The organism is Rhizobium sp. B21/90 (assembly GCF_019355815.1).
GTDB lineage: Bacteria > Pseudomonadota > Alphaproteobacteria > Rhizobiales > Rhizobiaceae > Rhizobium > Rhizobium rhododendri.
The window spans coordinates 2,654,882-2,709,925 of the sequence record NZ_CP072162.1 but is presented as its reverse complement, the minus strand read 5'-3'; the positions used below and the strand labels follow the sequence as shown (position 1 = coordinate 2,709,925).

Sequence of the window (55,044 nt, the reverse complement as noted above, 5' to 3'; positions counted from 1 at the left end):
CGACGACCTGCGCGTATCCGCACGGCTGCAGGCAGCCGTTGCCATCGTCGACAGCTGGCCCGCCTGGCCGTCGCCTGTGGTCATCCTCGCGGGTCCCGTCGGCTCCGGAAAATCCCACCTTGCAAGCATCTGGCGCGAGCAGAGCGGCGCCGTCGAGATTCACCCCGTCAAGGGGGGCAATGCCGCGCCTGCAGCGGCTTCGGGACCGGTGATCTTCGAGGATGCGGACAGAGTGGGCTTCGACGACACCGAACTCTTCCATGTTATCAACAGCGTCCGCGAAAACCGCACCAGCCTGATGATCACAAGCCGGTTGTGGCCGATCTCCTGGCCGGTAACGCTTCCAGACCTGATCTCGCGTCTCAAGGCGGCAACGACCGTCGAGATCGGCGAGCCCGATGAGGAGTTGCTGTCGCAGGTCATCGTCAAGCTGTTCGCCGACCGCCAGCTTTATATCGATGACAAATTGGTCCTGTATATTGTCGGCCGCATGGAGCGTTCGCTTGGCGCCGCCCAGACCATTGTCGATCGGCTGGATCGCCTGGCGTTGTCTCGCGGTACCCGCATCACGCGAGGACTCGCGTCTGAGGTATTGAATGAATTGGGCAATTTCGATTCAATGTGATTGACTGTGACAGTTTCTTCGTCAAATTGATGTCCAACGCAGATAAACAGGGGCAAGTGCATATGGAGTCTTCAGTCGCAGAACTTCCGGAGGAAGGCGAACCGGAGATCGTTGCGAAGCCGCCGATCAGCGATCTGATGAACAGCCCGGAGCGCTTTATCAACCGCGAGTTTTCGTGGCTGCAGTTCAATCGGCGCGTCCTTGAAGAAACCCTGAACACCGCCCATCCGCTGCTCGAACGCGTCCGCTTCCTGTCTATCTCGGCCGCCAACCTCGACGAATTCTTCATGGTCCGCGTCGCCGGCCTCGAAGGCCAGGTGCGCCAGAACATCGTCGTGCGCAGTCCCGACGGCAAGACCCCTGCCGAGCAGCTGAACGACATCCTGAGGGAGATCGACAACCTGCAGATGGAGCAGCAGGCCTCGCTCGCCGTCCTGCAGCAATACCTTGCCAAGGAAGACATCCTCATCGTCCGATCAGCGGCTCTGTCCGAGGCTGACCGCCAGTGGCTTGCCAACGAATTCGACCAGTCGATCTTTCCCGTTCTGACGCCCCTGTCGATCGACCCGGCCCATCCCTTTCCGTTTATCCCCAATCTCGGTTTCTCCATTGCCCTGCAATTGAACAGCATGCGCGGCCACGAGGCCATGACGGCGCTGCTGCGCCTGCCGCCGGCGCTTGATCGCTTTATCCGTCTGCCGGACGCCAATGGCGTCATTCGCTACATCACGCTCGAGGACGTGGTGAACATCTTCATCCATCGTCTTTATCCGGGCTACGAGGTGCAGGGATCCGGCACATTCCGGCTTATCCGTGACAGCGACATCGAGGTCGAGGAAGAGGCCGAAGACCTGGTGCGGTTTTTCGAAACGGCGCTGAAGCGCCGCCGTCGCGGTTCGGTCATCCGCATCGAAACCGATTCCGAAATGCCTGCCCCGCTGCGACACTTCGTCGTCACGGCGCTCGGTGTTCCGGACAATCGCGTTGCTGTCCTGCCCGGTCTACTGGCGCTGAACACGCTGTCCGAAATCACCAAGGCTCCGCGTGAAGATCTGCGCTACCAACCTTACAATGCCCGCTTCCCGGAGCGCGTGCGCGAGCATGCGGGCGACTGCTTTGCCGCCATCCGCGAGAAGGACATGGTGGTTCACCACCCTTACGAATCCTTCGACGTCGTCGTCCAGTTCCTGATTCAGGCGGCGCGCGACCCGGACGTGCTGGCGATCAAGCAGACGCTATACCGTACCTCCAACGACAGCCCTATCGTACGCGCCCTCATCGACGCTGCCGAAATGGGCAAGTCGGTGACGGCGCTGGTCGAATTGAAAGCCCGCTTCGACGAAGAGGCCAACATCCGCTGGGCGCGCGACCTGGAGCGTGCCGGCGTGCAGGTCGTCTTCGGCTTTATCGAATTGAAGACCCACTCCAAGATGTCGCTGGTCGTCCGTCGCGAGGAGGGCAGGCTGCGCAGCTACTGCCATCTCGGCACCGGCAACTACCATCCGATTACCGCCAAGATCTACACCGACCTGTCCTACTTCACCTGCAACCCGAAGATCGCCCACGACATGGCGAACATCTTCAATTTCATCACCGGCTATGGCGAGCCTGCCGAGAGCATGGAGATCGCGGTTTCGCCCTACACGCTGCGCTCGCGTATCCTCAAGCACATCGAGCAGGAGATCGTCCACGCAGGCGAAGGGCGTCCGGCTGCGATCTGGATGAAGATGAATTCGCTGGTCGATCCAGAGATCATCGATGCGCTCTATCGCGCCAGCTACGCCGGCGTCGAGATCGACCTCGTCATTCGCGGCATCTGCTGCCTCAGGCCCCAGGTGGCCGGGCTTTCCGAGAATATCCGCGTCAAGTCTATCGTCGGCCGCTTCCTCGAGCACAGCCGCATCTTCTGCTTCGGCAACGGCTATCGCCTGCCGTCGGACAAGGCGCTGGTCTACATCGGATCTGCCGATATGATGCAGCGAAATCTCGACCGGCGCGTCGAGACTCTCGTGCCTCTTCTTAACCCTACGGTACACGAGCAGGTTTTGTCGCAGATCATGCTCGGCAACCTGATTGACAACCAGCAGAGCTACGAGATATTGCCCGACGGTACCTCCAGGCGCATGGAAGTGCGCAAGGGGAAAGAGCCGTTCAACGCGCAGCAGTATTTCATGACCAATCCGAGCCTGTCCGGGCGCGGCGAGGCCCTGAAGTCCAGTGCGCCGAAACTCATTGCCGGCCTGTTGTCGCGCCGGAAGTCATAGCTGGAATCGCATGGTGGAATCAGAAGCTCAGGGGCGCCTTCCCGGAATTGCCCCCGTTTCCGTCGTCGACATCGGCTCAAACTCCGTGCGGCTTGTCGTCTATGAAGGCCTGTCGCGTTCGCCGACGATCCTGTTCAACGAAAAGGTCCTCTGCGGCCTCGGCAAGGGTCTTGCCCTGACCGGCAAGATGGACGAGCAGAGCGTGCTGCGCGCGCTGGCGGCGCTGCACCGGTTTCGGGCTCTCTCAGACCAGGCCCGCGCCCGTACAATGTATGTGCTGGCGACAGCGGCTGCTCGCGAGGCCAGCAACGGTCCCAACTTCATCCATCAGGCGGAAACAATTCTGGGCCGCAAGGTGCGCGTGCTGTCGGGCGAGGAAGAGGCGCTTTTCTCCGCCTATGGCATCATCAGCGGTTTCCACGCTGCGGACGGAATTGCCGGTGATCTCGGCGGCGGATCGCTGGAATTGATCGATATCAAGGGAAACAAGTTCGGCCAGGGGATCACCCTGCCGCTCGGCGGATTGCGACTGTCGGAATATGCCGACGGGTCGCTCGCCAAGGCGCATTCCTTTGCCCGCAAGCACGTCCGTACCGCAAAACTGCTGGGCGGTGGCGAAGGACGCACCTTCTATGCGGTCGGCGGCACCTGGCGTAACATTGCCAAGCTGCACATGCAGGTGCGCGATTATCCGCTTCACATGATGCAGGGCTATGAATTGCCGCTCGACGAGATGCTGCGCTTTCTCGATCAGGTGGCCGTCGCCAAGGACAGCAAGGACCCGATCTTCCAGTCCGTCTCGAAGTTTCGGCGCTCGCTGCTGCCCTATGGCGCCATTGCGCTGCAGGAAGTCCTGCTGGCAATGAAGCCGGCGCGCGTCTCCTTCTCGTCGCAGGGCGTGCGCGAGGGCTATCTCTATTCGCTGCTCAACGAGCACGAGCGCCACGCCGACCCTCTGCTGGCCGCTGCCGGAGAACTCGCCATCTTGCGCGCCCGTTCGCCGGAGCACGCGCGGGAGCTTGCGGACTGGACGGGTCGCATGATGCCTTTCTTCGGGGTCAATGAGACCGAGGAAGAAAACCGCTACCGCCAGGCTGCGTGCCTGGTGGCCGACATCAGCTGGCGTGCCCATCCCGACTATCGCGGCCTGCAGGCGCTCAACGTCATCGCCAACTCCTCCTTCGTCGGCATTACCCATGCCGGTCGTGCCTTTCTCGCCCTCACCAGCTATTACCGCTACGAGGGCCTGAGCGACGACAGCGCCACCGGCCCGCTGGCGACGATCGCTACGCCGCTCTTCATCGAGCGTGCCAAGCTGCTCGGCGGCCTTCTGCGCGTCGTTTATCTGTTCTCGGCCTCGATGCCCGGCGTCGTCAGGAACCTCACATTCCAGCGGTCCAAAGATCCGGATGTCGACCTCGACTTCGTCGTTCCCCCGGAATATCGCGATTTTGCCGGCGAGCGCCTCGACGGACGCCTGCAGCAACTGGGCAAACTCACCGGCAAGCGCCTGGCGTTCCGCTTCGAATAGCCCGAGCATCTAACTTCTGCCCTTGCGGGAGAAGTGCCGAGCGAATGCGAGGCGATGAGGGGACGACACTTCCGGACCGTCCCCTCATCTGTCCTTCGGACATCTTCTCCCCGGTGGGGAGAAGGCGGGTTCAACTTACTTCGCGTTCAGGAACTCGCCGACCTCGAGAAGTACGAACTCGTTGTCGTCAGCCTTGCCGAGTGTCCGGCCGGAAGAGAACGGCAGGTTGTTGTCGTTGCCAACGATGATATGGGTCGCATCGACGCGGTCGACATTCTCGATGGTCACGAACGGCATGTCGTAGAAACCTTCGCCGCCGCCCTGGCGCTTCTTGTTGTTTGGGTCGGCGATGTGCATCAAGTCGATATAGCCGATCTTGCGCACGGCCTTTCCGACGTTTTCTTCGGTCATTTCGATCTTGTAGACGCGCTTGTGCTTGGCGGCGACGGCAAAGCAATCGGGCTTTGGCGCCTTCGGATCGGCGCAGACCTTGTCGCCGGTGCCGGCACCGTTGTCGCGTTCGATCACCAGCCCGGTGCTGGCATCGAGCATGTTGAAATCGCCGATCGATTCGCCGCCGGGCGAGAACGGATAGAGCCAGGAACGTCCGGTCCAGTTTTTCGCAGCAACGTCGAGTTCGATGATCCGCAGTGCCGGCTGACCGTCGACCTTCTCCACAGACCCGTCGTCCTGATAGAGCGCGCCTTCCAGCAGAGCATAAAGCTTTGTGCCGTCCGGCGACTTCGCAAGCCCTTCAAAGCCACGCGAGCGAGCGAGATTGAAGGCTGGCAGCTTGAGTGTGGGGTTGGCCGGCAGCGAGATCGTCGGATTGTCGGGGGATTTGACCGGCTTGCCGTTGACGACGGTGGCTATCACGTTGGTCAGTCGGCCCTCGGTGTCGAAATGCAGCATGTAGGGACCGAATTCCTCGCCCGTCCAGAAACCGTCGGCCACGGGCTGGATCGATTCGACGTCGAAATCGGCACCGGTGAGGTAGCGCTTCTCTGCGCCTTCGAGAACGATCGGGAAGGGCGCCTTCTTGTCCGGGTCGGAGAGGAAGACTGTTTTCAGAACCTCGACCTTGCCGCTATGCCAGTCGAATTTGAGGTGGTGATACATTAGCGCTGCATCGCTGGAATTCGCCTTCGAGCCAAATCCGTTGTCGGAGAGGCTCCAGAAGGTGCCGTCCGGCATGGTCTTGATGCCGGAGAAACCCTGCACGGCCTGACCATCGAAGGGCAGCGCGAGATCGGTTTTCACCAAGCCGTCCATGCCGGGGACGCTGCCGAGAACGGTGGCGCGCTTACGGTCGGGAGTGGTGAATTTACCGGCCGTCTTCAGGAAGTCCGGCGCATCGGCAGGCGCTGCAATGATCGTGTTGGCAGGCAGAATGGCCTGTGCGGTCAGGGTTGCCGGAAAGGCCTTTTCCTCGGCGAAAGCCTGAGACGACATCAATAGGGAAAGCGCCACGGAGGCGTAAAGGATTTTGGTCATGATTCTCACCAGTTCCGGTCGGGATTGACGCCCGAGGAGTTACGGCGGGATCGTGTCTGTGAGATTATGCTCGGATTAAGTTTTGATGACAGCGAAGCACAACTTCAGGACGCTTTTCCGAGATTGAGCGAAAGCTGCGATGGCGGGCGCGCAATTCCGTCGCCAAGGTCGGTCAGAGCGACGACCCCGACCTCCCGGCCACGTCCCTTGACCGCGTGGTTGCCGAGATATTCCGCATGGATGCCTTTGGGCAATGTCATGAGGTCGGCAAGGTCGGACGAGATGAGGACATGCCTTTCCAATGTCTTCGAAAGACCCTCGAGGCGGGCAGTGGTGTTCACCGTGTCTCCGAAATAGGTGATCTTGTGACGATCGACGCCGATTTCCGCCGTGATCACCGACCCGCCGTGCAGGGCTGCGCGCAGACGCGGGACCTGGCCGTAGACCTTCAGCCAGACATCCTTGTTCTTCTCGATGTTTGCAAAGATATCGAAAATGCAACGGACGCAGCAGCCGTTCTTGATGCCGCGTTGCAGCGGCCACGTGACGATGGCGGCATCGCCGATGTAATCGTCTATGGCACCGTTATGGCGACGGATCTGTTCGGCGAATGTCCCGAACAGCGAGCCGAGATACTGCTGCGTCCTGAGGTCGCCGTGCTGCTCTGCAAATGCCGTGGAGCCGACCAGATCGATAAACAGAAAGACCCGTTCCTCCGGCACCGGATTACGGTAGCGGCCTGTCAGCAAGCTTATGAAGACATCGCGGCCCAGCAGCTCGCGGACACGCATGATGAAAACCATCAGGGCGGTAACCGACAGCGCATAGACCAGAACCTCGGCGGACAGGATGGTCGCCTCCGCCCAGCTCGTGTTGGTTATGCCCATGATTTTCAGCAGGCTGCCAGAAATCGCATAGCCGACGCTGATGAGCGCAAGGTCGATCAGCAGCGCGATGGGAATATAGGCCGGTGTCGGCAGCCGATGGACGCGATAGTAAAGACCGGGCAGCACCAGTCCACGCTCAAAGACCAGCACAGGCATGCCGGTCGTCAGGGCAAAGATGGCTCCGATATAGAAGTGCGATTCGGGATAGAAAGCCGCGCCGTAAAAAACACCGGACAACGCAACGACGGCAGCGATAGCAAGCCAGTTCAACGCCGTGGGCAGAGTTCGCATGGTTCGTTCCGACAGGCAGATGACAGACGTCTGCCGTTATTGATCCCGCCCAACTGCTGCGGTCAAGCCTTTTCGGTCCGAAGACGGTTCCCGCTAGATGGCGATCGTCTCCACCTTCTTGTCTACAAACCGCAGCGCGACCTCGCCCTTGATGAGTTTCAGCGCGGTATCGCCGAACAAGTCTCGACGCCAGCCGGAAAGGGCCGGTACGTCGGCCTTGTCGCCTTCTGCAGCGATCCGTTCGATGTCTTCGCTGTTGGCGATCACCTTAGGCGCCACGGCGTTCTTTTCCGCAATCAGCTTCAAAAGCACCTTGAGCAACTCGGCAGCGGCAGCGGTCCCTTCCGGGGCCTGCGTATGGCGCGGAACATGCGGCATGTCGGCCTTCGGCATGTCCAGAGCGGCGTTGATAGCCTCCAGCACTGCGCCGCCGGCCGATGAGCGTTCCCAGCCCTTCGGAACGGTGCGCAGGCGGCCGAATGCCTCCACGTCACGCGGCTGCTGCTGGGCGATCTCGTAGATCGCATCGTCCTTCAGCACCCGCGAGCGCGGCACATTGCGGCTGCGGGCCTCGCGCTCGCGCCAGGCGGCGACGTATTTCAGCACGGCCAGTTCCTGCGGCTTGCGCAGCCGCATCTTCAGCCGCTGCCACGCATCGTCCGGATGCAGGTCATAGGTGTCGCGCGATTCGAGGATCGCCATTTCCTCAGCAAGCCAGGAGGCGCGGCCTTCGCGTTCCAGTTCGTCACGCAGGAAAATATAGACGTCGCGCAGGTGGGTAACGTCGGCAAGCGCGTAGTCGAGCTGCTTTTCCGTCAACGGACGGTGTGTCCAGTCGGTAAAGCGCGAGGTCTTGTCGATCTGGATATTCTTGATACGGCTGACAAGCTGGTCATAGGAGACCGAGTCGCCGAAGCCGCAGACCATCGCAGCAATCTGCGTGTCGAACACCGGATGCGGGATCAGGTTTCCGCGATTGTAGATGATTTCGATGTCCTGGCGCGAGGCATGGAATACCTTCAGCACCGAGGTGTCGGCCATCAGCGCGAAAAACGGCGCAAGATCGATGCCGGGCGCCAACGGATCGACAATGACCTCGGTTGTCGGGCTCGCCATCTGTATCAGGCAAAGCACCGGCCAGAAGGTCGTCTCGCGAAGAAATTCGGTATCGATGGTGATGAATTCTGACTTGGCCAGCTCTTGGCAGGCCGCCTCTAATTCGGCGGAAGTTACGATCATTTGGACACATTCATACGAAATTAGTTCTTGAACCTTCCTTTCCCTTTCGCTTCGATATGTCAATAAGCTGACGAGCCCGAAGGCTAAACGACCCGCAGATAGCTGGTCATGCCAGTCTTTTGATGCTCGATGATGTGACAATGCAGCAGCCAGTCGCCGGGATTGTCTGCGACGAAGCCAAGCTGGACCTTTTCGTTCGGCTGAATGAGATAGGTGTCGGAGACGAATGGCTGGACAGCGCCGGTTGTCGAGGAAAGCACCGTGAAGCTCATCCCGTGAAGGTGTATGGGATGGGAGTGCGGCGTCAGGTTTTCCATGTCGAACACATAGCTCTTGCCAAGCTTCAGTTCCGCCAGCGGCGCCGTCGGGTCCGGCGTGTCGCCCGGCCATGGCACCTTGTTGATGGCCCAGAAACTGTAGCCGAGCGAGCCGCAGATGCTGTCGGTCGACGTATCCTCCGCCGTCGCGCTGAGGATGATCGGGATATGCTCCGCGGCCCCGACATCGGCCTTGGCCACCGGGTTTGCGGCCAGCGGCGCCAGATCGCCCATGTCGCGCTTGAGCGAGCTACCGACCGCCTTCAGCGTCGCCAGCGTCTTCGGGCTGGTACCATGGATATCCTCAAGCGTGACAAGCGCCCCTTCGCTGTCCGGCATGCGGATGGCCAGTTCCAGCCGCTGGCCCGGCCCGAGTTGCAGCACGTCGAGAGGAAAGCGCTTTGGCACCGGGTTGCCGTCGATGGCGATGACTGCAGCCTCTGCGCCAGCGATCTTGAAGGAAAATATCCGCGTCACGTCGGTAATCGCCAGCCGCAGCCTGACGAGGCCGCCGGCGGGCGCGTCGTATTGCGGTTCGATCTGCCAGTTGGCCGAACGTACCGTGCCGTAGGTTCCGGACCGTGCCGAGTCGCGCGGCTTGAACTGGGCGATGAACTGTCCGTCGCCACCAAGCCGCCAGTCGCGCAGGTTGACGACGATCTCGGCATCGAATTGCGGATCCTTCGGATTATCGACGACGATCACCCCGGTCATGCCGTGGCCCATCTGGATCAGAGTGTTGCAATGGGGATGATACCAGAAGGTGCCCGCATCCGGCGGCGTGAAGGCATATTCGAATTTTTCGCCGGTATAGACATAGGGCTGTGTCAGGAATGGCACCCCGTCCATCGCATTGGGGATACGCATGCCGTGCCAGTGGATGGTCGTCGGCTCGTCGATGCCGTTGATCAGTCTTGCGGCAAAGGGTTCGCCCTGGCGCATGCGCAACACCGGCGGCATGCCATCGGCGCCATAAGTCAGCACGTCCCTGGTCATCTCGGTGCCGGTGATGTTGGCCTGGATCTTGTTTGATTTCAAGATAACCGGTTCCGGCGCTGCCTGGGCACGTCCGAAGCGACCCGCCAGACCCATGCCGACACCGTAAACGCCGGCTACGGCTGAAGCCTTGATGAGATTGCGGCGGGTGAAAACGGCCATGCTATGCTCCGGACGGGGTCTAACCGGTCCTGTTTAAAGTTGAGCGCACTATTCAGCAATAGCACCTGTTTGGCCAAACTGCCGCAGTCACCTATTGTTTATCGCGCTCGGAAGGCGGCGTGGCGAGCTTGTTGAAATAGGTCGAGGTCCGCAGCAGATTGCGAAACCGCATGCCGCGCCGCTCCGTCGGCACGCCCTCGCGCACCGTCATCCGCTGCAGTGTGTAGAGCATGAAGAAAAATAGCACGGCGGCCATGTAAATAAACAGCACGCGCGGGCCGAACCTGTCGAGCATGAAGGCTGCAAACATCGGCCCGACGATGGCGCCTACCGACCAGAAAAACAGCGTGCCTGCCGAGACCAGGGCATGTTGGCCCTTGGCGGCGTGATCGTTGGCGTGGGCCGAGCAGAGCGAGTAAAGCGGCATGCAGAAGGCGCCGAACATGAAGATGCCGACGAAATTGCGCCATTCGCTGCTGCCCGCGACAAGCGCCAGGAACAGGCAGCCGATCAGCGCGCCAACGGACGAGACGAGGATGATGAGCCGCCGGTCGAGCCTGTCGGAATAGGCTCCGAGCGGATATTGCAGCACGATGCCGGCAAAGATCCCGACGCTCATGAAGGTTGCGATCCCCGTCACCGACAGGCCGATGCCCTGCGCATAGACCGGACCCAGCGAGCGGAACACCGAGTTCGTCAGCCCGACGACGACACAGCCGACAGTGGCGAGCGGCGATATCCGCCATAGCGTCTTGATATCGAAGCGGATGGCCTCAGGTGCGCCCGGGCTCGAGCGGTCGGCAAAGGAGATCGGTACGAGCGACAGGCTGAGCGCCATCGATATGATGGCAAACAGCTGGAACCCGTCGATGCCGACGGACGGGATCAGGTATTGCGCCAGCGTCACCGAGCCCAGGTCGACGAAACGGTAGACCGACAGCGTCCGAGCCCGGTTGGAGTTGGTCACGCGGGCGTTCAGCCAGCTTTCCACAACGGCAAAAAGCCCTGCAAAACACAGGCCCTGCACGAGCCGCATGCTGAACCAGAACCATGGCACGATCAGCAGCACCATGGCGATCGAGGCGGCCGATGCGATTGCGGCCAGCGCAGAGAAGGCGCGGATATGGCCGATAGAGCGGATGATGCGGGTGACATAGACGCAGCCGATGGCAAAGCCGATATTGTAGCCGGTGCCGACGAGCCCGATGGTCGAGGCCGAAAACCCCTCGTGCAGGGCGCGCAGCGAAATGAACGTCGCCTGCAGGCCGTTGCCACCGATCAGGATACCGGCCGTGACGAGCAAGGGAATAAGGGGTCGGATCTGGCTCATCGGGGAGGGCCTGCAAACGAATCGAACCATGACCGCGAGCGGCCCGGCAACATGGCTGTCTTTCTAGGCGGGGTTTGGCTATAAAGACAACCTCAAACGCGACGAGGCGTGGCAAGTCTTGACAAATGAGGCAGGCCATGCGCTTTTCCGCCCGATTTTCTCGACGGGGAGATCGCGGCATTTCGACCGCTTCTGCCACCGTCCGCCAAGCCCAGGAATGATAAAATGCATCGCTATCGCAGCCATACATGCGCCGCTCTCAGCAAGTCCGACGTCGGGTCGACCGTGCGCATCTCCGGCTGGGTCCACCGCGTCCGCGACCACGGCGGCCTGCTGTTCATCGACCTTCGCGACCACTATGGAATGACTCAGATCGTTGTCGATCCGGATTCACCTGCCTTCAAACAGGCTGAACTGGTCCGCGGCGAATGGGTCATCCGCGTCGATGGCCTCGTCAAGGCACGCACCGAGGACACCGTCAACAAGACGATGCCGACAGGCGAGATCGAGCTCTACGCACAGGAGATCGAGATCCTGTCCGTCGCCAAGGAACTGCCGCTGCCAGTGTTCGGCGAGCCCGATTATCCGGAAGACGTGCGTCTGAAGTACCGCTTCCTCGACCTTCGCCGCGAGACGCTGCACAAGAACATCGTCAAGCGCAGCCAGATCATCTCCGACATCCGCAACCGCATGACGTCGGCCGGCTTCGGCGAATACACGACGCCAATCCTGACGGCCTCGTCGCCGGAGGGCGCGCGCGACTTTCTGGTTCCGTCACGCATCCATCCCGGCACGTTCTTCGCGCTGCCGCAGGCGCCGCAGCAGTACAAGCAGCTGTTGATGGTGGCCGGCTTCGACCGCTACTTCCAGATCGCGCCCTGCTTCCGCGACGAAGACCCGCGCGCCGACCGCCTGCCGGGCGAATTCTACCAGCTCGACATGGAAATGAGCTTCGTCACCCAGGAAGATGTCTGGGACACGATGGCGCCGATCATGACATCCGTCTTCGAGCAGTTTGCTGAAGGCAAGCCCGTCACCAAGGACTGGCCGCGCATTCCCTACGATGTGTCTATCCGCAAGTATGGTTCCGACAAGCCCGACCTGCGCAACCCGATCGAGATGCAGGCCGTCACCGAGCATTTCGCCGGCTCCGGTTTCAAGGTTTTCGCTGGCATGATCGCGTCGAACCCCAAGGTTGAAGTCTGGGCGATCCCGGCCAAGACCGGTGGCTCGCGCGCATTCTGCGACCGCATGAACGTCTGGGCCCAGTCGCTCGGCCAACCGGGCCTCGGCTACATCTTCTGGAAGGAAGAAGACGGCAAGATCGTTGGATCCGGCCCGCTTGCCAAGAACATCGGCGAGGAGCGCACCGAAGCGTTGCGCATCCAGCTGGGCCTGGAAGCCGGCGACGCCAGCTTCTTCGTCGCCGGCGAACCGGCCAAGTTCTACAAGTTTGCAGGCGAGGCGCGTACCAAGGCTGGCGAAGACCTGAACCTCGTCGACCGCGACCGCTTCGAGCTGTGCTGGATCATCGACTTCCCGTTCTACGAATGGAGCGAGGAAGAAAAGAAGATCGACTTCGCGCACAACCCGTTCTCGATGCCGCAGGGTGGCCTCGAGGCGCTGCAGACGCAGGATCCGCTGTCGCTGAAGGCCTACCAGTACGACGCCGTCTGCAACGGTTTCGAGATCGCCTCGGGCTCGATCCGTAACCAGTCGCCGGAAGCCATGGTCAAGGCCTTCGAACTGGTCGGCCTCAGCCAGACCGATGTCGAGGAACGTTTCGGTGGCATGTACCGTGCATTCCAGTACGGCGCCCCTCCGCACGGCGGTTGCGCCTTCGGTATCGATCGCGTCGTGATGCTGCTGCTGGGTGCGAAGAACCTCCGCGAAATCACGCTGTTCCCGATGAACCAGCAGGCCCAGGACCTGCTGATGAACGCGCCTTCGTCGGCAGCACCGAAGCAGCTCATGGAGCTGTCCCTGCGCGTTATCCCGCCGATGAAGAAGGACTGATCTCGGTCTTCAGAGCGTTGCAAATTGGAACCCGGTGGCGAAAGCTGCCGGGTTTTTTGCAACAAAAAACCCGGCGATACAATCGCCGGGTTGCATTCAGGCAATCGACACTGACGATCAATCGTTCGCTGATACCTTCAGCCCGATGACCTTCGGGATGGTGTTCGGGGCCCCCATGGCGGCGCCGACGATCATCGGGAAGGGGACCGGCTTCTCCGGGGAGGCATTCAGCGTAAAGCTCTGCGGATTGTCGAGGTAGCTGTTGATCGCGGCGGATACCGAGTTCTGCAGTTCCGGGATGTTCAACTGCGCTAGCATGATTGGCGCCAGGCCCTTCAGCGTGTTGGCCATCTGGGCGCCAGAGACGTTTTGCGTCGAACCGGCATAATCCAGCAGGCGCTTGGTGATGGAGGCGTCCTTGAAGTGGATCTCGGCGCTGTCAAGCGTCAGCTGCTGCATCAGCCCCATCATGGCAAGGCCGGTGGCCTGCTGGGCTGCCTGCTTGTCAGGGTTTGCCTGCGCAGCCTTTGCGGCCTCCTGCAGCGATTTCATGAATTCCATCGTGTAGCCGGAGATCGCCAGCGACAGGTCGAGGCGGCCGATATTGTCGAGGTCGAGGCCGAGATCTTCCACTGTGACGGTGCCGGGCTTGATATCCCAGCTGCCCTTCATCGTCAGGGCGCCGGAAACGTGCTGCAGGGCAAGTTTGTTGATGGTGTCCTGCGATGCCGGGTCCTTGACGTCTGACAGGTCCGCCTTGATGGCGTTGACGTTGCCCGTAAATTCGAAACCGGAATCGTCATGGGTCGGCGTCAGCGCGAAATCCATGTCCTTAACCGACAAGACTTCCTTGCCTTCCTTGGTGACCGCCAGCGGACCCGTATGGGCTTTGGAATAGAGCAGCATTCCGTCGATGCCTTCGGCATTGGCGTCGCCCGGCACTGTTACTCCACCCAGGAACATGTCGCTTGCGGTGTAGGTCACGCCCTCGTTGGTCACCGAAATATCCGGAAACGTCACTTTGTCGATAGCGTAGCCGCCGTCACTTTCTTCCGTGACATCGCTCATCGTCACCTTGCCGAGGGGAACGCCCTGGCCGCCGGACAGCGGCTTGAACGAAGCGCCCTTGAGCGTCACCGTCGTGTCGTCGACATCGACGCTGTCAGCTGCAAGACTGACGCCCTGGATAGCGTAGGCAGCGTTCATCTTCTTCAGCAGATCGTTGCCATCGAGAGCGAAGGCCGAGCTTGCGAGCGAAAGAATGGCGGCGCTGGACAGCATCAGCCGGGTTGTCCGGTAAAAAGTCATGTCGGGCTTTTCCTCATTGGCCAAGTGACAAATAGATATGCAGTGTAGACGTATGAAGCCGGGTTTGTATCGCCCGTGTCTAAAATTCTGGTGAATTGCAATAGGGAAATGCGCTCCAAGTCTCTTCACTGTTGCATTGCGGTCAATCTAGGGCGCTGTGCGGCTTAATCCACAGGCTGATACCCCTGTATTCCTTGCCGGACATCAGCTTCTCCGCTAGGCAAAGCCTATGGGACAAGAGATTTTGCCGCCTTCTGGCGGGGGCGATGACAGTATTCTGCCGATTGATCTGAAGGCGGCGCTCGAGGAGCGTTACCTTGCCTATGCGCTGTCGACGATCATGCACCGGGCGCTGCCTGACGTGCGCGATGGCCTGAAGCCCGTCCATCGCCGCATCATCCACGCGATGAGCGAAATGGGCATCCGCGCCAACTCGTCGTTCAAGAAAAGCGCCCGCATCGTCGGTGACGTCATCGGTAAGTTCCACCCGCACGGCGACCAGTCTGTCTACGACGCTCTCGTCCGTCTGGCCCAGGATTTCTCGCAGCGCTATCCCATCGTCGATGGCCAGGGCAACTTCGGCAACATCGACGGCGATAGTGCCGCCGCCTATCGATACACCGAAGCCCGCATGACCGATGTTGCGACGCTGCTGCTCGAAGGCATCGACCAGGACGCAGTCGACTTCCGTCCGACCTACAACGAGGAAGACAGCGAGCCGGTCGTCATGCCCGGCGCCTTCCCGAACCTGCTCGCCAACGGCACGTCGGGCATTGCCGTCGGCATGGCGACATCCATCCCGCCGCACAACGCCCATGAGCTCTGCGACGCAGCATTGCACCTGATCAAGCATCCGGATGCCACGGTCGAAGACCTGATGGCCGATCCGAACAATCGCGAGAAGGGTGGCATAGAGGGTCCCGACCTTCCGACCGGCGGTATCATCATCGACAGCCGCGAAAGCATCGTCGAGGCCTACAAGACGGGGCGCGGCGGTTTTCGCGTTCGCGCCAAATGGGCGGTCGAGGATCTCGGTCGTGGCGGCTACCAGATCGTCGTCACCGAAATTCCGTTCCAGGTGCAGAAGTCGCGTCTGATCGAAAAGCTGGCCGAGCTGCTCAACGCCCGCCGCCTGCCGCTGCTGGAAGACGTGCGCGACGAATCCGCCGAGGATGTCCGGCTCATCCTGGTGCCGAAGAGCCGCACGGTCGACCCGACGATCCTGATGGAATCGATCTTCAAGCTTTCCGAGCTCGAAAATCGTATTCCGCTCAACATGAACGTCCTCTCCATGGGGCGCATTCCGCGCGTCATGGCGCTGAACGAAGTCCTGCTGGAATGGCTCGCCCACCGCAAGGACGTGCTGATCCGTCGCTCGAAGTTCCGGCTCGCAGCGATCGATCGCCGGCTCGAAATCCTCGGCGGCCTGCTGATTGCCTATCTCAACCTCGACGAGGTGATCCGGATCATCCGCGAGGAGGACGAACCGAAGCCAGCCTTGATCGCGCGCTTCGGCGTTACCGACATCCAGGCCGAAGCCATCCTCAACATGCGGCTGCGCAACTTGCGTAAGCTCGAGGAGTTCGAGATCCGCACGGAATTCGACGCCCTGTCTAAGGAGAAGGCTGAGATCGAGGCGCTGCTTGCCTCCGACGAAAAGCTCTGGGCGACTATTGCCTGGGAGATCGGCGAGGTCCGCAAGAAATACGCCAAGGCCACAAAGCTCGGCGCTCGTCGTACGGTTTTCGCCGATGCACCTGAAACAGATCTTGAAGTCATCCAGCAGGCGATGATCGAGAAAGAGCCCGTCACTGTCGTTATCTCGGAAAAGGGCTGGATCCGGGCGCTGAAGGGTCATATCTCCGACACGTCAACGCTGACCTTCAAGGAAGGCGATGCGCTGCGCCTGGCGTTCCCGGCCCAGACCACCGACAAGCTGCTGATCGTCACGACCGGCGGCAAGGCCTACACGCTCGGCGCCGACAAGCTGCCCGGCGGTCGCGGCCACGGCGAACCGCTGCGTCTCATCGTCGAGATGGAAAACGACCAGGACGTACTGACCGCCTTCATTCATGATCCACATCGCAAGCTGTTGATCGTCTCGACCGAGGGCAACGGCTTTATCGTTCCGGAAGCGGAGATGGCTGCCAACACCCGCAAGGGCAAGCAGATCATGAATGTATCGATGCCGGCAGAGGCCAAGCTGCTGGTGCCGGTCAAGGGCGATCATCTTGCAGTCGTCGGCGAAAACCGCAAGATGGTGGTCTTCCCGCTGGCGCAGATCCCCGAAATGTCGCGCGGCAAGGGCGTACGCCTGCAGCGCTACAAGGATGGCGGCATTTCCGATGTCCGTTGCTTCAGCCTTGCCGATGGGCTGACCTGGGCAGACAGTGCCGGCCGCAGCTTCATGAGATCGAAGGACGACCTGATCGAATGGCTCGGCGACCGCGGCGCTGCAGGCAGAGCCGTACCGAAGGGCTTCCCCCGTAGCGGTAAATTCTCGGGCTAGCGAGGCCACCTGCCGGGGTCACTTTGGCAGGGGCACGCTCATATCACGCAAAAAGCGCGTCGCGCCGTCCTCGTCGATCTCGCCGGCGGCGACGCCGAGGACGAATTCGATTACCATCACCTCTTCAGCTTCGATCAAGTGACCGTTGATGTAAAGAAATGTGAAGGCTGCGAGAAAGCCCGTCCGCTTGTTGCCGTCAGAGAACGGGTGGTTTCTTGTCAGGCCATAAAGGTAGGCGGCCGCCAGAGCGAAAATATCGTCTTCGCCATAAGCCGCCTTGTGAAGCGGACGGGCAAGCGCTGCCTCCAGCGCATTCTCGTCTTTTAAACCAGCAAGCCCGCCATGCTCGGCAAGTTGCTCATGATGCATGATTTCAATGGCTTTGCGGCTCAACCATTTGAGCTCGCTCACTTTGCCAGCTCACGAAGAGCAATACGATATTTCTGCATGCCGATGCGGGCCGCACGCAGTTGCTCAGCTAGATCGGGCTTCTGGTGGACCAACTGGAAGCCGTTTTCGACTTCCCGTAATTCGAGGCTGTCGCCGCTCTTCAGGCCGAGGCTCTGCAGCGCCTCCTTCGGCAGAATCACACCTTCAGAATTGCCGATCTTGCGAATGATGACGTTCATAGCTCTGGCTCCGATGTTGTAACTACGTTATAACACGAACTAAAGTCGGCCGCAACGCCGCGTCTTCATCCAGCCAGCGCTGCTTGACGACCCTTCGTTCGGGCCTGCCAGAGCGAGTGGCTCGCCAGCGCGACCATCATGATGGAGCCGCCGATCAATGTCATCGGGCGCGGTGTCTCCTCAAAGATCATCCAGATCCATACAGGTGCAAGGATGGTTTCGAGGAGGTAGAACATCGCCACCTCAGGACCGGACAGGTAGCGGGGGCCTGTGGCAAGGCACCAGAAGGCGAGCGGCATCATCAGGCCGCCGTCGAGAAGGATCCAGAACGGGTGATCGACAACCAGCCCTGCGGGCAGGGCATAGGATAGCCCGATGGCCGCCGGGATGACCGTCGCCAGCAGCGGCATGAAGCCCATTCCTCGCTTCGAGCCCCGGCCAATGGTGATGGCGCAGGCGGTGGTCAGCGCCGAAATGGCCGATAACAGGTCGCCGAGCCAATGTCCGCCGCCGATGCCATCGCCAACGATCAGCCCTACGCCCACCAGCATGGCCAGCATCGTGGCTATGGTGACGTTCGACGGTCGCTCGCCAATCACGAACCATGCAAGAAGGGCCGCGAGCATCGGATTGAAGGCGAGGATGAATACGACATTCGCGGCGCTGGTGTAATAGACCGCGAGGATGAAGGTGACAGTGCCGATACCATAGAACAGGCCAACCCAGAGGCCGGTTGCGCCCGGCAGCAGCAGGCGCCATGGCCGTCCGCCCGCCCTGAGGACCAGCAGCAGGATAATGCCGACAGAAAGGGTAACGATATTGCGCAGGCCGAGGATCGACCAGGCTTCACCGCTGGAAAGACGAATGAGCGGGATGTCCATCGATAGCGCGAGGCCGCCGATGGTCGTCAGCAGGAGGCCCTTGCCATGGTCGGATAAGGCTGAAAATCCCATTCAGACAGCGCTGGGGTCGAGGGAGGCCGGGTCGAACCGTTCCCATCCGCGCGGCGTCAGATGCTCCTGCGGCTGGTAGCGCGTCTTGTAGTCCATCTTGCGAGAGCCGTTGACCCAGTATCCGAGGTAGACATGCGGCAGGCCGAGCAGCTTGGCGCGGCGGATATGGTCGAGGATCATGAAGGTGCCGAGCGAGCGCTTGTCGAGCGCTGGATTGTAATAGGAGTAGACCATCGAAAGGCCGTCGCTCATCACGTCGGTGAGAGCTGCGGCCATGAGTTCGCCGGTCGGACGCTCCTGCAGGCCAGAACCTTCCTCGCGGCGGCGATACTCGATTATGCGTGTATTGACATGGGTATCCTCGACCATGATGGCGTAGTCGAGAACCGTCATGTCGGACATGCCACCCTGCTGGTGTCGGTCATCGAGATAGCGGCGAAACAGCGAATATTGCTCGCTCGAGGGCTGGGCCGGAAATTCCGTCGCGATGATGTCCTCGTTTGTCGCCACGACGCGGTTCATGGATCGTGTCGCTTGGAACTCCTGGGCGAGGATACGCACGGAGACGCACGCACGGCACGCCTCGCAAGCCGGGCGATAGGCAATGTTCTGCGAGCGCCTGAAGCCGCCCTGGGTGAGGATGTCGTTCATCTCCGTGGCGCGCGCGCCGACCAGATGCGTGAACACCTTCCGCTCCATTTCGTGCGGCAGGTAAGGGCAGGCAGCCGGAGCGGTCAGATAGAACTGCGGAGATGGCGTTGTCTGCGTGTTCATCAGCCGAAAATCGACCTCTCGTCAGTCGTCAAAAGTGTGCCCGTTCAAGCATGGCGAAAGAATGCGAAACGTCAACACCGGGAATTGCTCCCGGCTGACGTTTTGTCGCTTCTGCGAAACAAACTTCAATTCTGCAATGATATAGGCCCGATCTGTCTCAAATCGAGCGTACGGTCACCGTGCCGATCAGCAGGTCGTGCAGGAGCCTGCTGCGATCGGTGAACAAGCCGACGAGCAGCACCAGCGGCGTCAGTACCGAGTTGAGGATCCAGAACAGCACGAGATGGACGATCGCCGTCATGAAATCGATGCGCTGCCCGTCGATGCGGCGCATGCCGATGCCGACCGAGCGCATCCCGAGCGACGCCTGCGCTGGCCCGCCGACAGTCATGCCGAAGTACAAGCCTGCAACGATGACGAACAACGCCGGATACAGGAAGAACCCGAGCCCAAGCGTGGCTACCGAGACGATGAACAGAAGGATGCCGGCCGGAATGCACAGCAGGGCAACGATGAAATAATCGAGGATGAACGCGAACACGCGGCGGCTGAGAACGCCACTGTAGGTGCGCCAGTCGTCCTGTACGGCGGGAATTGGGCTAGGGTTCAACGACATCATCGTGCTCCGCGGTTACGTCGTCAGAGATATGGTATGGCCGCCGGGAAATCGCAAGAGCGCCAAGAAAACCGCCCCCGCAATAAGGGCGAGGATGAGGGGCATGCCCCTCTAGCGTCATCGCGACGCCACAGCAATCAGCGGCCCCTCCCGACAGTCAGACCGCGCTCACCTCTTGGCAAGCGCCTTGGCGACGTCGATGGCGAAATAGGTCAGGATGCCGTCGCATCCGGCGCGCTTGAAGGAGAGCAGGGTTTCCATCATGGCCCGGTCGCCGTCGATCCAGCCGTTCATCGCCGCCGCCTTGATCTGCGAGTATTCGCCAGACACCTGGTAGGCATAGGTCGGCAGGCCGAACGCCTCCTTCAGCCGCCAGCAGATATCGAGATAGGGCAGGCCGGGCTTGACCATCAGCATGTCGGCGCCTTCCTCGACGTCCATCGCCGCCTCGCGCAGCGCTTCTGTGCCGTTGGCCGAGTCGATGTAATAACTCTTCTTGTCGCCCTTCAGCAGGCTGCCCGTGTTGATCGCCTCGCGGTAGGGGCCATAGAACGCGGAGGAAAACTTCGTCGCATAGGACATGATGCCGACCATCTGGTGGCCGTGCGCGTCCAGCGCGCGACGGATCGCCCCGATGCGGCCGTCCATCATGTCTGACGGGGCGATAATGTCGGCGCCGGCATCGGCCTGGACGATGGCCGCCCGGACGATTTGGTCAACCGTCTCGTCATTGATGATCTCGCCATCGCGCAGGATGCCGTCATGGCCATGGCTGGTGAAAGGGTCGAGCGCCACGTCGGTGATGATACCGATGTTGGGAACTTCCCTCTTGATGGCCCTGGTTGCGAGATTGATCAGGTTGTTCGCCTCAAGGCTCTGTGAGCCCGTCTGGTCGCGCAGTGCCATCTCGACGTCTGGAAAGGTGGCAATCGCCGGAATGCCGAGATCGGCGGCCATCCTGGCGGCCTCGACCGCCTTGTCTATCGTCATGCGGTTGACCCCGGGCATGGCCGTGATCGGATCGACGATACCGGTACCTGGAATGAGAAAGATCGGCCAGATGAGATCGTCGACTGTCACCCGGTTTTCCTGCACCATGCGACGGGTCCAGTCGGCCTTGCGATTGCGGCGCATGCGCCGATGGCCGGTGATCTCGTCCACCAGGTGGGTCTTGTCCGACATGTCGGTCGTCCTTTATCTCTGTCCTTGTATAGGCCGCTCATTAGCATGGTGGCGATGCAAAATAAAACCAGACGAAAGGCCGCAGCCATCAAGCCGCTGGCGAGGTGCCGATTGCCTGCCTATGATTTGCCCATGAAACATGATTCTTCCGCCATTCCGAAACGCAGCGTCCTGGACATCCTGTTCATCGTCTTCCTGCGCCTGATCGCCGTGTCCTGCCTATGGTTCGGGCTGCAATACTGGTCGATGCTGGTGGGCTATTCTCTGGCTGGCCAGGGCCGCTTCGATTTGCTGAGTCTGCCCTGGAAGGTCGCCGGAGCAGGCCTTGCCGTCGTTTTTCCCGTTGCAGCCCTCGGCCTGTGGCTGACGGTGTCCTGGGGACCGGTAATCTGGCTCTGCGCTGCGGGCGGCCAAGCGCTGATGTACGGGGTATGGCCGCAGGTGTTCGGCAGCAATCCGCTGGTGATGATCCTGCATGCCGCAGTGGTCATTCTCTACTGCATTTTTCGCGTCATGCTCTACGTGGAGAAGCGGCAGCGCCGCAAAAGTGTAACCGTTGATTTACCCTGAGACACATCGGGCCTTTGGTAAGGTGCTGTTAAGCCTGCAGTTTAAGTAGAATTTTATGTGTATTCGATAGTGTCTGTCTCAAGGCGGGAAGAAAACCAACACCGCCAAACAAAACAGTGAGGCAGTCATCATGAACACGAAAATCAAGCCGCAGGCCGTGTCTCCCGTCCAGGACGTCAAGGTCGAAGCCATCCGCGATCTCTACATGGAATCGCTGCACCTGGTCGAGCGTCTCCACCGCCGTCTCCTCGATGTCATCAAGGACGAGTTCGACCGCCAGGGTCGCAGCGACGTCAACGCCATCCAGGCACTTCTGCTTTTCAACATCGGCAACTCGGAACTGACCGCCGGCGAACTTCGCTCACGCGGCTATTATCTGGGCTCGAACGTTTCCTATAACGTTAAGAAGCTCGTCGATCTCGGCTTCATCAATCACCAGCGCTCGCGTATCGACCGCCGCTCTGTCCGCATCAGCCTGACCGACAGCGGTCAGGACATTGCCGAGACTGTCGCCAAACTCTACGAGCGCCACATCGGCTCCATCGACAAGGTCGGCGGCATCGGCACCGACGAATTCACTCAGATGAACAAGCTCCTGCAGCGCCTCGACCGCTTCTGGAACGACTCGATCATGTACCGCCTGTAAAATCTGCCGGGCCGTTATCCCAGATGGCCCGACCGAGACCTCCAGTTGGTCATGAAGGCGCAATCATGCGGTGACGCACGATTGCGCCTGCTGGCGTTTGTGGGAAAGACGCGATCCCGATAGACTGAGGCCGATGGACTTCGCTGTCAGAGCGACAAGGTTTTCCGTGCCTCCGCGGGCATGGCTGCGAAGATTGCCGAAATGCTTTCTTCGACGGAGAGGCGGGCGGTGTCGAGGCTGAGGTGCGGACTATCCCATGGCTCGTACTGATGTTGCGCAACATCTTCCCAGGTCGGCAGCTTCAATCCTTCGACAGTTGACGGTCGGCTTTCCACACGATGCCGATGCATCTCCGGGTCGGAACATACGACCTCGACCTCGATGAAGCTCACTTTTACCTCTGCTGCGATGTCCCTGAATGCTGCACGGGTTATTTCGAAAGGATTGACAGAGTCGGCAATCACGAATTGGCCGAGGGCGAGATTGTCTGCAGCGAGGCGGTAGCTCGTCAAATAGCCGGCCGGACCCACATCCTTGCCTTGCGGTAAAATCTCGGCAGAACGAATTGCCTGCTCAATGGAGTCTATGCGCAGGTAAACCGCCTTGGTCCGGCTTGCCAAGGCTTGGGCGATGGTGCTTTTCCCGCTGCCGGGCAATCCGCCAAAGATAAAAAACATCCGACAATTCTCCGTCGTTCGCATACGACTCCAGTCGGCCACAGGTCTCCTGGTAGCATTGGCGATATTTACCGCTGCCACTGCGACAGATTTATATCGCCTCTCGATTGTTCGCGAATTCCAAATGCAGCGTTTTACCTTTCGCCGCCAGATCGTCACAGAAACGTAACGAAAACAATGCTATCTCGACGTCGGACTGATCACGTGCCATCTGCAAATTTTGACGGGCCGTTATCCCAGATGACCCGGCAGAGACCTCCAGTTGGTGCCTGAAGGGCGCGGCGGTGCAGGGATGTGCGGTCGCGCCCGCAGGTGTTGACCCGGCGCGACCATCTTTTCGCAAAATGTTATCGGGCAGTCTTGGTCATCAGGGCGCGACCGGCATTGCGGATGGTCAAAGCCGAATCCGCCATCGGTGCGACGAGGCCGGCGGCGATGGCAGACGTCAGGGCTTCTGCGTAATCTTCGCCTTCGAGGCCGTGCTTCTTGGAGTGATTGAGGACAGCGCCGCGGGTGGAGGTCGGCGAGGCGCCGAAACGGCTGTTCTGAAAGGCGTTTACGATGATCAGGTATTTTTCGTCCAGGGTCATGATAGCTCCGATGCGGTTCCGGTGGTGCTACCAGTAAGCGAGGCCAAGCGATACCTTCGTTCTGCACGGGTGGCAGAATTCTTGCATTATCTGGCTGTACGGCCGATTTTTTGTGCTTTTTTCGGCCGGCTCTGACACTGTTTGCCCCAATCTGCAGCTAGCCACGCCGGCGCGATTTCGGTCTGGATGCCAATTGGTCGAGGGCGCCGGAATGGGCTTTTCCCCAGTTATACAGCATCTCGATCGGCTCGACGAACTCGATGCCGAGAGGCGTCAGGCTGTATTCGACGCGGGGCGGGACAACGTCGAACACCTGCCGCGTCACCAGCCCGTCATGTTCCATCTCTCGCAGCGTCTGCGTCAGCATCTTCTTGCTGATGCCGGGCAGGCTGCGCTGCAGAACGCCTGTGCGGCAGGTTCCGCCGTGCAGCGTATGCAGTGCGTGCAGCACCATGCTCGTCCACTTGACGCTGAAGAGCTCCAGCACCCGGCGGGGCGCGCAGTCTTCCTCGTGGGTCGGTATATCGTCTTTCATGGGCACCTCCCGGTGGCTATGGCACTTAACGGTGCCTTCTAGCAGAGCCTGCGTAAATTGCCTATTTCCTCTTCAGCAAAAGGAGTTTGGAAACATGACGAAATCAGCCCTCATCATTGGCGCCACCGGCATTGTTGGCAATAACCTCGCCCGCCATCTCATCGACAAGGGTTTCGAGGTCGCAGGCCTCGCCCGCAATCCGGCAAGCGACATTGCCGGCCTGCGCCCGGTTGCAGCCAACCTGCTCGATCCCGAAAGTCTTGCCTCCGCCGTGCGCGACCTGAAGCCGAGCCATGTCTTCTTCAGCACCTGGTCGCGCCAGGCGACTGAACTCGAAAACATCCGCGTCAACGGCGCGATGGTGAAGAACCTGCTCGATGCGCTCCGGCCACACAAGTCGGTGGAGCATGTGGCGCTGGTCACCGGCCTGAAGCATTATCTCGGACCTTTCGAGGCCTACGGCAAAGGCGTGTTGCCGGCCACACCGTTCCGCGAGGAGCAGGGTCGTCTCGAAGTCGACAATTTCTACTATGCACAGGAAGACGAGGTTTTCGCCGCCGCCAAGACCGATGGCTTTAGCTGGAGCGTCCACCGCCCGCACACCATCATCGGCTACGCACTCGGCAACGCCATGAACATGGGCGTGACGCTTGCCGTCTACGCCTCGATCTGCAAGGCGACCGGCCGTCCCTTCATCTTCCCGGGCTCGCCGATGCAGTGGAACGGCTTGTCAGACATGACCGACGCCCGCCTGCTCGCCCGCCATCTGGAGTGGGCCTCGACCACGGACGCAGCCCGGAACAAGGATTTCAACGTCGTCAACGGCGATGTCTTCCGCTGGAGCTGGATGTGGCAGCGCATCGCCGCATGGTTCGACATCGAGCCACAGCCGCTGCCATCCGAAATGACGACGCTCGAATCGCAGCTCGCCGATGCTGGCCCGATCTGGGCGGACATCGCCGCCAAGAACGGTCTTGCGGAACATGACATCAACAAGCTCGCCTCCGCCTGGCACACGGACGCCGATCTCGGCCGCCCCATCGAGGTGATGACAGACATGAGCAAGAGCCGCAAACTCGGTTTCCTCGACTACCAGGCTACCGACGACAGCTTCACGGACCTCTTCACCCGCCTCCGGGAAGCCCGCATCATCCCCTGAGTGAGGACAGCACCGCCGGGGATGGGCATGGTTTCGCCCCCGGCAGTGCTCTATATCATCCCTGGCCAGGTAGCTTGTAATCCTTGGCCCCGTCGCTCGTCATCCTCGGGCTTGACCCGAGGACCACAACCTCCGAGCATCCTCGGGTCAAGCCCGGGGATGACGAACTCTGGAGGCTCTTCCACCACCATCACGCCACCCACCATCACCGCCCGCGATAGACGAACGGTGGCGGGACCGCCAGCGAATCGGCTTTTGCCTGCGCTGTCAGCTCACCGCGCAATGGAGAGAAGGTGCAGACGGGGTCTGTCGCTGCTGGGTCGCCAGCGAGCGCCATGGCCTGGCAGCGACAGCCGCCGAAATCGATGTGCTTGCGGTCGCATGAGCGGCAGGGTTCCTGCATCCAGTCGTCACCGCGATAGGCGTTGAAGGCGGCGCTGGCGTACCAGATTTCGGCAAGCGGCCGCTCCGTGGCGTTGTCGAAGGTGAGGCCGGCGATGGTCTCTGCCGCATGGCAGGGCAGCACCTTTCCTGAAGGCGTGACGTTGAGGCCGATGCGCGCCCAGCCGCCCATGCAGGCTTTGGGGAAACGCGCATGATGGTCGGCCGGCACATAGTCGATGACCAGCGTGCCTTCGAGCCGCTTGCGCGATGCATCGACGAAGGCGTTGGTCGCTTCCACCTGCTCCAGCGTCGGCATCAGGGCCTGCCGGTTGCGCTCCGCCCAGCCATGGAACTGCACCGTGGCAATCTCGATGCGCCGGGCGCCGAGCGCGATGGCGAGATCGAGCATGCCGCCAATCTCTTCCATATTCTGCTTGTGGCAGACGGCGTTGACCGTCAGCGGGATACCGGCTGCGCGCGTCCATTCCGCAACTGCCATCTTGCGCGCATAGCCACCCCTGTAGCCACCGACCTGATCGGCTTTTTCAGGCGTGATGCCCTGGATCGATAGTTGCAGGTGGTCGAGGCCGGCATCCGCCAGTTCGGCGATGCGAGCCTCGGTGAGGCCGACGCCCGATGTGATGAGATTGGTGTAGAGCCCGAAGCCGGCTGCAGCGCGGGTCAGCTCGACCAGATCGCGCCGCGACGCTGGCTCGCCGCCGGAGAGGTGCAAGTGCAGCACGCCCATCGCCGCCGCCTGGCGAAAGATCTCGATCCATTGTTCGGTGTTGAGCTCCGCATTGGCCCGCACCAGCTCCAGCGGGTTGGAGCAATAGGGACAGGCGAGCGGACAGCGGTGCGTAAGCTCGGCCAGCAGCGCCATCGGCGGTGGAGCTGCAATGCGGCGTGCCTCCGACATCGATTTGTCCGCTGAGAAGACGACGGTCATTGGACGATCTCCAGCATCCGGCGATTGGCGAACTCCTGCGCAAAGGCGATGATGTCGGCCAGAACCTGGTCCTTCGGAGCACCGAAATCGCGGGCAAAGCCGTCAGCGATCTGATCGAGGCTCTTCACGCCATCGAGTGCGCGGACGATGGCGACAGCGATCTCGTCGAGCGCCAGCGCCCGCTCCGGCGCAAGCAGTACCATCTGCTTGCGCACAGGATCTTCATGCAGACGCACGCCGCGTGGGAGCTTGATGACGGTTTCGGCGGTGATGGTGACTGTCTGTCGGTCGCTCACAGGCGCGGTCCTTTCGGGAGGTCGTCATCCGGCGAAAAGGCAATGACCGCCTCGCGGCCATCCCATCCGCCGGGCGGTATGCGGCCGGGCGTTACATAGGCGGAATAAAGCGCGTCGAGTTGAGACCAGAGCACATCGGTCTTGAAGGTCAGTGCCGCTGCGGCCGCATCCTGCTTTTCCAGCGTATCGGCATGGTCGAGTACATAGCCGAGCCCGAAGGCTACCTCCTCTGGTGCTTCGTTGAGACGCTGGCGAAAATAGGCGAGTGCCCGATCGTCGGCAAAGGCATAGTGCTTCAGCAATCCGGCAATGCGGTCGGCGTGGATTTTCGGTGCAAACATCTCTGTCAGCGACGAGGCGACGGCTTCCAGCATCGGCTTTTCGCGCACGAAATGCAGATAGGCGTCGACGGCGAAGCGGGTTCCGGCCAGCACACCCCTCGTCGATGCAACATAATCCGGATCGAGACCGACGGCTTCGGCAAGCTTCAGCCAACGGCGGATACCACCGCCTTCCTCGATGCCGCCATCATGATCCTCGATCCGCCGGCGCCAGGCGCGGCGCAGATCGGGGTTGTCCGAGCGAGACATGAAAGCGGCATCCTTCATGGGGATGCGGCTCTGATAGTAGAACCGGTTGATCACCCAGGCGCGCACCTGTGTCAGGCTACATTCGCCGCCGTGCAGCATGATGTGGAAAGGGTGTTTGTCATGGTATCGCTCCGCGCCGATGGCCCGCAGGCGATCTTCGAAACTGTGTCGGTCAGGTGTTTGTTGCAAGATTGATCTCCATGCCGTCATGGCCGACCTCGAAACCCGCATCATAGACTTTGTCGCGGGCAGGGCCTTGTCGCCAGATCGGATTGGTATTGTTGATATGGACGTAAATCGTTCGTCCGATGGTGACGCTCGAGAGCGCCTCCAGGCTGCCGCCGACGCCATAAATCGGCATATGACCCATGCGCCGGCCGGTCTTCTGGCCTGTACCGCTGACGAGCATCTCGTCGTCGGTAAACAGCGTGCCGTCGAAAAGCAGCAGATCGGCGCCATCGATACGGGACATGAGCTTTTCCGTGAGCGCAGCGCAGCCGGGGATGTAATAGGCGCGCTGGTTTCCTGACTTAAGTTCGATGCCGACGGTCTGTTCGCCTTCGAGGCCGACCTCCGGATTGTCGTCCTCCAGGAATAGCGGCACCTTGCCCGGCACGGGGAACAACTCCGCCGTCAATCCCGGGAGAAGCTGGAAAGGGGTGTCGAGAGCGATCGTTTGCCGCTGGACGAAAGCGGGATCGAGTGCCGAAAAAACCGGATTGCCAGACAGGATGTCGGCCAGGGCTTCCGTCATGAAGAGCCCGAATGCCTGCTTTTCCCGCAGGACAAGCAGCCCTGCGATGTGGTCGATATCGCCATTGGTGACGACAACGCTGCGGATGGGGGAGTGCCGGAGTTCGCGGGGGTGCAGGGCGCGGTTGTCCGCTATCTGCTGACGGATATCCGGCGAGGCATTGAGTATAGCCCAGTTTTCACCGTCGACGCTGACGGCAACGGAAGACTGGGTCTGCGGGCTCAGTCCGGATCCCTTGACCCGGGCCAGCCTGCAGTTTTCGCAGCCGCAATTCCATTGCGGCAGTCCGCCGCCGGCTGCGGTCCCGAGCACGAGAAAGCGCATATCTGTCAAACCCGTGCTCCGGTTGCTTCAGTCCTAGAACAGGACGGGTTCGCTGCCGTCGGCCGGAGCGTAACGGTTGATTTCCATGCCGCAGCTAACTTCGATGAATTTTGGTGCATGCCATTTCATGATGGAATCTCCTGTTCGTGAATGTGAGGGCAGGGCAATCTGCTCCCAACCTTAAACTTCGCCCGGCCCGTTTCCGTTCCGAGCGACCGTGTCGAAAAAGGCAGGTCTTTCACCATCTTGGTTCACTTACCCGTGACAGGATTCCAAGTGTCCGGCTGATATAGCGTGACGCCAACGCGCCTGTCGGGTTCTGAACCAGAACCAAAAGACGACTGCCGGTGACAACTCTGACGGCAAGCGATCAAAAAGTAAATTCAAATCGATAGGGAGGCTAATAATGTCACCGCGACGCCTCCGACTTTGCCGGCAGTCCGCTGGCTACTGGAGTATCAACCGTTCTATTCCAGCGCACCGTCCGGCAGTGGGGCAGGCGTTGCCTTCTTCGGCGCGACCTTCTTGCGCACGGTCTTTGCCTTGCTGGCCTTGCTGACTTTCAGCACCCGGCCGGCTGCCTTTGCTTGTTCCAGCATCATCTCGATCTGGATTTGCTGGATCTCGGTCAGCCGCTCCCACTGGCGATTGAGCAGGTGGTCGACTTTTTCATGCAGGTGGCGGATTTCGAGCTCGGCCTTGAGGTTGACCTTGTAGTCGTTGAGCGCCCGCAAGCGGTCTTTTGCCTCCTGCCGACGCTGGCTCATCATGATGACCGGAGCCTGCAGGGCCGCGATTGTCGAGAGAATGAGGTTGAGCAGAATGAATGGATAGGCGTCAAAGGCCTGGGTGGCGCCCATGACGACATTGATGAGCATCCAGATGGCGAGAAACGCGCAGAAGGAGATGATGAAGGTCCAGCTGCCGCCGAAGGAGGCGACGACGTCGGACATGCGATCGCCGATGGACCGGTGGTCCTCGTAGTCCTCTTCGATATTCTCGGCCAGCGTGTCGTGTGTCTTCAGGCTCTCGACGACTTCGTCTTCCAGCGTCGACAATTCGCCGCGCTCGTCCTTCAGCAGTTCGGCGATGTACTGGCCGCGGTATTCGTCCATCGCCTTGCGGCTGAGATAGTCGTCGGAGCGAATGCCCGGATGCTTCTGGCGGACGAAATCGGCGAGCGACGGGCGCAGGTCGTCGAAATGCACGGCGTCCTTCTTCTTCAGGGCCGCGCCGGTAATCGCGTCGATCAGCTTGACGGATTTCGCCTTGGCCTGCGCGAGGCTCCGCGTGTAGTCGTCCATCTCGACGGTCGCGGCTTCACCCTGACCGGCGTCGAAATCAACCATGCCTTCTTCCGTCTCGATCGCATTCTCTTCAGCCATGGCGAATCCTTTCTTCGATTGTTTGTCCGTCTAGACAGGCTTCTGAACAGGATTGTGACCGAAGTCCCTCGTGCGTCAGCTCTTGATACGAGTGATGAGCACGATTTCCAGGCGACGACAAGAGGCGATGCCAACCATTGCCTGCTGTGGATTTTCTGCCACGCCGGCGACCTTGTTTCGAATGCAACCATGAGGGCCGCGCGTCGCTGATTGACGCCTGTGCCGGATGCACTATGAGCATGCGGACCGTCTTGTTTCAGCAACACTGAATGATCATTTTTCGCCGTCGGACCATGCAAGCAAGTTCCGTGCCTGACGACACGAATCGGCCATATTGGTATGACAGCGAAACGGGATGGCAGACGTGCGCCTCCGGCCCGAATGCCTTGTTTGCCAAGGCTTTGACCTCTCAAAATTGTGATGGTCAAAAATGAGGTTCGGACCGGTGTGGACGCAACAGATCGCTGCGTGCCGCGTTATGCAGTGCGAGTGTTTCCAGAATTTCGCTTTTGGCCGCAGACGATCATCGTCGCCGGCGTGGAATGGTAGGGTTATGTCGAAGAAAAACGGAATTGTAGACTTCTCACGCCGCGCCTTTTTGCGGTCGGCAGCAACCGTCGGCGCCGTCGCTATGGCAGGCCCGGTATTCGCTCAGTCGGCAATGGACGATATCATCAATGCGCCGCGGCGCGGCTCTTGGGATGATCAGTTCGACGCCAAGTCCGCCTCCCGCACGGCCGCCGCAATGGTATCGAACACCCCGATCCTGAGTCCGGACTCGGTTTCCAACATCCAGCAGGCGATTGCCCAGTATCAGGCGATTGCCGCAAACGGCGGATGGCCGCAGATCGACGTCGGCGATAACAAGCTGCAACTCGGCGTTTCCGACCCCATCGTCGAAACGCTGCGGCAGCGCCTTGCCATCACCGGCGACCTGCCGCGCGAGGCCGGCATGTCGCCGGCGTTCGACTCCTATGTCGACGGCGCAGTGAAGCGTTTCCAGGCCCGTCACGGCCTGCCGCCAGATGGCCGTCTCGGCGAATACACCGTCAAGGCACTCAACGTGACGGCAAACGTCCGCCTTCAGCAGCTGAACACCAACCTGATCCGCCTCCAGACCTTCCCGGCAGACCTCGGTCGCCGCCACGTGATGGTCAATATTCCGGCGACCTATGTCGAGGCCGTGCAGGACGGCCAGGTGGCGCTCCGTCACATGGCGATCGTCGGCCGTATGGCGCGCCCGACCCACATCATCAACTCGAAGATCTTCGAGGTGATCCTCAATCCCTATTGGACCTCGCCGCGCTCGATCGTCGAAAAAGACATCATGCCGATCATGCGCAAGGATCCGACATACCTGGCGAAGAACAACATCCGCCTGTTCGACCCCAAGGGCACCGAAGTCGCGCCGGAATCGGTGGACTGGAATGCCGACAAGGCGCCGAACCTGATGTTCCGTCAGGATCCGGGCAAGAACAACGCCATGGCGTCTGCCAAGATCAACTTCTACAACCCGAACAACGAATATATGCACGACACGCCGGAGCAGGGCCTGTTCAACAAGCTGATGCGCTTCGACAGTTCGGGCTGTGTGCGCGTTCAGAACGTCCGCGATCTCGTCGTCTGGCTGCTTGCCGAGACGCCGGGATGGCCGCGCCAGCATATTGAAAGTGTGATCGCCAGCCGTATCAACACGCCTATCAAGCTACCCGAGGAAATTCCGGTTTATTTCGCCTATATTTCCGCCTGGGGTGCGGGCAATGGCGTGGTGCAGTTCCGCGACGACATCTATCAGCTGGACGGCAATTCCCAGCTGGCCCTGGATACGACGCAGGGCATGGAAAAGCCGGTTCAGTAAGCTCCACGATGCAATATCCGACGAAAGCCGCGCTCTCTAGCGCGGCTTTCGTGTTTCTGCGGGCAGGACACCGCGGTTTGCCCAGCAAATGTCGCGGATCGTCTTGTGCTCGCAAGGCCGCGACGCTAAGACGTCATGCATTCCAGATCCGGAGATTTGACGATGACCCATCCTTCCACCGAACCGTTCTTCAATCGCCCGCTGTCCGAGGCCGATCCTGAAATCTTCGGCGCGATCACAAAGGAACTGGGTCGTCAGCGACACGAGATCGAACTGATTGCATCCGAAAACATCGTGTCGCGCGCCGTGCTGGAAGCGCAGGGCTCGATCATGACCAACAAGTATGCCGAGGGATATCCGGGCAAGCGCTACTACGGCGGCTGCCAGTTCGTCGACATCGCCGAAGAACTGGCCATCTCGCGCGCCAAGCAGCTGTTCGGCGTCGAGTTCGCCAACGTCCAGCCGAACTCCGGCAGCCAGATGAACCAGGCTGTCTTTCTGGCGCTGCTGCAGCCGGGAGACACCTTCATGGGCCTAGACCTCAATTCGGGCGGTCACCTGACGCACGGTTCGCCGGTCAACATGTCAGGCAAGTGGTTCAACGTCGTTTCCTACGGCGTGCGCGAAGGCGACAACCTGCTCGACATGGAAGAGGTCGCCCGCAAGGCCGAAGAAACCAAGCCGAAGCTGATCATTGCCGGCGGCACGGCCTATTCCCGCACATGGGACTGGAAGCGTTTCCGCGAGATCGCAGACTCTGTCGGTGCCTACCTGATGGTCGACATGGCCCACATTGCCGGCCTCGTAGCCGGTGGCCAGCATCCGTCGCCGTTCCCTCATTGCCACGTGGCGACGACCACGACCCACAAGTCTCTTCGCGGCCCGCGTGGTGGCATGATCCTCACCAATGACGAGGGTCTGGCAAAGAAGTTCAACTCGGCCGTATTCCCGGGCCTGCAGGGCGGGCCGCTGATGCACGTCATTGCCGCCAAGGCCGTCGCATTCGGCGAAGCGCTGAAGCCGGAATTCAAGGAATACGCCGCCCAGGTGGTGAAGAACGCCAAGACGCTCGCTGAAACGCTGATGGCAGGCGGTGTCGACGTCGTCTCCGGCGGCACAGACAACCACCTGCTGCTGGTGGACCTGCGCAAGAAGAATGCCACCGGCAAGCGCGCCGAGGCAGCCCTTGGCCGCGCCTACATCACCTGCAACAAGAACGGCATCCCTTTCGATCCCGAAAAGCCTTTCGTCACCTCCGGTGTCCGTCTCGGAACGCCAGCCGGCACGACGCGCGGTTTCAAGGAAGCCGAATTCAAGGAAATCGGCAATGTCATCATCGAGGTGCTCGACGGCCTGAAGGTCGCCAACTCCGACGAAGGCAATGCCGTAGTCGAAGCTGCCGTCCGTGAGAAGGTCCTGGCCCTCACCAATCGCTTCCCGATGTACGACTACATCGGCTGAGGGATTTAAATGCGCTGCCCATATTGCGGGACCGAAGACACCCAGGTGAAGGATTCGCGTCCGGCGGAGGATAACACCTCCATCCGCCGGCGGCGCATCTGCCCGGAATGCGGCGGTCGCTTCACGACCTTCGAGCGCGTGCAGTTGCGCGAGCTGATGGTCACCAAGAAGACCGGCCGCAAGGTTCTGTTCGACCGCAACAAGCTGGTTCGTTCCTTCGAGATCGCGCTGCGGAAGCGCCCGGTCGATCGGGACCGCATCGAGCGCGCAGTCTCCGGCATCGTCCGTCGTCTGGAAAGTTCCGGCGAGACCGAGATCTCGTCCGAGCAGATCGGCCTGCAGGTTCTGGAAGCCCTGAAGACGCTCGACGATGTCGCTTTCGTCCGCTACGCGTCTGTCTATCGGGACTTTTCCCATGCCGAGGATTTCGAAAAGGTCATCGCCGAGATCAACGCGAAGATCGCCCGCGATCCACTGGACGGCTGAGCGATGACTGGCCCAAAGTCGGCAACCGATGAATTCTTCATGGCCGAGGCCATCGCCCTCGGGCGTCAGCATCTCGGCCAGACCAGCACCAACCCTTCCGTCGGCTGTGTCATCGTCAAGGATGGCAGTGTTGTCGGCAGCGCGGTGACTGCTCTCGGCGGCCGACCGCATGCAGAGCCGCAGGCTCTGGCCGCAGCAGGCGAGGCGGCCCAGGGCGCTACGGCCTACGTCACGCTCGAACCCTGTTCCCATTACGGTCGCACGCCCCCCTGTGCCAATGCGCTGATTGCAGCAGGCGTTTCGCGCGTTGTCGTCAGCGTCGGTGATCCCGATGCCCGCGTCGCGGGTCGCGGTCTCCAGATGCTGCGGGCCGCCGGCATTACTGTCGAGACCGGCGTATTGGAGACGGAGGGCCGCCGGTCGATGGCTGGCTACCTCATGCGGCAGACTCAAGGCCGACCCTATGTCACTGTCAAGCTTGCAGTTTCCGCCGATGGCATGATCGGCAAGGCAGGCGCGGGACAGGTTGCGATCACAGGCCCGCAAGCCCGCGCCGCAGTCCAGCTTCTGCGCGCCGAGAGCGATGCCATCCTTGTCGGCATCGGCACCGCCATTGCAGACGATCCGCTGCTGACCTGCCGGGCGCCGGGTCTCGAACACCGCTCTCCTATTCGGGTGGTGCTTGATCGGAGGCTTGAACTGCCGCTGTCCTCGAACCTGGCAAAGACTGCCGGGGAGGTACCTGTGATTTCGGTTGGGCTCGTCAATGACGAGGACCGGCGCGCGGCTCTCCGGGATGCAGGGATCGAGATCCTCGATCAGGATCCGACAGATCTGGCGATGCTGCTGACGACGCTCGGCGGTCGCGGCATATCCTCGCTGCTGGTGGAGGGCGGCGCTAAGACCATCCGCAGTTTTCTCGCGGCCAGCCTCGTCGACCGCATCCTGCTATTTCAAGCACCCATCACCATCGGTAAGGGCGGCCTTGCATCGCCGGTTCAAAGCACCGATATCCCTGCAGGCTTCACCCATGTCGGCACCGAAGTCTACGGCGACGATCGCTGCGAAACCTATGAGAGAGACATCTGATGTTTACCGGAATTGTCACCGATATCGGCACCGTCGAAGAAGTTTCCCCCATGCAAGAGGGCATCAAGCTTCGCATCGCCACCATCTACGATCCGCAGACCATCGCCATGGGCGCATCGATCTCCCATTCGGGCATCTGCCTGACGGTGACCGGTCTTCCCGAAGGCGGAAGCAACGATCGCTGGTTCGAGGTGGAAGCCTGGGAAGAGGCCCTTCGCCTGACAACGGTTGGCACCTGGACGGCAGGCACCCGCATCAATCTCGAGCGCTCCCTGAAGATCGGTGATGAGCTCGGCGGCCACATCGTCTCCGGCCATATCGACGGCAAGGCCGAGATCTTGTGGGTTACAGAGGAGGGCGAGGCCACCCGTTATCGCCTGCGCGCACCAGAGCACCTCGCCAAATTCGTGGCGCCGAAGGGCTCGATTGCCCTAGACGGCACATCGCTCACCGTCAACGCCGTCGATGGCACCGATTTCGATGTTCTGCTCATCCGCCACACGCTCGAGGTCACCACCTGGGGCGAGCGCAAGGCCGGCGATTTCGTCAATTTCGAAGTCGACACCATGGCGCGATACGCCGCGCGACTGGCCGAGTTTCCGGCAGCGCAAGCGGGTTGAGGCCTGCGGCCATCATCAAACCGCTACCTTTTCGCTGCATTTTCGTAATCTTGGCGTAAGAAAGCTGCGTTAGGCGCTGCGGGTGCGCGAGATCAACGCGCACTTTTGAAAACTGCGGCATCGATGGGATCCGACCTTTTGCATCCATGTCTGCCTCATCTGCGTCGTAGCGTCGACGCCGTGTAACGGAAAAGCAGGAAATTCAATGTCCATCGAATCCTTGTCACCAGTCCGAGCCGGTCGCGCTATGCGATACGACAGCTGGACCATCGCCCTGCACTGGTTCTCGGCATTGCTCGTCATCGCCCTGTTCGCCTCGGCCATCACCTGGGATTACCTGCCGAGGGGCACGCCGCTTCGTAAATCGCTGCAGTCCCTGCATATTTCGATGGGCATCCTGCTCAGCGTCATCTTCATCGCGCGCGTCTTCTGGCGTTCGACCGGTGGCCGCAAGCTCGCCGCGCTGGAAACCGGTATCCAGCGCATCCTGTCGAAGAGTGTCCACCATCTGCTCTACCTCCTGCTGGCGGCGCAGATTGTGCTCGGCTATCTCTTCCGGTGGGCGCAGGGCGAGCCGTTCATGTTCTTCGGCCTGTTTTCGATCCCCAATCCTATCGGGGAGAACAAGGAACTGGGCCACTGGTATTCCTCGACACATTATTACGTGGGCTGGACGATTATCATCCTTGCATGTGGACACGCCGTTGCTGCTCTCGCGCACCATTACCTGATGCGCGACGGTGTGCTGAGACGGATGTTGCCGGCACGTGTCTGAGCCTTAAAGGCGGCGCGCACGTTCCAGCAGCGTGACCTCGGAGCCGAGGTAGGAAGTGGTGGTGACCTTTTCGAAACCGAGCTTCTCGGCCACCCGCAGGGAAGCACCGTGCTCCAAAGCGATGATGCAGGTCATGCGCTGCTCGGGGAAACGCTCCCGGCCCCAGGCCATCATCGCCGAGACCGCCTCGGTCGCATAGCCCTTGCCATGAAAGGCGGAGTTCAGCACCCAACCTGTCTCCAGCGTTCCCGCGATCGACGGTGTCATGTCACGCATTGCCTCCAGGAACCCGGCTTCGCCGATAAACACGCCGCTTTCTTTTTCTTCGATGGCCCAGAAGCCGAAACCCAGCATCTGCCAACTCCCCGCATAGCGAAGCAGCCGCGCCCAGCTTTGCTCACGCGAAAACGGCACCCCGCCGATGAAGCGGACCACGGCAGGGTCGGCCCACAGTGCGGTACAGGCCTCGAGATCGTCGAGCCGGTGCGCCCGCAGGACCAGACGCTCGGTGACCATCACCGGCACATTGCCATCAGCGGCCGCCATGCTCATGCGCCGGGGTCCCCGTCCCAGTAATCCACATGGCTCTCCTCCCGGCCGACGAAGCGGAAGCTCTTCGTTATGGCGTCGCCGGCCCGCGTCTTTGCCATGAACTTTCCGGAATCGGGATACTCGCAGATCTCGGTCCTCGCCATCGTCGACACAGCGATGAAGACGAGGGGCACGTCGCCGGTGTTGATCAACTGGTGCGCCGTTTCCGGGCCGCCCGCTGGAGCTCCAAGCACGTCGCCGGCCTTGACCGTAATCCGCCGCGCACCGAACCGGTAGTCGCCCTGACCGGACAGGATGATGAACGCCTCGTCCTCGACATGGTGGTTGTGGAACGGGCAGCCGGACTTGCCGGGCGGGACGATGTTGTAACTCATGCCCAGTTGCTTCAGCCCGATTATTGCCCCGAAGGAAGCGTCGCTGCCGCCGTAATATTCGCCCTGTTGCCAGTCTTCCAGCGGCAGCGCGTCGAGGCTGACGGCAACCTTGTCTGTGTCTGTCATACATAACTCCCTGTGGTGGACCAGATTAGCTGAACCCGTTAAGAGCGGGAAGGGCAGTCTTGCGCGGTTCCGGGCGCTCTATTGCCTGTCTGAGACCGAAAAACACTTGCCAACCGCGATACGGCATGGTTTGACGCCCGCCATGTCAGGCGTTCGCGCCACTCAAGATCCAGGTGCCGTATGTCCAGCTCATCCAATGCTCATATTCTGATTATCGAAGCCCGCTTCTATGACGATATGGCCGATGCGCTTCTCGACGGCGCCAAGCATGCGCTCGAAGAAGCCGGCGCAACCTACGACATCATCACCGTGCCCGGCGCGCTGGAAATTCCGGCGACCATCGCCATGGCGCTTGACGGCGCCGACAATGGCGGCACGGCCTATGACGGTTTCGTTGCGCTCGGCATGGTCATTCGTGGCGAAACCTACCATTTCGATATCGTTTCCAACGAGTCGTCGCGCGCATTGATGGATCTGTCCGTCAGCGAGTCGCTCGCCATCGGCAACGGCATCCTCACCGTCGAAAACGACGAACAGGCCTGGAGCCGCGCTCGCCGCAGCGACAAGGACAAGGGTGGCTTTGCCGCCCGCGCCGCCTTGACGATGATTTCCGTCAAGCAAAAGCTGGGTGCCTGAGCGATGAGCAACGAGGAAGTCGAGCGCCCGGTCAAGACCGCCAACCAGCGTGGCGCCGCGCGTCTTGCCGCAGTACAGGCGCTCTACCAGATGGATATAGGCGGCAGCGGCGTGCTCGAGGTCGTTGCCGAATACGAGGCGCATCGCCTCGGACAGGAAGTCGACGGCGAAACCTACCTCAAGGCCGATGCCTCCTGGTTCCGCTCGATCGTATCGGGTGTGGTACGCGAGCAGACGCATCTCGATCCACTGATCGGCCAGGCGCTGCAGGACGACTGGGCCTTGTCGCGTCTCGACAGCACGGTGCGTGCCATCCTGCGTGCAGGCACATTCGAAATCGTCGATCGCAAGGATGTACCGGTGGCCGTCATCGTCACCGAATACGTCGAGATCGCCCAGGCATTCTTCGGCGACGACGAGCCCAAGCTCGTCAACGCGGTGCTCGACCGCATCGCCAAGCAAGTCCGGGTCGAGACGAAGAAGTGATTCTCGCCTGAGTCGCCGTAGTAGTTCGAAAATCTACCCCTGCGCGCCGCTTCTTCGTCATCCCATCCGGCTTTTTCAGCCCTGATTTGGCTCGCTTTGCAGGATCGTCGGCGCTCCCGTGCATAACGACGGCTGTTTTTGCCACCCATGGCTTTTTGCCTACCGCCCGTCTTGACGCGCGGTTGTCCCGCACGCAATCTCGCCTTCCGCAAAGGCCGCTATCCTTGGAGGAGGTGGCGACCGATGCCTTTTGCGGCCGGGGGAGACAAGCGCCGGCTTTTTGGGAGGGAAGATCGAATGCTTATACTTTTTGGCGTCATTGCATGTGGGGTGCTGTCGCTGCTCTATGCGGGATGGGCGACCCGCTCGGTGCTTGCCGCCGACCAGGGCAATGCGCGAATGCAGGAAATTGCCGGCTATATTCGCGAAGGCGCGCAGGCCTATCTGACGCGCCAATATAAAACCATTGCCATCGTAGGCCTCGTCGTCTTCTTCGCCGCCTGGTGGCTGCTTTCGGGCGAGGCGGCGATCGGCTTCCTAATCGGCGCAGTGCTCTCCGGCGCCGCCGGCTTCATCGGTATGCACGTCTCGGTGCGCGCCAATGTCCGCACCGCACAGGCGTCGTCTGTCAGCTTGTCGGCAGGCCTCGATATCGCTTTCAAATCCGGCGCGATCACCGGCATGCTGGTGGCCGGTCTCGCTCTGCTCGGCGTCTCCGTCTACTATGGCGTCCTCACCGGCATTCTCGGTCACGATCCCGGCTCGCGAGATGTCGTCGATGCGCTGGTCGCACTCGGCTTCGGCGCCTCGCTGATCTCGATCTTTGCCCGCCTCGGCGGCGGTATCTTCACGAAGGGCGCCGATGTCGGTGGCGATCTTGTCGGCAAGGTGGAGGCCGGCATTCCGGAGGATGACCCGCGCAATCCCGCGACCATCGCTGATAACGTAGGCGATAATGTCGGCGATTGCGCCGGCATGGCGGCCGACCTGTTCGAGACCTATGCCGTCTCCGTCGTCGCCACCATGGTGCTGGCTTCGATCTTCTTTGCAGGCAGCGCCATCCTGCCGGTCGCCATGGTCTATCCGCTCGCCATCTGCGGCACCTGCATCATCACCTCGATCATCGGCACTTTCTTCGTCAAGCTCGGCCCCAACGGTTCTATCATGGGCGCGCTCTACAAGGGCCTGGTTGCCACCGGGCTGCTGTCGATCGCAGGGCTCGCCGTCGCGACATCGGTCACCATCGGCTGGGGCTCGATCGGAACAGTCGGCGGCGTCGATGTCTCCGGCCTCAACCTCTTCTACTGCGGTCTCGTCGGTCTGCTTGTTACGGCCCTCATCGTCGTCATCACCGAATACTACACCGCGACAGGCAAGCGCCCGGTGGTCTCCATCGCCCAGGCGTCGGTGACTGGTCACGGAACCAACGTCATCCAGGGACTGGCTGTTTCGCTCGAATCGACGGCGCTGCCGGCCATCGTCATCATCGGCGGCATCGTTGCCACCTACCAGCTCGGTGGCCTTTTCGGCACCGGCATCGCCGTCACGGCAATGCTGGGCCTCGCCGGAATGATCGTCGCGCTCGACGCTTTCGGTCCGGTCACCGACAATGCCGGCGGCATTGCCGAAATGGCCCATCTGCCGCCTGAGGTCCGCAAATCTACCGATGCGCTGGATGCGGTCGGCAATACGACCAAGGCCGTCACCAAGGGCTATGCCATCGGATCTGCCGGCCTCGGCGCCCTCGTGCTGTTTGCCGCCTATTCCAACGACCTGAAATATTTCGCCGCCCATGGCGACCTGTTTCCCTACTTCGCCAACATGGGGGCGATTTCCTTCGATCTCGCCAATCCCTACGTTGTCGCCGGACTGCTCTTCGGCGGCATGATTCCCTACCTGTTCGGCGGCATCGCCATGACAGCGGTCGGCCGCGCCGCCGGTGCCATCGTCGAGGAAGTACGCCGGCAATTTCGCGAAAAGCCCGGCATCATGCTCGGCACCGAGCGCCCGGATTACGGTCGGGCCGTGGATATCCTGACGAAGGCGGCCATCCGCGAGATGATCGTCCCTTCGCTGCTGCCGGTGCTGGCGCCAGTCGTGGTCTATTTCGGAGTGCTGCTGATATCGGGGTCGAAGGCCTCGGCCTTTGCGGCGTTGGGTGCCTCGCTGCTCGGCGTCATCATCAACGGCCTGTTCGTCGCCATCTCGATGACATCGGGCGGCGGGGCATGGGACAATGCCAAGAAGTCGTTCGAGGATGGTTTCGTCGACAAGGACGGTGTGCGGCACATGAAGGGGTCGGAGGCACACATGGCCTCTGTGACTGGCGATACCGTTGGCGATCCCTACAAGGATACGGCCGGTCCCGCCGTCAACCCGGCGATCAAGATCACCAACATCGTCGCCCTGCTGCTGCTGGCGGTGCTGGCTCGGTCAGCCTGATACAACAAAAAGCCCGCGGCGCATGAGTGCGTCGCGGGCTTCGTCTTGTTTGGTGGGCTTATTGGCCCGGGTTGACGGTGTTCAGCAGGTTCTTGGCGCCATTGGCACCCGTGCCGCTGCCCATCAGGACCTGCTGCAGGAAGGTCATGTCCTTGCCGCCTGTTGGCGTCGTGCGCGAAATCATGTCGAACGGCTTGCCGTCCTTCAGCGAGTAGTTCGCCCGCTGCTTCACGACACCGTCCGTGTCGAAGTAGATCGCCAGGATCGACTGGGCGACCAGGTGCGGCTTCATGAAGGCCACCGGGCGCGTACGCTTCTGGGAGATGTAATAAAACACCTCGCCGTCGAACGTCGCCGTCGTCGATGGCGTGCCCAGCGACAGCAGCACCTGCTCGCGGCTGGAACCGACCGGCACCAGATCGAGCGACTGCTGGTCGAAGATGTAGCCGCCATTCATGACGTCACCGGTCTGGCAGCCTGCAATCCCTGCGGTGGCAATCAGCAGGGCGATGGTGGCGCCCCGGATGAAAGTTCTGTCCGACTTGAAATCCCGTCGCGTCAACGACATCTCCCTATCTATCAATCCTGCGGCCGACCGCCCGGAACACTTGCTGCGCACATCATTATGGCGTTTCCGCGATATGCGGAAAATCCGGTGATGGACGAATGGCCCTGAAGCGACTGTCGTGGCACCAGGGCCGGACAGATCGGGCGGTTCCCGCAAGGGCACCAACGGCATTGCAATTCGCGCCTGCTTCGGTAAACCAGCTTTTTGACGGATGCAACAAGGGCCGGCGCCATGCGGCGCGCCGAATGGGCCAATTCTGGGAAATTCGATGATCTTCGGGCTCTTTGCCAAAAAGAATCACAATCGGACGATCGTCGAGCGGCAATATGCGGCCCTGACCGCTGCAGCCCGCCAGCCCGGCTTTTATGCCGTGCTGGACGTCCCGGACACGGTGATGGGCCGTTTCGAAATGCTGTCGGCCGTCATGATCCTGTTTTTTCGCCGCACCCGGTCGTCTCGGACCAGCGGCCAGGAGATTGCCCAGGAAATTGTCGATGCATTCTTCCAGGATATCGACTATTCGATCCGGGAACTCGGCGTCGGCGACAACGGCGTGCCGAAGCGGATGAAGAAACTGGCCGGCATGTTTTACGGTCGTCTCGAATCCTACGCTGCGGCGATGGACAGCAACGATCGTGAGGCACTCGCGCAGGCGCTACGCCGCAACATATATCCCGAACCGCGCGACGATGCGCCTGACATGCTGGGATTGGCCGACTGGATGATGTCGGCGGAAAACCATCTGTCGGGCATTTCGGAAGCGGAAATTGCCACAGGCTCGGCGTCACTGCCGGTGCCGGCATAGGAGGCAAAGATGAAGAACAAGACGGCGACAGCCGAAAACCCGTTTTCCTACAACGTCAAGGTTGGGCATATTTCGCTCAATCCGATCGAGGTGCGTCTCGAAGCCGACGAGGCTGAACGCACGGGCCTGGCTGCTCTGTGGAATGTCGTCTCGGTCGACGATCTCAAGGCCGAGCTGAAGATCTCCCGCTGGAAGCGCGATGGCGTCAGGGTGAGGGGCACTGTCAAGGCGCGGATCGTTCAGGAGTGCGTCGTGTCGCTCGACCCGGTCGCATCCGAGATCGACGAGGAGTTCGACCAGCTGTTCGTTCCAGAGGGATCGAAGCTCGCCCGCGTCCCGGTTCAGCCCTCAGGCGAATTGGTGCTCAACCCCGACGGTGACGACCTGCCCGAGACCTTTGTCGGCGATGTCATCGATGCCGGCTCTATCGTCACGGAATTTGCTGCAATGGGCATCGAACCCTATCCGCGCAAGCCCGGTCTGGACTTCGAGGACCATATCGAGGATACCGCCGACAATGACGTCAAACCGTCAGCATTTGCTGCTCTAAAGAACTGGAAGAAGGAATAGGCTTCCGCGGCCCCTTCGGCACAATTCAGTTGTAAGGCAAATGAAAAACGGTATTTTGGCCGAAATTTCGCCAAATGTGGCGGAAAAAAAGGATCAGTCAGGCGTGATCAGAATTTCTCTCGACCTTATGGGTGGCGACTTCGGCCCTGGAGTTGTCATCCCCGGTGCTGCCAAGGCGCTGGAAAGGCACCCGGAAATCTCCTTCCTGCTCTATGGCCGGAAAGACCTTTGCCAACCGCTGATCGACAAGTTTCCCAAGCTCAAGGCAAAGTCCGTATTCTACGATTGCGAAGTCGCAGTCGCCATGGACGAGAAGCCCAGCCAGGCGCTGCGTCGCGGTCGCAATGTCTCGAGCATGTGGCGCTCGATCGAAGCGGTGAAGCTCGGCGAGGCCGACGTTATCGTGTCCGCCGGCAACACCGGCGCGCTGATGGCGATGTCGAAGTTCTGCCTGCGCACCATGGCCAACATCGAACGGCCCGCTATTGCTGCGATCTGGCCGACGCTGCGCGGCGAGAGCATCGTACTCGACGTCGGCGCGACCATCGGTGCCGATTCGCAGCAGTTGCTGGATTTTGCCCTGATGGGCGGCGCCATGGCGCGTGCGCTGTTCGAGGTGGAACGACCGACGGTCGGGCTGCTGAACGTCGGTGTCGAGGAGATGAAGGGACAGGAAGAGGTCAAGGATGCCGGCCGCCTGATCCGCGAGGCCAATCTCGAATCGCTGGAATATTTCGGCTTCGTCGAAGGCGATGACATCGGCAAGGGCACCGTCGACGTCGTTGTGACCGAGGGCTTTTCCGGCAACATCGCCCTGAAGACGGCGGAAGGAACAGCCAAGCAGATCGCCGGCTATTTGCGCTCGGCGATGAACCGGACCCTGATGGCCCGCATCGGCTATCTTTTCGCCAAGGGTGCTTTCGACATGCTGCGTGAAAAGCTCGATCCGAGCAAGGTCAATGGCGGCGTGTTCCTCGGCCTCAACGGCATCGTCATCAAGAGCCATGGCGGCGCCACCGCTGACGCCTTCGCAGCAGCTATCGACGTCGGCTACGATATGGCCAAAAACGGCCTCACTCAGAAAATAGAAAACGATCTCAAGAGATATCATGCCATGCGTCTGCCGCCCATCGGGCCGGAAGCTGTCATGAGCGACGAGGTATAATCAGCATGATCCGTTCAGTAGTCCGCGGCTTCGGGGCAGCGCTTCCGAAGCGCGTGATGACCAATCGCGAAATGGAAACCGTCGTCGATACGTCCGATGACTGGATTGTCCAACGCACCGGCATCCGCCAGCGATACATCGCCGGAGATGGTGAGACCACCGCATCGCTCGGCGAAGCCGCTGCCCGTGCTGCGCTCGACAATGCCGGCCTGACGGTCGCTGACATCGACCTGATCATCCTTGCCACCTCGACGCCGGACAACACCTTTCCAGCGACTGCGGTCAATATCCAGAACCGTCTGGGCATGCACCACGGCTTCGCATTCGACCTTCAGGCGGTCTGCAGCGGTTTCGTCTATGCCGTCACCACTGCCGATGCTTACATACGCGGCGGCCTTGCCAACCGTGTGCTGGTGATCGGTGCAGAGACCTTCTCGCGCATCCTCGACTGGAACGACCGCACCACCTGCGTGCTGTTCGGAGACGGGGCAGGCGCGCTGATTCTGGAAAAGGCTGAAGGCGAGGGCACTGTTGCGGATCGCGGCGTGCTGACTGCCAGTCTGCGCTCTGATGGGGCACACAAGGACAAGCTCTTCGTCGACGGCGGGCCATCCTCGACGGGCTCCGTCGGCAAGCTGCGCATGGAAGGCCGCGAGGTCTTCAAATATGCGGTCGGAATGATCACCGATGTCATCGTTGCCGCTTTCGAGGCCACCGGCACCACTGCCGACGATCTCGACTGGCTGGTGCCGCACCAGGCCAACCGCCGCATCATCGACGGTTCCGCGAGGAAGCTCGGCATTCCGCCGGAGAAGGTCGTCATCACCGTCGATCTTCACGGAAATACCTCGGCTGCCTCCATTCCGCTGGCGCTTGCGACTGCTGCCGGAGACGGGCGGATCAAGAAGGGCGATCTGGTGATGCTGGAAGCCATGGGCGGCGGGTTTACCTGGGGTGCGGTGTTGCTGCGTTGGTAGCGGCCAAACCCAAATTCCGATTCCGAACAAGAGCTTGACCGTTCGGCGCAAGGGCAATACTCTCTCGCGGCGACCACAATTCCAGAACACGATGGGCGGGGAACCATGACCGGTAAGACAGTCACGCGGGCAGACTTGGCAGAGTCGGTGTTCCGGAAGGTCGGCCTGTCCCGTACCGAATCCGCGGAACTGGTCGAAACCGTGATCGACGAGATCTGCAACGCCATCGTGCGGGGCGAAATCGTCAAGCTTTCGTCGTTTGCGACGTTCCAGGTGCGCGACAAGAACGAGCGCATCGGCCGCAATCCGAAGACGGGCGAGGAAGTGCCGATATCGCCGCGCCGGGTGATGACATTCAAAGCATCCAACGTGCTGAAGACCCGCATCCTCAAGGCCCATACGAGCCGCAAGACCAAGGTCAAGCCCGCAGCGCCCGTGGCCTGAACGGGCTAACCGCTTTTGCAGCGGGCATCTTCGATCAATTTTCCAACACATATTTTCGCATAATGCTGGTGTTCATTGTGTAACACCCGCAGACTGCACTTGAAATGCGTGTCGCAAACCTTTGAAATATAGCGATTCGTTACAGATGGCGAGAATGGTCGTGCAGGGAGAGTGACGTTGGACAAAAGCCCGGATGCTTTCCGCACCATCAGCGAAGTCGCTGACGATCTCGATCTCCCCCAGCACGTTCTTCGCTTCTGGGAAACCCGCTTCCTGCAGATCAAGCCGATGAAGCGGGGCGGCGGCCGCCGCTATTACCGGCCGGAAGACGTCGATCTGCTAAAGGGCATCCGCCATCTTCTCTACGACCACGGCTACACGATCAAGGGCGTCCAGAAGCTTCTGAAGACGAATGGCAACAAGTTCGTGATCGCGGTCGGCAGTGGCGACCTTGCCAGCGTCGAGGCGCTTGCTGCTGCGGTACAGGAGCCGGCTCCGTCCGAACCACGGGTCAGCACCGCCGAGGAAGACCAGATCGTCGGCCGCGCCAAGACTCCGACCAGCCGTCGGTTCTTCAATTTCGGAGGCGGCGAAGAGGGCGCTCCGGAGATTTCACTGGGCGGGTCGACTGTGGGCAAGGAAGATCGTGCGCTGTTGCAGGAAGCGCTGTACGATCTGCTGGAATGCAAGCGTCTACTCGATCAGGTTCGCTGACCGGAGGCCTCAGCCGATGTTGAGGCTGGTAAGGGCGGCTTCCAGCTGGTGTAGCTGGTAGGGCTTGTTGAGCAGCTGACGACCGCTGCCTTCCATGCCCTCGGGCAGGACGCCGTAGCCGGTGGCAAAGATATAGGGCTTGTTCTTCTCATCGAGCAGACGTGCAACCGGCAGCGAGCTCTTACCTGCCAGAGACACGTCGAGAATAGCTGCATCGAAGGCGCCACCCTTCGCCATTTCAAGCGCGTCTTCCAAATCCGCTGCCGTACCGGCAACCGCGTAGTCGAGTTCCGAAAGCATATCTTCCAAAAGCATGGCGATGAGCGCATCGTCTTCTACGACCAGAATTCTGCGGTGTGTCACGAATATGTGTTCCCCTGTTCAACCCTACCAGCAGCTTATTTGGCTTGAAACGACGGGGTGTCAAGGTCCGTTAGCGGACCGTCTGCTTTTTCGGTGGCACACATCTATGTCATGTAGCGGAGCTATGCCCCGCCTGGAACGAAATGCTGAGCCGGAATACCGCCTCGAAAACAAAACGGACGCCTTAGGCGCCCGTCGCAAACTGTCGCGGATTTCACTCTACCGGAAAACCGGGCGCCGCTGGGCGTTCATCAGCAGTTCGTGTTCGAGCGCGAAGGGCCCTAGAAGCGCCAACAACTTGTCTTCCTCAGTCTTGTCCAGCCGGTAGCGCCGGGCAAATTCGGAAACGCTCCACACGCGCCTGTTGGCAGCGTTCTCGATTGTCTTGCTGTCGATATAAGTGCTCATGGTACCAGTCCTCCTGTAGCCCACCTCGCTAACGTCGAATCCTGGGGAATGTTCCTGACGGGAGGCGACGAATTCCCCCGTTGCCGCCGGGCTTGCACCCCGTGGAGGCCTATGGCATCCGTGGACCATGACACTGGAAACTGTAAGACGCTTTTTCGAAGCCAATGCGCCAGACCTGACGATTATCGAAACGGCCGAAAGCTCCGCTACCGTTGCCATGGCCGCTGCTGCTCACGGCGTGGAACCTGGCCAGATCGCCAAGACGATTTGCCTGAGGGTCGGCGACAAGGTCATCCTTGTCGTCATGAGCGGTACTGCGAGGCTGGACAACAAGAAGAGCCGCGAGGCGCTCGGCGCCAAGCCCCGGATGCTGGATTTGGAAGATGTGGCAACACTGACGGGACATCCCGTCGGTGGCGTCTGCCCGTTTGGTCTCGCAACGGACTTGCCCATTTACTGCGATGTATCGTTGCAGGCCTACGCGGAAGTTCTTCCGGCGGCCGGGGCGACAAACTCGGCAGTGAGATTGTCGCCGCAGCGAATGGTAGATCTCACCGGTGCTCAGTGGGTCGACGTCTGCCAGTAATTTGGTTGTTGCCTAGTTAGCGCCAGAAGCGCTGGCGGCTGTTAACGCCGGAAGAGTGTCCGAGCGCGTAGCCGAGACCGAATGCGATGGCACCGATGGTCACCAGCAGCGCAGTCGCCGTGTGCGGGTGTTCGACCGCCGCTGCTGATACGGCGCTTGCCTCGTCCTTCAGGCCAGAAACGACAGCCTTTGCCTTTTCGGCGACGCTGTCGGAAGGCTCTACGGGCGTGCCGGTAAAGCCGGCGTGGAGGTCTTCGTCGTTCTTTGCCATCTTCTTCTCCTGTGTTGCAGAAAAACAGCCAAGTGGCTGCGAAGTTCCGATAGCAACGTCATTCGGCAACGTCATTCGATGGACTGCCCGCGCGAACGCGGGCAGTCCGGGCGATTAACGGCAAACGCGCGTCTTGCGGACTACTAGCTGGCCATGGTGACGCACTTTTGTCACCTTGACGTAGCAGTGACGGCGTGGGGGATGATGCCAGCCGCGGTGCATCGGCCGTTCGCGCGTCGTCACGGTGGTGACCGTGTCGGCATATGAGGCCGGTGCGAATGACACGATGGAAGTCACTGCGATTGCAGCAGCTATGATCAGGTTTTTCATGGGATTTCCTCCATTTGGATTGGCGACGGGAAACGCGGGCCTGGCCTCGTTCGTTCCCCCTCGCGAGTGGATTTTATGCGACGATCTCAGTAGTCGTCGTAGTGGCGGTGGTGGTGCCATCTCCGGTCACCCCAATAGGGTGGCGGCGGGCGATGGTGACCGTAGAAACGCGGTGGCGGTGGCGGCAAACGGCGCCAGCCGTTGCGTCGGCAATCGCCCCACGGCGTCTGGTGGAAGCCGGGACCGCAGACGTAATCCACCTGCACGACGACGGTCGGGGCCTTGGCGATCGAGACCGCAGGCATTGCGCTCGCGCCTGTCGCGAACAAACCGCCGACCAGAATTGCAGAGGCAATAATCATGTTCTTCATCAAACTTCCTCCTATTGGACGGCTTATTTAGCGACCGCAGGTCTGAACGGCTGATGAACCGAGTTAGGCCATTTCCGGGCAAAAATCGGGCATTCTGGGAGCGCCCTGATACGGCTGCCGACAGGAATCTCGCCCCCCTCACAAATTCATTCGGCACCCGGCATTTTTTCGCTTGCGTCCAGAAAGTCGAAAGACTAATCAGACCAAGCCTTTTAGGCAGGTCGGGGCGTAGCGCAGCCCGGTAGCGCACTTGACTGGGGGTCAAGGGGTCGCAGGTTCAAATCCTGTCGCCCCGACCAATTATCTCCTTGATATCCCTGGTAAAATCACAAAAAAACCTCAGGCTGGCTGCTTCACCGTAGCGCGGTCCATGCCATGCCGGCGAGCGCGCAGGCTATCATCGTCGTGACAACGGAAGCTTTGAAGCGGAAAATCGCGATGGCCGCTGCCAGCGACAAAGTCATGGCGGGAATGGCTGCCGAGGCTAAAATCGGGATTTCGAGGCTGACAGGGCCGATGCCTGCCGTACGGACTGCTCCGAAAAGCGTATGGACGGCAAACCAGATCGCCAGGTTGAGGATGACGCCGACCACTGCAGCTGTTATCGCCGACATGGCGGCGGAAAGAGCGACATTGCTGCGCATGCGCTCGATGAACGGCGCACCGAGGAAGATCCAGAGAAAGCACGGCACAAAGGTTACCCACGTCGTCAGAATGGCGGCCAGCGTTGCCGCGAGCATTGGGTTCAGGCTCCCCGGATTGCGCAGGGCGCCCATGAAGCCGACGAACTGTGTCACCATGATCAGCGGGCCTGGGGTCGTTTCGGCCATGCCGAGCCCGTCGAGCATTTCCCCGGGTTTCAGCCATCCGTAGTGCTGCACGGCCTCCTGTGCCACATAGGCAAGCACCGCATAGGCGCCACCGAAGGTGACGACCGCCATCTTGCTGAAGAAGACGCCAATCTGGGTAAAGACATTGTCCGCGCCCAAGAGGACATGAAGAAGGATCACCGGTCCGAGCCACAGGGTGAGAAAGACGATGGCTATTCGCAAGGACCAGCCGACGTCAGGACGTGCGTGCTCTGGGGTGTCCTCCCCAAGCGCGGAGTCTGCATCCGGCATAACCCGCCCGGAGCCCGATCGGTGGCCGCTATCGATCCGGAACCAGCCAAGTCCCGCCCGTGATCCGGCATAGCCAGCGAGGCCGGCCGCAACGATGATCAGCGGGAACGGCACATGGAAGGCTGCGATCGCCACGAACGCCGTGGCAGCAATGGCGATCATTGCGGGGTTTTTCAGCGCCCGTCCGCCAATCCGCAGGACTGCCTGGACGACGACCGCAAGAACCGCCGCCTTCAGGCCGAAAAACAGGCCGGCCACCATGCCGGCATCCCCGAAGGCGGCGTAGAGATAGCTGAGGCCAAGGATTGCCACGAAACCGGGAAGTACGAACAGCGTGCCTGCGACAAGCCCGCCAGCCGTGCGGTGGAGGAGCCAGCCTAGATAGATCGCCAATTGCTGTGCTTCCGGGCCAGGCAGCAGCATGCAGTAGTTCAAGGCATGCAGGAAGCGCGCTTCACCGACCCAGCGTTTCTCCTCGACGATAATCCGGTGCATCAGCGCAATCTGTCCGGCCGGGCCCCCGAAGCTCAGGGCGGCGATCCGAGCCCACACCAGCAGCGCCTCGCCAAAGGCAATGCCGTGCGCTGGGGGACTGTCGGGAGCCACGACTATGACGCGATCTGCCAAGGTTCAACTCTTCCGGCAGCGTATGGCGATAGAGGTGCCGGCAAGGTGGGACCCTTGTCTCCGCCCAATGATCCAGATCTGCAGGGGTAACGGCATGACGCGTCCTGACGGGATGTGTTTGCCGTGGACATCGCTCCAGAGCACGCCGCGTTGCGTTACGCAGCCCGCACATCAGTGGCAGCGGCACAGGGCGGCTGTCAAGCGGGTGAGGCGTTGCCGGCTCCGGGAGGCTGCCGCTTGCGTGTCACAGGCGACGGTGCGCCGCCTGTAACTTCAGTTCGAGGCACACAAATGCGCCTGAAAGCCTAGACCGTCATGATGACGCGACCGATGCGGCCGCGTTCTTCTGCCCGTCGGTGCGCGGCGGCTGTCTCGGAGAGGGGGAACGTGGCATCGATCGGGACATTGAGGGAACCGTCCTTGGCCATCGGGAACAGTTCCTCGATCAGCCTGCGTGCCTGGGGATCGGTCATTGCCGTACCGAGGAGACAACCGATGATGACGTGGCGGTGCATCAGGATCTGGCCCGCATCGATCATCGTGCTGCGGCCGCCGAAGACGCCGATCAACACAGCCTTGCCGCCGTCCTTCAACACCTTGAGAGAATCGACCAGTGCGTCGCCGCCGACATTGTCGATGATGAGATCGACCTCGTTGCCCCCGAGAAGCGCACGGACGTGTTCGCTCGCCGGCTGGTCAGCGGTGACGATTGCGTCCGTGAGGCCATAGGCCTTGAGCTTTGCGAGGCTCTCTGCCTTGGTGCCGGTGCCGATTACCCGTGCGCCGGCCTTGGCGGCAAGCTGGACGGCGGCAAGACCGACGCCGCCGCTGGCACCGAGGACGAGGACGGTCTGGCCGCTCTGCAAATCACCGAGCTTGAGCGCATAGGCGGCCGTGCCGGGGCCGACCGGAATGGCGGACGCTACTCCTATGTCGAGGCCGTCTGGAACGATGAAGCAATTTGCCGCCGTAACCGCGCGAAGAGTGGCATGCGATCCCTTCCATTGGAAAGTTGCAACGCGCTGCCCGACGGATAGCCCTGTCACAGCCTCGCCAACCTGCAGGATCGTGCCTGCGGCCGCATAGCCGACCACTTCGTCGGCACCCTGGCGCGTCAGCGCCCGGTTGATCAGGTCGCCGCCCTCGATGCTGATAGCCTCGACGCGGATGAGCACTTCGTCGTCGGCTGGAACAGGATCGGCAACCTCACCATAATGAAAAACATCCGGCGTGCCTGGTTCGCTGTAGATTGCAGCTTTCACTGGCTTTTCTCCTTGTGGGATAAGCCGCCATGGGGCGACAGACCGCGCAGATGTAGTGTGCCCTACGCCGCAGACAAGCGCATGAGGACGTCATTGCGTAGCAGGCCTAATGATTTTGGTGGCTTTGTATCGACTGTAGAGGTGGGTGAAGAGGGGAGCGACTGAACTTGAGCGCTGTCTCAGACAGTTGCTGATACTGTACAGCCTGAATTCAGGGTGGAGGCAACTGTGGGTCATCCAAGAGGGGAACGTTATCATAACGGAGTGCGGGGTCGGCAGCGTCGAGAGAAGCGACCGACCCCCGCCGGTCATTTCTGTTCGACTGAAACGCCGTTCTTGCCGATGGTGAGTTCGACACCCTCGGGTTTCTGCTTTTCGTGATAAACATAGGCGCCGAGGCCGATGACGGCGACGATCAGTGCGCCGATAATGAGATAGAGCCCGTTGCTGCGATTCAAGATGTCCCCCTGAGCGTAATGCGGGAGCAGAATGCGCGACTGCCGCTTTTGTTCCGTGCGTTGCAGGAATTGTTGCGCTGCCGTGGAAATTGTGTCGAAAGGAGAAATTCAGTCGTCGTTGGTGGAATTGAGGTTTTCGGGGCGTGTGCCTTCGTCGCCGTGGGTGTGTTTCAGTCTAAGGCCGGCGCCGCCGCCATCCTGGCTACCATCGGCGAGAAACTGTATGCCGCTGGCCTCGAGCGCGGCGCGGATGGCCGAGACAGCGTGGCTGTTGGCGGGTTCAGTGCCGGTTTCGATGGCTTCGACCTCGGCTGAGCTGAGCCTGGCGGCGTCCGCCAGCTGTTGCAGTGAAAGGCCGGTCATGGCGCGGGCGGCGCGGATTTGTGCTGCTGTGATCATGCCTTCAACTCTAGGGCATTCTCCGGCGTTCTCAAGAGGGTGGGCAACTGATGGCCGAGCAATTCGAAATAGATTTCCTCGGTTTCGTCGGCCATCCCTGACAGCGTGTATCGGTTGCGGCGCCGCTGCGCCTCGGCCGTGAAGATCGTTCTGGTCTCCGGCTCTGCAGCGCTGACCATCGCGGCCGCCAACTCTGCCGGATCGTCGCTGTTGGCAATCCTGATGCCGTTGCGGCCGTCTTCGAGCACCGTGCTGACGCCGCCGACGTCGGTCAGGATCAGTGGCTTGGCACCCGATGCTGCCTCCAGCATGACGTAGGACATGGCCTCGTAGCGGCTCGGCATGACGACGATATCGAAAGCGTCGATGGCGACAGGGCCGTGGATGCTGCTGTCGAGATGCGCACGGTTTCCGAGGCCGGCCGCAGCCATACGCTGCCTGACCTCGTCTTCGAGCTCGCCGCTGCCGATCATCAGCAGCTTGGCGGAAGGCAGCTGTTCGGCCACGCGCGCAAAGGCGGCGACAAGCCGTTCCGGCGCCTTCTGGGCCGAAAGCCTGCCGACGAAGCCGAAGAGGATGTCGTCCGGAGCAATGCCGAAGCGGGTACGAATTGCCTGGCGTTCGCCGACCGGCGGTCGGGCGACGCCGTTGTAGACGACCCGTAGCCGGCGTCTCGGAATGCCGATGGAGACGGCATGGTCGTATTCGTCGCGCGAGACGCAGATCACCCGGTCGGAAAAGAACGCGCCGAGAAGCCGCTCGATGCTGCCGAAGACGAAGCGCGGCTTTGCTCCGAGCGAGGGGTCCATCGTCCGGAAGGCGTGCGGCGTGTAGAGCACCGGCGTCTTCGACCACGGGAACCGAAGCCGCGCGAGAGCCCCGGCCTTCGAACTGTGGCCATGGATCAGGTCGAATGGACCATGCGCGGCGATGAGCCGGCGGATTTCCAGCCAGGCGGTGAGGTCGGCCGGGCCGAGAGCCCGCTTCATGCCGACGGAATGCACGGCGGTGAGGCCCATGCCCTCAAGCTCGTCGACGAATTTTTGTTCGGCGCGCACCGGTGAATAGATCGCCGTCACGGCATGGCCACGGTGCTGCATGGCCCGGCAGAGGTCGAGGAAATGCCGGCCGGAGCCGCCGCCGCCGGGCTCGAGGATCTGCAGCATCGACAGGTGCGTAATCGCGGTGCTGACGTTCATGCCGCGATTTCTCCCCGGGCAAGCCGATGCTGGTGGCGAACTTCGAGCGCACCGCAGCCCCATACGATCCCGATCAGCATGTAGAGATGGCGCCAGTGATCCGTGTCGATGACGTTACCGATGCCGACATGGCCGAGGACGACGATCCAGGCAATCATCAGGAACGGCTGCCAGGGCCGTTCCTTCAAAACGTTCTTGAAGCCGATATAGATGGTCCAGCAGATCATGCTCACCCAGCAGAAGAAACCGATCCAGCCGTAGGTCGTCAAAGTCTTCAGCCAGATATTATGTTCGTCCTCGCGGAACATCGTCGCAAACACAAGCGGCCCGATGCCGAGCGGGCGCTGCATCGACAGCAGGAAGCCGATCCGATGGCGCTCGAAGCGCCCGAGGTGCCCTCCATCGTAGTCCTGCACCAGCTGGGTGCGGGTCGAGAACAGGTCGCTGACCTGGTGGAACTGCAGGGCGACCAGGAGGGCTGCGCCAAGCAGCAGGATTGCCGTCAGCGTCATGACCAGGATGCGCAGGCGAAACGTATTGCTGCGGTGCTTGAGCAGCATGAAGAACACCAGCGCCACCGACGAGAAGGCGAACAGGCCCCAGGCGGCGCGCGAAAACGACAGGAAAATGCCGAGTGCAAGGATCGTCAGTCCGATTGCCTTCAGGGGCGCCTTGCGGAGGTCGCCGATGATGACGCCATGGATGAGATAGAGCGTCGGCGCCACCAGATAGGGGCCGAAGACGTTCGGATCCTGGAAGGCACCCATCGCCCGGTCGTAGCGAGTGAACATGCCGGCGCCGGGGAAGGCATGGAAATAGCCGAGAATGCCGAGCAAGGCCGTGATGATGGCGGCAGCCACCCAGACCTTGAACATGAGCTTCAGCACGTTCCCGTTGTGCTCGATGATGGCCGCATAGAACACCGCGCTGAGGGCAAGAAAGGTGGAGACGGCGATATAGATCGGTGCGTCCATTTCTGCGCTGCCGAGATCGCGCATCTGCGTCATCGACAGCATCCCGCCGATGTTGAATGTCAGAAACAGCACGAGCAACGGCGCCACGCTGCGCGAGATGCGCAGGCCGAGCATGAACCAGAGGCCGATCAGCATCGCCATCCACAGTTCGTACGGCGCCGGTTCTGCGACGACGAAGCCGGAGAGGAAGACGCCGAACGCAACGCAGCCGGTGCCGATCAGCCGCAGCGCGGCGAGCTGCGGTTGGGTGACCTGCGGTGATGGGGTGGCGAACGTGCTCATCGGGCTCAATAGGCGTTTTCGGTGTTGAACAGGCGGATCGGCGTCAGGAATAGGATCTTGAGATCGAATAGCAGCGACCAGTTCTCGATGTAATAGAGGTCGTAGGCCGTGCGGAATTTGATCTTGTCGTCATTGTCGATCTCGCCGCGCCAGCCGTTGATCTGCGCCCAGCCGGTAACGCCCGGCTTGACGCGGTGGCGGGCAAAATAGCCCTCGACAACATCGCCATAGGATCGGTCATGGCTGGCGGCGGCAACCGCATG

60 protein-coding genes and 1 tRNA gene (2 of these 61 only partly in view) are annotated in these 55,044 nt (G+C 61.0%); 25 read left to right on the top strand and 36 right to left on the bottom strand.

From position 1 onward, the window contains the following. The 3 genes from hdaA to ppx form a co-directional block, all read left to right on the top strand. On the top strand, window positions 1-625 hold the 3' portion of the coding sequence (gene hdaA / locus J5278_RS13015; protein ID WP_209183367.1) for a DnaA regulatory inactivator HdaA. The gene continues 86 nt to the left of window position 1, outside the view; 625 of the gene's 711 nt are visible here — the last part of the coding sequence; its start codon lies off the left edge, out of view; its stop codon occupies window positions 623-625. Between the two features lie 62 nt (window positions 626-687). After that, on the top strand, window positions 688-2,889 hold the full coding sequence (locus tag J5278_RS13010) for an RNA degradosome polyphosphate kinase (RefSeq protein WP_142829626.1): 2,202 nt from the start codon (window positions 688-690) through the stop codon (window positions 2,887-2,889). 10 nt (window positions 2,890-2,899) lie between these two features. Next, window positions 2,900-4,420, top strand: a complete 1,521-nt coding sequence (gene ppx / locus J5278_RS13005) for an exopolyphosphatase (RefSeq protein WP_209183369.1) — start codon at window positions 2,900-2,902, stop codon at window positions 4,418-4,420. Between the two features lie 135 nt (window positions 4,421-4,555). On the opposite strand, the gene J5278_RS13000 is transcribed toward ppx, so the two are convergent. From J5278_RS13000 to J5278_RS12980, 5 genes are all read right to left on the bottom strand, one after another. After that, window positions 4,556-5,914, bottom strand: coding sequence for an esterase-like activity of phytase family protein (locus J5278_RS13000; protein ID WP_209187380.1), 1,359 nt, complete (start codon window positions 5,912-5,914; stop codon window positions 4,556-4,558). Between the two features lie 104 nt (window positions 5,915-6,018). Beyond that, window positions 6,019-7,092 (bottom strand): adenylate/guanylate cyclase domain-containing protein, encoded by a 1,074-nt coding sequence (locus J5278_RS12995; RefSeq protein WP_209183373.1) that lies wholly within the window; start codon window positions 7,090-7,092, stop codon window positions 6,019-6,021. Between the two features lie 93 nt (window positions 7,093-7,185). Further along, a complete protein-coding gene (gene rnd / locus J5278_RS12990) occupies window positions 7,186-8,331 on the bottom strand; it encodes a ribonuclease D (protein WP_209183375.1) in 1,146 nt (381 codons plus the stop codon). A gap of 83 nt (window positions 8,332-8,414) precedes the next feature. Then, on the bottom strand, window positions 8,415-9,806 hold the full coding sequence (locus J5278_RS12985; protein ID WP_142829616.1) for a multicopper oxidase family protein: 1,392 nt from the start codon (window positions 9,804-9,806) through the stop codon (window positions 8,415-8,417). A 91-nt stretch (window positions 9,807-9,897) separates the two neighbouring features. Continuing rightward, the gene (locus J5278_RS12980; protein ID WP_209183377.1) at window positions 9,898-11,136 is read right to left on the bottom strand and encodes an MFS transporter; all 1,239 of its coding nucleotides are present in this window, start codon (window positions 11,134-11,136) and stop codon (window positions 9,898-9,900) included. 225 nt (window positions 11,137-11,361) lie between these two features. Here J5278_RS12980 and aspS point away from each other — a divergent pair, with 225 nt between their 5' ends. Continuing rightward, entirely contained in the window at window positions 11,362-13,152 is a 1,791-nt protein-coding gene (gene aspS, locus J5278_RS12975; RefSeq protein WP_209183379.1) for an aspartate--tRNA ligase, read from the top strand. A gap of 117 nt (window positions 13,153-13,269) precedes the next feature. On the opposite strand, the gene J5278_RS12970 is transcribed toward aspS, so the two are convergent. Next, window positions 13,270-14,460, bottom strand: a complete 1,191-nt coding sequence (locus tag J5278_RS12970; protein ID WP_209183381.1) for a hypothetical protein — start codon at window positions 14,458-14,460, stop codon at window positions 13,270-13,272. A gap of 229 nt (window positions 14,461-14,689) precedes the next feature. Between J5278_RS12970 and parC the strand changes: the two genes are divergently transcribed. Beyond that, window positions 14,690-16,969, top strand: a complete 2,280-nt coding sequence (gene parC / locus J5278_RS12965) for a DNA topoisomerase IV subunit A (protein WP_209183383.1) — start codon at window positions 14,690-14,692, stop codon at window positions 16,967-16,969. Between the two features lie 18 nt (window positions 16,970-16,987). Here the strand turns inward: parC and J5278_RS12960 are convergent, their stop codons facing one another. The 6 genes from J5278_RS12960 to hemB form a co-directional block, all read right to left on the bottom strand. Next, the gene (locus tag J5278_RS12960) at window positions 16,988-17,380 is read right to left on the bottom strand and encodes a type II toxin-antitoxin system death-on-curing family toxin (RefSeq protein ID WP_209183385.1); all 393 of its coding nucleotides are present in this window, start codon (window positions 17,378-17,380) and stop codon (window positions 16,988-16,990) included. After that, the gene (locus tag J5278_RS12955; RefSeq protein WP_142829605.1) at window positions 17,377-17,598 is read right to left on the bottom strand and encodes an AbrB/MazE/SpoVT family DNA-binding domain-containing protein; all 222 of its coding nucleotides are present in this window, start codon (window positions 17,596-17,598) and stop codon (window positions 17,377-17,379) included. The genes J5278_RS12960 and J5278_RS12955 overlap by 4 nt, the downstream gene beginning before the upstream one ends. A gap of 65 nt (window positions 17,599-17,663) precedes the next feature. Next, window positions 17,664-18,551, bottom strand: a complete 888-nt coding sequence (locus J5278_RS12950; RefSeq protein ID WP_209183387.1) for a DMT family transporter — start codon at window positions 18,549-18,551, stop codon at window positions 17,664-17,666. Continuing rightward, window positions 18,552-19,325, bottom strand: coding sequence for an arginyltransferase (locus tag J5278_RS12945; protein WP_142829601.1), 774 nt, complete (start codon window positions 19,323-19,325; stop codon window positions 18,552-18,554). Window positions 19,326-19,482: 157 nt separating this feature from the next. Next, entirely contained in the window at window positions 19,483-19,941 is a 459-nt protein-coding gene (locus J5278_RS12940; RefSeq protein WP_111220496.1) for an RDD family protein, read from the bottom strand. 168 nt (window positions 19,942-20,109) lie between these two features. Further along, window positions 20,110-21,123: a porphobilinogen synthase gene (gene hemB, locus J5278_RS12935; RefSeq protein WP_209183388.1), complete on the bottom strand. Its 1,014-nt coding sequence runs from the start codon at window positions 21,121-21,123 to the stop codon at window positions 20,110-20,112. A gap of 132 nt (window positions 21,124-21,255) precedes the next feature. Here hemB and J5278_RS12930 point away from each other — a divergent pair, with 132 nt between their 5' ends. After that, window positions 21,256-21,693 carry a DUF6163 family protein gene (locus tag J5278_RS12930; RefSeq protein ID WP_209184090.1) on the top strand — a complete coding sequence of 146 codons (438 nt, stop codon included), beginning with the start codon at window positions 21,256-21,258 and terminating at the stop codon, window positions 21,691-21,693. A gap of 130 nt (window positions 21,694-21,823) precedes the next feature. Further along, window positions 21,824-22,339: a transcriptional regulator LdtR gene (ldtR, locus tag J5278_RS12925; RefSeq protein ID WP_142829595.1), complete on the top strand. Its 516-nt coding sequence runs from the start codon at window positions 21,824-21,826 to the stop codon at window positions 22,337-22,339. Window positions 22,340-22,485: 146 nt separating this feature from the next. Here ldtR and J5278_RS12920 read toward each other — a convergent pair whose 3' ends face one another. From J5278_RS12920 to J5278_RS12910, 3 genes are all read right to left on the bottom strand, one after another. Continuing rightward, window positions 22,486-23,058 (bottom strand): AAA family ATPase, encoded by a 573-nt coding sequence (locus tag J5278_RS12920; protein ID WP_307877457.1) that lies wholly within the window; start codon window positions 23,056-23,058, stop codon window positions 22,486-22,488. A gap of 305 nt (window positions 23,059-23,363) precedes the next feature. Next, window positions 23,364-23,606, bottom strand: coding sequence for a hypothetical protein (locus J5278_RS12915; RefSeq protein WP_209183390.1), 243 nt, complete (start codon window positions 23,604-23,606; stop codon window positions 23,364-23,366). A 157-nt stretch (window positions 23,607-23,763) separates the two neighbouring features. After that, complete coding sequence (locus J5278_RS12910; protein WP_209183392.1) at window positions 23,764-24,141, bottom strand: helix-turn-helix domain-containing protein; 378 nt, start codon at window positions 24,139-24,141, stop codon at window positions 23,764-23,766. Window positions 24,142-24,235: 94 nt separating this feature from the next. Between J5278_RS12910 and J5278_RS12905 the strand changes: the two genes are divergently transcribed. Then, window positions 24,236-25,300: an SDR family oxidoreductase gene (locus tag J5278_RS12905; RefSeq protein WP_209183394.1), complete on the top strand. Its 1,065-nt coding sequence runs from the start codon at window positions 24,236-24,238 to the stop codon at window positions 25,298-25,300. A gap of 205 nt (window positions 25,301-25,505) precedes the next feature. On the opposite strand, the gene pqqE is transcribed toward J5278_RS12905, so the two are convergent. The 6 genes from pqqE to J5278_RS12875 form a co-directional block, all read right to left on the bottom strand. After that, the gene (gene pqqE, locus J5278_RS12900) at window positions 25,506-26,633 is read right to left on the bottom strand and encodes a pyrroloquinoline quinone biosynthesis protein PqqE (protein ID WP_209183396.1); all 1,128 of its coding nucleotides are present in this window, start codon (window positions 26,631-26,633) and stop codon (window positions 25,506-25,508) included. Further along, on the bottom strand, window positions 26,630-26,929 hold the full coding sequence (gene pqqD, locus J5278_RS12895) for a pyrroloquinoline quinone biosynthesis peptide chaperone PqqD (RefSeq protein WP_209183398.1): 300 nt from the start codon (window positions 26,927-26,929) through the stop codon (window positions 26,630-26,632). The genes pqqE and pqqD overlap by 4 nt, the downstream gene beginning before the upstream one ends. After that, window positions 26,926-27,729 carry a pyrroloquinoline-quinone synthase PqqC gene (gene pqqC / locus J5278_RS12890; protein WP_374108275.1) on the bottom strand — a complete coding sequence of 268 codons (804 nt, stop codon included), beginning with the start codon at window positions 27,727-27,729 and terminating at the stop codon, window positions 26,926-26,928. Before pqqC ends, pqqD begins: the two co-directional genes overlap by 4 nt. Then, window positions 27,692-28,597, bottom strand: a complete 906-nt coding sequence (gene pqqB / locus J5278_RS12885; protein ID WP_209184092.1) for a pyrroloquinoline quinone biosynthesis protein PqqB — start codon at window positions 28,595-28,597, stop codon at window positions 27,692-27,694. The genes pqqC and pqqB overlap by 38 nt, the downstream gene beginning before the upstream one ends. Before the next feature lie 33 nt (window positions 28,598-28,630). Then, the gene (gene pqqA / locus J5278_RS12880; protein ID WP_111220508.1) at window positions 28,631-28,726 is read right to left on the bottom strand and encodes a pyrroloquinoline quinone precursor peptide PqqA; all 96 of its coding nucleotides are present in this window, start codon (window positions 28,724-28,726) and stop codon (window positions 28,631-28,633) included. Window positions 28,727-29,064: 338 nt separating this feature from the next. Further along, the gene (locus J5278_RS12875; RefSeq protein ID WP_209183402.1) at window positions 29,065-29,982 is read right to left on the bottom strand and encodes a DUF1003 domain-containing protein; all 918 of its coding nucleotides are present in this window, start codon (window positions 29,980-29,982) and stop codon (window positions 29,065-29,067) included. A 553-nt stretch (window positions 29,983-30,535) separates the two neighbouring features. Between J5278_RS12875 and J5278_RS12870 the strand changes: the two genes are divergently transcribed. The 6 genes from J5278_RS12870 to J5278_RS12845 all read left to right on the top strand — a co-directional run bounded on the left by J5278_RS12870 (window position 30,536) and on the right by J5278_RS12845 (window position 36,271). Further along, window positions 30,536-31,840 (top strand): murein L,D-transpeptidase, encoded by a 1,305-nt coding sequence (locus J5278_RS12870; RefSeq protein WP_142829584.1) that lies wholly within the window; start codon window positions 30,536-30,538, stop codon window positions 31,838-31,840. A 162-nt stretch (window positions 31,841-32,002) separates the two neighbouring features. Next, window positions 32,003-33,301, top strand: a complete 1,299-nt coding sequence (glyA, locus tag J5278_RS12865) for a serine hydroxymethyltransferase (protein ID WP_209183404.1) — start codon at window positions 32,003-32,005, stop codon at window positions 33,299-33,301. A 9-nt stretch (window positions 33,302-33,310) separates the two neighbouring features. Continuing rightward, the gene (nrdR, locus tag J5278_RS12860) at window positions 33,311-33,787 is read left to right on the top strand and encodes a transcriptional regulator NrdR (protein ID WP_111220512.1); all 477 of its coding nucleotides are present in this window, start codon (window positions 33,311-33,313) and stop codon (window positions 33,785-33,787) included. 3 nt (window positions 33,788-33,790) lie between these two features. Further along, on the top strand, window positions 33,791-34,876 hold the full coding sequence (gene ribD / locus J5278_RS12855) for a bifunctional diaminohydroxyphosphoribosylaminopyrimidine deaminase/5-amino-6-(5-phosphoribosylamino)uracil reductase RibD (RefSeq protein ID WP_209183406.1): 1,086 nt from the start codon (window positions 33,791-33,793) through the stop codon (window positions 34,874-34,876). Beyond that, on the top strand, window positions 34,876-35,496 hold the full coding sequence (locus tag J5278_RS12850) for a riboflavin synthase (protein WP_209183408.1): 621 nt from the start codon (window positions 34,876-34,878) through the stop codon (window positions 35,494-35,496). Before ribD ends, J5278_RS12850 begins: the two co-directional genes overlap by 1 nt. 205 nt (window positions 35,497-35,701) lie before the next feature. Beyond that, window positions 35,702-36,271 (top strand): cytochrome b, encoded by a 570-nt coding sequence (locus tag J5278_RS12845; RefSeq protein WP_209183410.1) that lies wholly within the window; start codon window positions 35,702-35,704, stop codon window positions 36,269-36,271. A gap of 3 nt (window positions 36,272-36,274) precedes the next feature. On the opposite strand, the gene J5278_RS12840 is transcribed toward J5278_RS12845, so the two are convergent. Then, the gene (locus J5278_RS12840; RefSeq protein WP_209183412.1) at window positions 36,275-36,823 is read right to left on the bottom strand and encodes a GNAT family N-acetyltransferase; all 549 of its coding nucleotides are present in this window, start codon (window positions 36,821-36,823) and stop codon (window positions 36,275-36,277) included. After that, on the bottom strand, window positions 36,820-37,323 hold the full coding sequence (locus J5278_RS12835) for a cupin domain-containing protein (RefSeq protein WP_209183415.1): 504 nt from the start codon (window positions 37,321-37,323) through the stop codon (window positions 36,820-36,822). Before J5278_RS12835 ends, J5278_RS12840 begins: the two co-directional genes overlap by 4 nt. 180 nt (window positions 37,324-37,503) lie before the next feature. Between J5278_RS12835 and ribH the strand changes: the two genes are divergently transcribed. The 3 genes from ribH to J5278_RS12820 all read left to right on the top strand — a co-directional run bounded on the left by ribH (window position 37,504) and on the right by J5278_RS12820 (window position 40,887). Continuing rightward, on the top strand, window positions 37,504-37,959 hold the full coding sequence (ribH, locus tag J5278_RS12830) for a 6,7-dimethyl-8-ribityllumazine synthase (RefSeq protein WP_142829572.1): 456 nt from the start codon (window positions 37,504-37,506) through the stop codon (window positions 37,957-37,959). A 3-nt stretch (window positions 37,960-37,962) separates the two neighbouring features. Beyond that, window positions 37,963-38,445 (top strand): transcription antitermination factor NusB, encoded by a 483-nt coding sequence (gene nusB, locus J5278_RS12825; RefSeq protein WP_111220519.1) that lies wholly within the window; start codon window positions 37,963-37,965, stop codon window positions 38,443-38,445. A 297-nt stretch (window positions 38,446-38,742) separates the two neighbouring features. Continuing rightward, on the top strand, window positions 38,743-40,887 hold the full coding sequence (locus J5278_RS12820; RefSeq protein WP_209183417.1) for a sodium-translocating pyrophosphatase: 2,145 nt from the start codon (window positions 38,743-38,745) through the stop codon (window positions 40,885-40,887). Window positions 40,888-40,945: 58 nt separating this feature from the next. On the opposite strand, the gene J5278_RS12815 is transcribed toward J5278_RS12820, so the two are convergent. Then, window positions 40,946-41,455 (bottom strand): outer membrane protein assembly factor BamE, encoded by a 510-nt coding sequence (locus J5278_RS12815; protein WP_209183419.1) that lies wholly within the window; start codon window positions 41,453-41,455, stop codon window positions 40,946-40,948. Between the two features lie 211 nt (window positions 41,456-41,666). Between J5278_RS12815 and J5278_RS12810 the strand changes: the two genes are divergently transcribed. From J5278_RS12810 to J5278_RS12785, 6 genes are all read left to right on the top strand, one after another. Further along, the gene (locus J5278_RS12810; RefSeq protein WP_209183421.1) at window positions 41,667-42,260 is read left to right on the top strand and encodes a ubiquinol-cytochrome C chaperone family protein; all 594 of its coding nucleotides are present in this window, start codon (window positions 41,667-41,669) and stop codon (window positions 42,258-42,260) included. A gap of 9 nt (window positions 42,261-42,269) precedes the next feature. Continuing rightward, window positions 42,270-42,830 carry a DUF177 domain-containing protein gene (locus J5278_RS12805; protein WP_209183423.1) on the top strand — a complete coding sequence of 187 codons (561 nt, stop codon included), beginning with the start codon at window positions 42,270-42,272 and terminating at the stop codon, window positions 42,828-42,830. 103 nt (window positions 42,831-42,933) lie between these two features. After that, on the top strand, window positions 42,934-43,995 hold the full coding sequence (gene plsX / locus J5278_RS12800; RefSeq protein ID WP_142829565.1) for a phosphate acyltransferase PlsX: 1,062 nt from the start codon (window positions 42,934-42,936) through the stop codon (window positions 43,993-43,995). Window positions 43,996-44,000: 5 nt separating this feature from the next. Beyond that, window positions 44,001-44,972, top strand: coding sequence for a beta-ketoacyl-ACP synthase III (locus tag J5278_RS12795; protein WP_209183425.1), 972 nt, complete (start codon window positions 44,001-44,003; stop codon window positions 44,970-44,972). A gap of 105 nt (window positions 44,973-45,077) precedes the next feature. After that, on the top strand, window positions 45,078-45,416 hold the full coding sequence (locus tag J5278_RS12790; RefSeq protein WP_111220525.1) for an integration host factor subunit alpha: 339 nt from the start codon (window positions 45,078-45,080) through the stop codon (window positions 45,414-45,416). A 171-nt stretch (window positions 45,417-45,587) separates the two neighbouring features. Next, window positions 45,588-46,130, top strand: a complete 543-nt coding sequence (locus tag J5278_RS12785) for a MerR family transcriptional regulator (protein ID WP_142829561.1) — start codon at window positions 45,588-45,590, stop codon at window positions 46,128-46,130. Window positions 46,131-46,139: 9 nt separating this feature from the next. Here J5278_RS12785 and J5278_RS12780 read toward each other — a convergent pair whose 3' ends face one another. Both J5278_RS12780 and J5278_RS12775 read right to left on the bottom strand, forming a co-directional pair. Beyond that, window positions 46,140-46,445, bottom strand: coding sequence for a response regulator (locus tag J5278_RS12780; protein ID WP_247749066.1), 306 nt, complete (start codon window positions 46,443-46,445; stop codon window positions 46,140-46,142). A 267-nt stretch (window positions 46,446-46,712) separates the two neighbouring features. Continuing rightward, window positions 46,713-46,901 (bottom strand): hypothetical protein, encoded by a 189-nt coding sequence (locus J5278_RS12775; protein ID WP_209183427.1) that lies wholly within the window; start codon window positions 46,899-46,901, stop codon window positions 46,713-46,715. A gap of 127 nt (window positions 46,902-47,028) precedes the next feature. Here J5278_RS12775 and J5278_RS12770 point away from each other — a divergent pair, with 127 nt between their 5' ends. Then, window positions 47,029-47,487 carry a YbaK/EbsC family protein gene (locus J5278_RS12770; RefSeq protein ID WP_209183428.1) on the top strand — a complete coding sequence of 153 codons (459 nt, stop codon included), beginning with the start codon at window positions 47,029-47,031 and terminating at the stop codon, window positions 47,485-47,487. A 16-nt stretch (window positions 47,488-47,503) separates the two neighbouring features. Here J5278_RS12770 and J5278_RS12765 read toward each other — a convergent pair whose 3' ends face one another. From J5278_RS12765 to J5278_RS12755, 3 genes are all read right to left on the bottom strand, one after another. Beyond that, the gene (locus J5278_RS12765; RefSeq protein WP_209183430.1) at window positions 47,504-47,758 is read right to left on the bottom strand and encodes a hypothetical protein; all 255 of its coding nucleotides are present in this window, start codon (window positions 47,756-47,758) and stop codon (window positions 47,504-47,506) included. A gap of 114 nt (window positions 47,759-47,872) precedes the next feature. Next, entirely contained in the window at window positions 47,873-48,088 is a 216-nt protein-coding gene (locus J5278_RS12760; RefSeq protein ID WP_209183432.1) for a hypothetical protein, read from the bottom strand. An 86-nt stretch (window positions 48,089-48,174) separates the two neighbouring features. Beyond that, window positions 48,175-48,459, bottom strand: a complete 285-nt coding sequence (locus J5278_RS12755; protein ID WP_209183434.1) for a GCG_CRPN prefix-to-repeats domain-containing protein — start codon at window positions 48,457-48,459, stop codon at window positions 48,175-48,177. 222 nt (window positions 48,460-48,681) lie between these two features. Between J5278_RS12755 and J5278_RS12750 the strand changes: the two genes are divergently transcribed. Then, window positions 48,682-48,758, top strand: a tRNA-Pro gene (locus tag J5278_RS12750). A gap of 54 nt (window positions 48,759-48,812) precedes the next feature. On the opposite strand, the gene chrA is transcribed toward J5278_RS12750, so the two are convergent. The 7 genes from chrA to J5278_RS12715 form a co-directional block, all read right to left on the bottom strand. Continuing rightward, window positions 48,813-50,207: a chromate efflux transporter gene (chrA, locus tag J5278_RS12745; protein ID WP_209183437.1), complete on the bottom strand. Its 1,395-nt coding sequence runs from the start codon at window positions 50,205-50,207 to the stop codon at window positions 48,813-48,815. Between the two features lie 305 nt (window positions 50,208-50,512). Next, window positions 50,513-51,469: a zinc-binding alcohol dehydrogenase family protein gene (locus J5278_RS12740; RefSeq protein WP_209183438.1), complete on the bottom strand. Its 957-nt coding sequence runs from the start codon at window positions 51,467-51,469 to the stop codon at window positions 50,513-50,515. Between the two features lie 308 nt (window positions 51,470-51,777). Next, on the bottom strand, window positions 51,778-51,927 hold the full coding sequence (locus tag J5278_RS12735; protein WP_162854771.1) for a hypothetical protein: 150 nt from the start codon (window positions 51,925-51,927) through the stop codon (window positions 51,778-51,780). A gap of 108 nt (window positions 51,928-52,035) precedes the next feature. Continuing rightward, the gene (locus J5278_RS12730; RefSeq protein ID WP_142829543.1) at window positions 52,036-52,326 is read right to left on the bottom strand and encodes a helix-turn-helix transcriptional regulator; all 291 of its coding nucleotides are present in this window, start codon (window positions 52,324-52,326) and stop codon (window positions 52,036-52,038) included. Further along, entirely contained in the window at window positions 52,323-53,525 is a 1,203-nt protein-coding gene (locus tag J5278_RS12725) for a glycosyltransferase family 4 protein (protein WP_209183440.1), read from the bottom strand. The genes J5278_RS12730 and J5278_RS12725 overlap by 4 nt, the downstream gene beginning before the upstream one ends. Then, complete coding sequence (locus J5278_RS12720; protein WP_209183442.1) at window positions 53,522-54,781, bottom strand: O-antigen ligase; 1,260 nt, start codon at window positions 54,779-54,781, stop codon at window positions 53,522-53,524. Before J5278_RS12720 ends, J5278_RS12725 begins: the two co-directional genes overlap by 4 nt. A 5-nt stretch (window positions 54,782-54,786) precedes the next feature. Beyond that, a protein-coding gene (locus tag J5278_RS12715; protein ID WP_142829540.1) for an undecaprenyl-phosphate glucose phosphotransferase crosses the window boundary here: on the bottom strand, window positions 54,787-55,044 show its end. 1,305 nt of this gene lie beyond the right edge of the window; the window shows 258 of its 1,563 coding nt (coding positions 1,306-1,563); its start codon lies beyond the right edge, outside the window; it ends in the stop codon at window positions 54,787-54,789.

Excerpts from the sequence above, each read along its gene's own strand:
- J5278_RS13010 (WP_142829626.1), top strand. The coding sequence starts at position 688 with ATGGAGTCTTCAGTCGCAGAACTTCCGGAGGAAGGCGAACCGGAGATC.
- ppx (WP_209183369.1), top strand. The coding sequence starts at position 2,900 with ATGGTGGAATCAGAAGCTCAGGGGCGCCTTCCCGGAATTGCCCCCGTT.
- J5278_RS13000 (WP_209187380.1), bottom strand. The coding sequence starts at position 5,914 with ATGACCAAAATCCTTTACGCCTCCGTGGCGCTTTCCCTATTGATGTCG.
- J5278_RS12995 (WP_209183373.1), bottom strand. The coding sequence starts at position 7,092 with ATGCGAACTCTGCCCACGGCGTTGAACTGGCTTGCTATCGCTGCCGTC.
- rnd (WP_209183375.1), bottom strand. The coding sequence starts at position 8,331 with ATGATCGTAACTTCCGCCGAATTAGAGGCGGCCTGCCAAGAGCTGGCC.
- J5278_RS12985 (WP_142829616.1), bottom strand. The coding sequence starts at position 9,806 with ATGGCCGTTTTCACCCGCCGCAATCTCATCAAGGCTTCAGCCGTAGCC.
- J5278_RS12980 (WP_209183377.1), bottom strand. The coding sequence starts at position 11,136 with ATGAGCCAGATCCGACCCCTTATTCCCTTGCTCGTCACGGCCGGTATC.
- aspS (WP_209183379.1), top strand. The coding sequence starts at position 11,362 with ATGCATCGCTATCGCAGCCATACATGCGCCGCTCTCAGCAAGTCCGAC.
- J5278_RS12970 (WP_209183381.1), bottom strand. The coding sequence starts at position 14,460 with ATGACTTTTTACCGGACAACCCGGCTGATGCTGTCCAGCGCCGCCATT.
- parC (WP_209183383.1), top strand. The coding sequence starts at position 14,690 with ATGGGACAAGAGATTTTGCCGCCTTCTGGCGGGGGCGATGACAGTATT.
- J5278_RS12955 (WP_142829605.1), bottom strand. The coding sequence starts at position 17,598 with ATGAACGTCATCATTCGCAAGATCGGCAATTCTGAAGGTGTGATTCTG.
- J5278_RS12950 (WP_209183387.1), bottom strand. The coding sequence starts at position 18,551 with ATGGGATTTTCAGCCTTATCCGACCATGGCAAGGGCCTCCTGCTGACG.
- J5278_RS12945 (WP_142829601.1), bottom strand. The coding sequence starts at position 19,325 with ATGAACACGCAGACAACGCCATCTCCGCAGTTCTATCTGACCGCTCCG.
- J5278_RS12940 (WP_111220496.1), bottom strand. The coding sequence starts at position 19,941 with ATGTCGTTGAACCCTAGCCCAATTCCCGCCGTACAGGACGACTGGCGC.
- hemB (WP_209183388.1), bottom strand. The coding sequence starts at position 21,123 with ATGTCGGACAAGACCCACCTGGTGGACGAGATCACCGGCCATCGGCGC.
- J5278_RS12930 (WP_209184090.1), top strand. The coding sequence starts at position 21,256 with ATGAAACATGATTCTTCCGCCATTCCGAAACGCAGCGTCCTGGACATC.
- ldtR (WP_142829595.1), top strand. The coding sequence starts at position 21,824 with ATGAACACGAAAATCAAGCCGCAGGCCGTGTCTCCCGTCCAGGACGTC.
- J5278_RS12915 (WP_209183390.1), bottom strand. The coding sequence starts at position 23,606 with ATGACCCTGGACGAAAAATACCTGATCATCGTAAACGCCTTTCAGAAC.
- J5278_RS12910 (WP_209183392.1), bottom strand. The coding sequence starts at position 24,141 with ATGAAAGACGATATACCGACCCACGAGGAAGACTGCGCGCCCCGCCGG.
- J5278_RS12905 (WP_209183394.1), top strand. The coding sequence starts at position 24,236 with ATGACGAAATCAGCCCTCATCATTGGCGCCACCGGCATTGTTGGCAAT.
- pqqE (WP_209183396.1), bottom strand. The coding sequence starts at position 26,633 with ATGACCGTCGTCTTCTCAGCGGACAAATCGATGTCGGAGGCACGCCGC.
- pqqC (WP_374108275.1), bottom strand. The coding sequence starts at position 27,729 with ATGACGGCATGGAGATCAATCTTGCAACAAACACCTGACCGACACAGT.
- pqqB (WP_209184092.1), bottom strand. The coding sequence starts at position 28,597 with ATGCGCTTTCTCGTGCTCGGGACCGCAGCCGGCGGCGGACTGCCGCAA.
- pqqA (WP_111220508.1), bottom strand. The coding sequence starts at position 28,726 with ATGAAATGGCATGCACCAAAATTCATCGAAGTTAGCTGCGGCATGGAA.
- J5278_RS12875 (WP_209183402.1), bottom strand. The coding sequence starts at position 29,982 with ATGGCTGAAGAGAATGCGATCGAGACGGAAGAAGGCATGGTTGATTTC.
- J5278_RS12870 (WP_142829584.1), top strand. The coding sequence starts at position 30,536 with ATGTCGAAGAAAAACGGAATTGTAGACTTCTCACGCCGCGCCTTTTTG.
- glyA (WP_209183404.1), top strand. The coding sequence starts at position 32,003 with ATGACCCATCCTTCCACCGAACCGTTCTTCAATCGCCCGCTGTCCGAG.
- nrdR (WP_111220512.1), top strand. The coding sequence starts at position 33,311 with ATGCGCTGCCCATATTGCGGGACCGAAGACACCCAGGTGAAGGATTCG.
- ribD (WP_209183406.1), top strand. The coding sequence starts at position 33,791 with ATGACTGGCCCAAAGTCGGCAACCGATGAATTCTTCATGGCCGAGGCC.
- J5278_RS12850 (WP_209183408.1), top strand. The coding sequence starts at position 34,876 with ATGTTTACCGGAATTGTCACCGATATCGGCACCGTCGAAGAAGTTTCC.
- J5278_RS12845 (WP_209183410.1), top strand. The coding sequence starts at position 35,702 with ATGTCCATCGAATCCTTGTCACCAGTCCGAGCCGGTCGCGCTATGCGA.
- J5278_RS12840 (WP_209183412.1), bottom strand. The coding sequence starts at position 36,823 with ATGAGCATGGCGGCCGCTGATGGCAATGTGCCGGTGATGGTCACCGAG.
- J5278_RS12835 (WP_209183415.1), bottom strand. The coding sequence starts at position 37,323 with ATGACAGACACAGACAAGGTTGCCGTCAGCCTCGACGCGCTGCCGCTG.
- ribH (WP_142829572.1), top strand. The coding sequence starts at position 37,504 with ATGTCCAGCTCATCCAATGCTCATATTCTGATTATCGAAGCCCGCTTC.
- nusB (WP_111220519.1), top strand. The coding sequence starts at position 37,963 with ATGAGCAACGAGGAAGTCGAGCGCCCGGTCAAGACCGCCAACCAGCGT.
- J5278_RS12820 (WP_209183417.1), top strand. The coding sequence starts at position 38,743 with ATGCTTATACTTTTTGGCGTCATTGCATGTGGGGTGCTGTCGCTGCTC.
- J5278_RS12815 (WP_209183419.1), bottom strand. The coding sequence starts at position 41,455 with ATGTCGTTGACGCGACGGGATTTCAAGTCGGACAGAACTTTCATCCGG.
- J5278_RS12810 (WP_209183421.1), top strand. The coding sequence starts at position 41,667 with ATGCAACAAGGGCCGGCGCCATGCGGCGCGCCGAATGGGCCAATTCTG.
- J5278_RS12805 (WP_209183423.1), top strand. The coding sequence starts at position 42,270 with ATGAAGAACAAGACGGCGACAGCCGAAAACCCGTTTTCCTACAACGTC.
- J5278_RS12795 (WP_209183425.1), top strand. The coding sequence starts at position 44,001 with ATGATCCGTTCAGTAGTCCGCGGCTTCGGGGCAGCGCTTCCGAAGCGC.
- J5278_RS12790 (WP_111220525.1), top strand. The coding sequence starts at position 45,078 with ATGACCGGTAAGACAGTCACGCGGGCAGACTTGGCAGAGTCGGTGTTC.
- J5278_RS12780 (WP_247749066.1), bottom strand. The coding sequence starts at position 46,445 with ATGCTTTTGGAAGATATGCTTTCGGAACTCGACTACGCGGTTGCCGGT.
- J5278_RS12775 (WP_209183427.1), bottom strand. The coding sequence starts at position 46,901 with ATGAGCACTTATATCGACAGCAAGACAATCGAGAACGCTGCCAACAGG.
- J5278_RS12770 (WP_209183428.1), top strand. The coding sequence starts at position 47,029 with ATGACACTGGAAACTGTAAGACGCTTTTTCGAAGCCAATGCGCCAGAC.
- J5278_RS12765 (WP_209183430.1), bottom strand. The coding sequence starts at position 47,758 with ATGGCAAAGAACGACGAAGACCTCCACGCCGGCTTTACCGGCACGCCC.
- J5278_RS12760 (WP_209183432.1), bottom strand. The coding sequence starts at position 48,088 with ATGAAAAACCTGATCATAGCTGCTGCAATCGCAGTGACTTCCATCGTG.
- J5278_RS12755 (WP_209183434.1), bottom strand. The coding sequence starts at position 48,459 with ATGAAGAACATGATTATTGCCTCTGCAATTCTGGTCGGCGGTTTGTTC.
- J5278_RS12730 (WP_142829543.1), bottom strand. The coding sequence starts at position 52,326 with ATGATCACAGCAGCACAAATCCGCGCCGCCCGCGCCATGACCGGCCTT.
- J5278_RS12725 (WP_209183440.1), bottom strand. The coding sequence starts at position 53,525 with ATGAACGTCAGCACCGCGATTACGCACCTGTCGATGCTGCAGATCCTC.
- J5278_RS12720 (WP_209183442.1), bottom strand. The coding sequence starts at position 54,781 with ATGAGCACGTTCGCCACCCCATCACCGCAGGTCACCCAACCGCAGCTC.